Genomic DNA, 57,671 nt, shown 5'->3' with positions numbered 1-57,671 from the left:
GTAGAAAAAATACAATTCAATATTGACAGTACTATAAAAAATATTAGGTTAGCAGATAAAATGATATCAAAAACAGATGATCCAAAAACTAGAAAAGCATTGGAAGAAAAAAATGAAAGAAGAGAAGATGCTTTAAGTTACATGAGAAGTGAAATTAAAGATGAAGCACAATCTAGAGAAAATAATTATAAATAGATGAAAAGAGAGCTTAATAGCTCTCTTTTTTTATAAAATATCACGCTAAGACTTAACTTATAACGCTATTTTATATCGTAATTAATATATTTTTAGTATAATATAATAATTATAAAGAATCAATACAAAACAATAATAAACAATATAAATTAAGAATAAATAAGAGGTGAAAAGTTTGTTTTTAGAAGAAAGATATGAAAAAATTATAGATATGATTAAGCTAAATGGAAAGGTAAAGGTTAAAGAACTATCTAAGTTTTTTGATGTAACAGAAGATTGTATAAGAAAAGATTTAAAAGAATTAGAAAATAGAGGACACCTAAAAAGAGTCTATGGAGGAGCTATAATTCAAAGGGATCACATAGATCTTAAAAACATAGATGAGAGAAAAAATATAAATAAAAAAGAAAAAAGCTTAATAGCTTTAAAGGCAATTAAATTAATCAATGATGAAGATGTAGTATTTTTAGATGTATCTACTAATAACTTGGAAATTGCAAAAGAGTTAAATAAAACTAATAAAAAAATTACAATAATAACAAATATGATAGAAATTGTATGGGAATTAAGGTTAAACAATAATATAAAAGTAGTTTCTATAGGTGGGGAATTTAATAAAAAAGTAGAAGCTATTGTAGGAGGAGCGGCAGATAGATACATAAGAAACTTTAATTACGATAAATGTTTTATAGGAGTAGGAGGAGTTAATAAGGATACAGGAGATATAAGCACAATACATTTAGAAGATGGAGATACAAAGAAAACAATAATAGAATGTTCAAATAAAAGTTATATAGTAATGGAGAATGAAAAATTTAATTACGATGAGTTTTATAAATTTGCTACAATAGATGATATAACAGGTATAATAACAGAAAATGAAATAATAGAATAAGCATATAATTAATGGAGATATAATTATGAATATAGCAATAATGATTTGTAGGAAACTTATAAATAAGTGTAGTTGTACAGGTTGTTTTGATGTGTACAACTCTCTATCAGATTCTTTTGAAATATATGAATCTGAAAAACCTAAATTAGTTAGCATTTTTTGTTGTAAAGGATGTGGTAGTACTAAGTTTGAAGGTGAAGATTGGTGTCACAAAATAAATCAGTTAAAAAATAGAGATGTATATAATATACATTTAGCAAAATGTATAGAAATAGAATGTAAAGATTATGAGAAACAAGTACAAGACTTAAAAAATGAAGGGTTTAAAGTAATACGTGGAACTCATAAATAAAAATATTAAGGAGATTTATTATGGAAATATTTGCAATAGGACATTCTAATTATCCTTATGAAAAGTTAATAGATATGATAAAAAAATATAATGTAAATTGTGTTGTAGATATAAGGGAAACGCCTTATTCAAAATATAATATTCAGTATAATAAAGAAGATTTAAAAGAGAGCTTAAACAAAGATGGGTTTTTGTATATATACATGGGATATGAATTTGGAGCAAAAAGACAAACTAGAGAATCTTACAATGAAGAAGGGTATGCAGACTTTAAAGAAGTAATCAAAGAAGAATTATTTAAAAGAGGAGTAGAAAGACTTAAGAAAGGTATCGAAATGGGTTATAAGATAGTTTTATTAGGAGCTATGCAAGAACCTATAAGATGCCATAGAAGTATAATGGTAGGTAGATATTTAAATAAAAATGGATTTAATGTTAGATATATATTACATGAAGGAGATTTAGCAAATCAACAAAATATAGAAGAGGAATTATTAAATAAATATTTTAGTGAAAGAAATCAATTAAGTATAGATAATTTACTAGGTACAAATAAATCAAAGGATGAAATGATAGAAGAAAGTTATAATTTTGCTAATAAAGAAATTGGTTATAGAACAGAAAAAATAAGTAAATAAGATTAAGATATTAAGGGGAAATATATATGATAATAGATAGTATGGAATGGCATTATAGAGATAATTATCCAGAAAATATAGATAGAGTTAATGCGGCTACTCATATTGGAATATTTTTAGCTTGGATTATAGATAATAATTTTGAGAGTGAATACTTAAAAAAGATTTTAGATAGTGATATAAAAAAAGTTAAAAGAAGAGAAATTACAGGAAGAGAATTTCTAATTAATAATTGTAATAAAGCTTTAGAAGACAAATTTATAGATAAAAAAGTACTAGAGTTTACATTAGGATATTATTTGAGTAGTAGAGAGGACTATTGTCAATATATAGCTGATTATATTGAAATTTTTAAAAAAGATGAAATAAACTCAACATATGAAGTAGAAGATGTGTGGGAAAATTATGATAGAGTTTTTTTGATTATAAGCAAGAGATATAATGAGTGGAAATTAAACAATAAATAAGCTAGCAAGGTACTAACTTAAATATAGTTAGCACCTTGTTTTTATATATTAAGCATTTTGAAGACTTTGACCTATTCCTTTTTCTTTTAACTTTTCTAGCATATCAGTAGTCATCTTGTTTAAATCGTATTCAAATTTGAATCCCCACTCATTTACTGCACAAGATGGGTCTATAGAATTTGGCCAAGACTCAGCTATAGATTGACGAACAGGATCTACATTATATCCAAATTCAAAATCAGGTATATGCTTTTTAATTTCAGCAGCTATTTCTTCAGGAGAGAAATTCATAGCAGTTATATTAAATGCATTTCTATGAACTAATTTAGAACTATCAGCTTCAAGTAAATCAACAACAGCTTGAAGAGCATCAGGCATATACATCATATCCATCTTAGTTCCCTCAGCTATAAATGACTCGTATTTTTTAGCTTTTAAAGCTTCATAGTATATATCTACAGCGTAGTCAGTAGTTCCACCACCAGGAGGTGTTACATATGAGATAAGACCTGGGAATCTTACACTTCTTGTATCTACTCCAAATTTATTAAAGTAGTAATCTGATAATAATTCTCCAGCAACCTTAGTTACACCATACATAGTATTAGGTCTTTGTATAGTGTCTTGAGGTGTTAAATCTTTTGGAGAATTAGGACCAAATGCAGCTATAGAGCTAGGGGCAAAAAGTGTTGCTTTAGTTTCTTTAGAAACTTCTAAAGCATTTACTAGTCCTCCCATATTTAATTTCCAAGCAAATTGAGGTTTTTGCTCTCCTACAGCAGAAAGCAATGAAGCTAGGTGAATTATAGTATCTGCATTGTGCTTTTTGGCCATGTGACCCATAGCTTCCATATCCATAACATCTAAAATTTCAAATAAACCATCACTAACAACTTCGCTACCTTCCATAAGGCGTATATCTGTAGCTAAAACATTATCTTTTCCATATTCCTTTCTTAACTTAGCAGTTAATTCAGAACCTATTTGTCCTAAAGCTCCTGTAATAAGAATTTTTTTCATATAGTTATCCCCCTACAAAATAAATTAAAATTTTTACTTTATAACATCTAATTCCTTACCTACTTTTTGATATATAGATAAAGCTTGATCTAACATTTCTTTAGTATGAGCAGCTGTTGGCATATTTCTAACTCTTCCTGTTCCCTTTGGAACAGTAGGGAAGACTATAGATTTAGCATATACTCCTTCTTCTAATAATCTTTTACTAAATAATTGAGTTTTAGCTTCATCACCTATAATACAAGGAGTTATAGGTGTTTCACTATTTCCTATGTTAAATCCTAAAGACTTTAATCCAGATTTAAGATAATTTCCATTTTCCCAAACTTTTGAAACTAAAGAGTCATCTTCCATAAGGATATTTATTGCTTCAGTACATGCTGCAGCAGCCCCTGGAGTTAATGATGTTGAGAATAAGAATGGTCTACCTCTAACTTTTAACCAATCAATTAAATCTTTTGAACCTGCAACATAACCTCCAACAACACCTATAGCTTTAGATAGTGTACCTATTTGGAAATCCACTTTACTAGATAATCCAAAATGCTTACAAGTACCAGCTCCATTACCAGTAACACCAGAGCCATGAGCATCATCAACATAAGTGATTAAATCAAATTCTTCAGCTATTTCAACTATTTCTGGTAATTTAGCTATATCACCATCCATAGAGAAGACTCCATCAGTTATAACCATAATTTTATTATAATTACCACTATCCCTAGCTTCTTTAGCCTTAGATCTTAAATCATCCATATCTGAATGTTTAAATCTTATTATTTTAGAACCAGACAATTTACAACCATCTATAATAGATGCGTGGTTAAGCTCGTCTGATAATATAGCATCGTTTTTATCCATAACACCTTGTATAGCACCCATATTGCAGTTGAAACCAGACTGAAAAGCTATAGCAGCTTCCGTGCCTTTAAATTTAGCTATAGTTTCTTCGAGAATATCATGTATCTCTAAAGTTCCATTTATTGTTCTTACAGCACCAGCTCCAGCACCATATTTTTTTGTAGCATCTATACTTGCATTTATTAATCGTTCATTTGTAGCTAGTCCAAGATAATTATTTGATGATAGATTTATAAGTTGTTTTCCGTTTATAGTTATGATAGGCCCATTTGAACTTTGAAGAGAATCTATTTTGTTATATAATCCTTTAGATTTTAAATCATTAAGGTTTTCATTGAGAAAATTATATAAAGCTTTATTTTTTATACTTGTATCTGAACTCATAGAGTATCCCCCTTAAAATTAATTATTTACAATATAATTTTAAGTTTTTAAATTTATAGTTGTAAATAAGAATCGAAATTCAAATACTTGTAAGAATTAACAAATACTACATAAATATTCCTTAAATGTATAGTAAAATATATAAAATTGAAAAAACTATGTAAAATATAATCATATTTACTGTTAAAAATATAAAAAGTTTGATATTCTATTAATCTAAAAAACATTTTGACATCAAAGGAAGGACCTAAAGTATGAAAAAATTTGATATGAGTAAATTTTTAAAAGAATATACTATAGTAACTATAGGTGTAATCTTAGTAGCAGCTGCAATACAATACTTTTTTGCTCCAAATAATATAGCAGCAGGAGGGCTTAGTGGATTAGCATTAATAATAAATTATTATGTACCTAACTTATCGATAGGAACTATAATATTTTTAGGAAACCTAATATTATTTGCTATAGCATTTTTATTAATAGGTGGGGATTTCGGATTAAAAACTATATATGCAAGTTTTATGTTATCTATTGTTATAGAATTTATGGATAAAATAATGCACTCATATGCAATAACAACAAACTTATTGACAGCTACTATAGTAGGAACATTAGTTACTGCAATAGGTTTAGCTATAGTATTTGCTACAAATGCATCTACAGGGGGAACAGATATATTAGCTAAAATTTTAAATAGCTATTCAACTTTAAACATAGGGATTTCTCTTTTAGTAGTAGATTTATTTGTTGCAATAGTAGGTGGATTTACTTTTGGTTTAGAGAAAGGTATTTACTCTATATTAGTAATAGTATTAAATGGATTATTAATAGATAGAGTAATTGAGAAAATAGAGAAAAACAGAAATAAAAAGTTAGAAGAAAAAGAAATTAAAAAAGTAGCGTAGTTATTATACTTACGCTACTTTTTTCTTATTTAGTTATATAATTTTTATTAGCCTGATCCCAATTTACTACATTCCACCAATTCTCTATATATTCGTTACGCTTATTTTTATATTTTAAATAATAAGCATGTTCCCATACATCTATAGCTATAATAGGTGTTAGTTCCATTGATATAGGAGTATTTTGATTTGCAGTAGATATAATTGATAATTTACCTTTGTCGTCAGAAACTAACCAAGCCCAACCTGATCCAAATCTAGTTAGAGCAGATTTACTAAATTCATTTTTGAAATTTTCGAAAGAACCAAAATCTCTTTCTATAGCCTTCAATAAATCACCAGAAGGTTCGCCACCTTTATTAGGTCCCATTATAGTCCAAAAGAAATTATGATTGTAAACACCCCCACCATTATTTATAACACTTTGTCTAATATCTCTAGGAAGAGAGCTTAGATTAGATAACAATTCATCAAGACTTTTATCATATAAGTGAGGATAAGTTGATAATGTTTTGTTTAGATTATCTACATATGCTTTATGATGTTTGTCATGATGTATAATCATCGTTTCCTTATCTATGTAAGGTTCAAGGGCATCATAAGAATAAGGTAAAGGCATCAAGGTAAATTTAGTATCTTTTGAAATATCAGCAAAAGATATAGTTGAAAATAATATCAGATTTAAACATATTAAACTAAAGATAAGTTTTAAATTTTTCATATAATCACCTCATAGAATAGTATGTGCAAAAAATATAAATAAATTTAAACTTTTCCTGGGAAATAAATAAGGTTTAAATGGTGTTATTATATTAATATAATAACTAGATTGGTTTTAAATAAAGAAAGGAGAAGAACCATGGAAAATGTATTTGAACGGTACTCTGTAAATAAATTAATATTCATGTTTTCAACACCAGCTATATTTTCACTTATGCTAGAATCATTAACATCAGTAATAGATACAGCTTTTGCAGGTAGATTAGGAGAAATGAGTGAAAATGCTATATCTGCTATGGGAGTATTAAACCCCTTAATATCAATGCTTATAGCTGCTCAATTAGTTTTTGGAGTGTCTACGAGTATAATGATTGCGAAGGGTAAAGGGGAAAAAAGTGAAGAAAGAATAAATAATAGTTTTAAAGTAGGTTACTATTCATCTATAATGCTAAGTTCATTTATATCTTTAATAATATATTTGTTTCACGAAAAACTGTTAACTATAATTGGAGCAAATGGAATAGTTAGAGAATTAGCTAAAGATTATTTATTAATAGCATTAATAACAAATGTATTTAGCTCAGTTGGATATACATTAGTTAACAATGTAAGGGCATTTGGATATCCAAAGATGGAAATGTTTATTACATTTACAGCCACAATAATAAATATAAGTTTAAATGTATTATTTACATTCAAGCTTGATATGGGATTGGTTGGTATAGGGTTGGCAACATTGATAAGTGAAATATACTATGCGGTATTATCAGGTGGATTTTTACTACATAAAAAACTTTGGTTTAAAAAGAGCAAATTGAGAGTTGAACAATATAGAGAAACTTTAACTAGTTTAGTAAAAATAGGATTTGTTCAGTTTTTCATACAATCTTTATCTAGTATAGGTGGATTTATATTCAATAGGACAATTTTATACTATTCTAATATATCTTATGTTGGAGTATGGTCAATAGCACAAAAGACTCATTCTGTATTAATATTGCCACTAGTAGGACTTACACAAGGGATACAATCTGTAATAGCTTATTATGATGGCAGTAATAATGATAAACGAAAGCAAGAGGTTGTTAAGAAAAGTATATTATATAGCTTAATTTATGGAGTTTTTATAACTATTATAATAATAGGATTTACTGATTTTGTAGCTAGGTTATTTACAACAGATAATAGTTTAATAGTTCAAAGTAATCCAGTTATAAAGGTTTCATTTATAGCATTTCCTCTTATGGGGATTATATATACTTTTATATCACTTATGCAGATATCAAATAGAGAAGTAGAGGCTATGACTATAGGATTCTTACGCCAAATAGGAATATTAATTCCATTAGTTATATTGCTTCCATGGATATTTTCAAGAACTAACATATTAGGTATAGAACCTAAGTTTTCTATATTTTTTGCATTACCGATATCTGATATTATAGTTACGATAATTGCTGTTATTTTAAATAAACAAAACTCTATTAAAAGTAAGTAATCATATAAAAACATATAATTATAAAGATTCAATTTTATGGAAATAATAATTACCTAAGAACGGAGGTAATTCCCATGAAAAGAGTTGCTATAATTGGAGCTGGCATTGGAGGCTTATCAACAGCTATAAGACTATTAAAAAATGGATATAAAGTTACGATAATAGAGAAAGAAAGTACAGTAGGCGGAAAAATAAATCAATTGAATCAGTATGGAAATGTATTTGATTTAACGGCAAGTATAGTTATGACACCTCAAATATATATTGACTTGTTTAAAGATATCAATAGGGATTATACAAAGTATATAGACTTGATAAAGTTAGATACTTTGTATAACGTATTTTATAATGATGGAAAAAATTATGAATTTTATAGTGATATAGGCAAAACTATAAAAATGCTAGAAGGTATAGATAAAAATATATCTCAAAATTATTTAGACTATATAACTGATACATATAAAAAGTACATAAATATTAATGATAATTTTTTAAAAGAGCCAATGCTTGAATTAGGTGAAATGATAAATCTAAATACCTTAAATAATGCTATAAAATTAAAGCCAATGTCAAATTCTTATAAATACGTATCGAAATATATAAAAAATGACAAGCTTAGAGATTTCATCATATTTCAAAGTATGTATATAGGTATAAATCCGTATAAGTCATCAAATTTATATACAGTAATACCTGCAATTTCTCAAATTTATGGTTTATGGTATATAAAGGGAGGTATGTATGCATATATAAAAGCATTAGAAAAAATTATATATGAGATGGGCGGAGAAATACATACCAACTTAACTGTTGAAAACATAATAATTGAGAATGGAATAGTAAAAGGTTTAAGTACAAAAAAGAAAGATTATTGGGCGGATATAGTTGTGTGTAATGCGGATTTTCCATATGCAATTAAAAATTTAATAAAAGAAGATAAATATAAAGATAGATATACTGATAAAAAAATAAATCGAATTGATTATTCATGTTCCACGTTTATCATGTATTTAAACTTGAAAAAGAAGTATAAAAAGTTAAAGGTACATAATTTATACATAGGAGATGAATTTAGAAAAAACATAGAAGCTCCTTTTAATGGTGAAATTTCTGATAACCCTTCATTTTATATGTATTGCCCAAGTAAAGTTGATAAAAGCATATGCAGCAACTTTAAAGAAAATTTAAATATAATGTTAAGGGTTCCTAATTTATATTACAAAGATATTATTTGGGATGAAAACCTAATAAAAAAAGTTAGAGATAAACTTATAAGAAGTATATCTAAAATAAAGGGAATGGAAGATATAGAAAAAAATATAGTATTTGAAGAGTATTTAACTCCAGTGGACTTAAAAGAAAAATTTAATGCCTATAATGGTTGTGCATTTGGAGTAGGACATAACCTAAACCAATTAGGATATTTTAGACCAAATATAAAATCTAAGAGTGTGGAAAACCTGTATTTTATAGGGTCATCTACACATCCTGGAAATGGTGTTTCTGTGATTATTGATGGAAGCAAACTTGTAGCAAATGAAATAATAAAAAACAGTTAACTTTTAAAAGTTAACTGTTTTTTATTTAGGAAAATTCTATTATATGAAAATGTTAAAAATAAACATTTTAATATCTGTAAAAATTTAAAGAGATATTTAAAACCGTGCATTCATTATATTTCATAGATAGGAAATTATCAGAAAGAACGTTAACAAATATATATACGGCTAAGTATGTAATATAAGCTACACAGTCTGTGGCTGTAAAATATCTCTTTAAATATGTTATGAAAATAATATCACAAAAAATGTGAAAATTGTAAAAAGTGGACTGAAATCGAGTTTTTACGCACTGAAATCGATATTTCTTATGATTTTAGTGTCAAAATAACCTATCTTAGTCCACTTTTTACATAGGTAAAAATACCTATGCTAATATTTAAAACAAAGAACTATAAAGAATATATAGAAATTTTAAAAATATACGGAGGGGAAATATGAAGAAAAAATATATAGCAATAGCGTGTACTATTGGAGTTGTTTGGATAGGTGCTATAGGTTTTTTAGCAATAAAGAGTAAAGATAAACCTAATGATATTGGAACCGAAGAAAGCATAGAGAGATATGTAATACCTGAAGATAAGAAAATTTTCTTGAATGGAGTTGTACAACCAAAACAATCTAAAGTTTTTTATAAGGATGTAACAAAGGGTGAAGACTATAAAATTAATAAAAAAAATGGAGATTATGTAAGCAAAGGAAGTTTACTTATAACATACACAAATGAAAGTGTTAAAGATCAAATTTCGGAATTACAAGATCAAGTAAATAATTTAAAGAAAGAAAAAAATAAAGTTAATAATAATCCCGAAGTACAAGCTTTAGAAGGTCAAGAGATGGCAACACAATCGATACAAGATCAAATAAAAGATTTAGAAAAAGAAATTTCTAAATTAAAGAAAAAACAATATTCATGTGAATATGCTCCTTTTGCAGGAAAAGTATATATAAGTAATAAAGTTGTAGGAGAAGAAAATCAAGAACTGTTAAAACTTAGAAGTGATGATTTTTATATAAAATCGCAAGTTTCAGAAAGAGAATTAGATAATGTAAAAGAAGATCAACCTGTGGATGTATTAGTTCTAGCAAATGATAAAAAAGTAAAGGGTACAATAGGTGATATATCATATGAACCAGAAAGTCAGGTAGCTTCTTTAGGAGAAGAGGTTTCAGGAGCTTCATCGGTATCTACTTATCCAGTCACAATAGAATTAAAATCACAAGATGATGTAGTAAATGGATATCATGTTCAAGCAAAGCTTAAATTGGGAAATAAAGAATTAAAAATACCTAAGACAGCTGTCAAGAAAGATGGCGATAGTCAATATGTTTATTTAATAGAAGATAATAAGTTAAAAAAACAAACTATAAAAACAAAAGGAACTAAAGGTGAAAATATAGTAGTAATTTCAGGCTTAAAAGAAAAAGATGAAATAGTAGAAGTTATCGGGGATAACATGGAAGAAGGTCAAGAAGTTGAGTAAGATTATTCAATTAGATGGAATACAAAAGTACTATAAAATAGGAAAAGATAGACTTCATGTTTTAAAATCAATAAGCCTGGATATCGAGCATGGAGATTTTGTAATGATAATGGGTAAGTCGGGAAGTGGAAAGACTACTTTATTAAATATACTAGGTTTTTTAGATAGATTTGATGAAGGTGAATATAAATTTAATGAAGAAAATGTAAGTAATTTAAGTGAAGTTGAGAGATCACATTTTAGAAATAAAAATATTGGATTTATATTTCAACAATTTCATCTTATAAACAATTTAAATATATGTCAAAACATAGAGCTACCTATGTTATATGATAATAGATTTAATAAAAAAGAAAGACTAGAAAGAGTTAAAAGAAATCTTAAAATGGTGGGCTTAGAAGACAAATTAAATCAATATCCAAATGAATTATCAGGAGGACAACAACAAAGGATCTCTATTGCAAGAGCGCTTATAAATGATCCTCAGTTAATATTTGCAGATGAGCCAACGGGTGCATTAGATACGAATACGAGTAATGAAATAATGAATATATTAGAAAGTTTAAATAAAGAGGGAAAAACTATAATTATGGTTACTCATGACCCTGATCTAGTTAGATATGCTACTAAAGTTATATATCTAAAAGATGGTGTATTTACAGAGGAGGTCTAGAAAATGAGTTTAGAAAACTTAATTAAGAGTTCGTTACTAAGTTTAAAGGCTAATAAATTAAGAGTATTTCTAACAATGATAGGAATTATTATAGGTATTAGCTCAGTAGTAGTAGTTTTATCAATTGGTGATGGACTTAAAGCTCAGGTATCAAAAGCTACAGGAGAAACAAATGCAAATAAGGTTACAGTAAGTTTTATTCCAGAAAACTATGGAGAAGATATTTCAAGTATAGAACCTTTTATACAGGATGATATATATAACTTAAAAGAAATAGATGGAGTTGAGAAAGTAGAAAAGTCTAAAGAAAATAATGCTATGGATACAGGAAATGAAATTTATACACAAACTAACTTTCTAGACAAGTCAACTTCTATAATGGCATCTGCATATGACGATAAGAGTAGTGATATGTTTTCAAGTGATAAATCAGATAGTGTATTAGAAGGAAGATACTTTAAAAAAAGTGATATAAATAATGATGTAATAGTTTTAACTTATGAAAATTCTCAAGCTTTATTTGCTGAACCTAAAGAGGCTATAGGAAAAGCTATAAATTTAGATGGAACAATGTTTGAGATTATAGGAGTTTTAGAAAAATCAGATGATATATTTTCTTTTAGTGGAGACCTAGTTCAAAAAGCTTCTATAGATAGGATCAATAATATAAAAAATAAAAGTGATGAAGATACTATAACTGCTTTAGATGTATACATATCTCCAGGACATGATTTTAGTATTGTTTCTGAGGAGGTTAAATCTAATTTAGAGGAATCACATTCTGATGTAGCAGGTACATATGAAATATTTAACCCAGGAGAGATAACTAAGGCATTTACTAAGATAATATCAGCGATAACAATGTTTATTACACTTATAACAGCTATATCGTTATTTGTTGGAGGAATAGGTGTTATGAACATAATGTATGTTTCAGTTACAGAGAGAAAAAGAGAAATAGGTATAAGACGAGCAATAGGAGCAACTCCAAATTCTATAATGTTACAGTTTTTATTTGAAGCGATATTTGTAACGTTGTTAGGTGGATTATTAGGGATATTAGTAGGATTTTTACTATCTCAATGTGCGGGAATGTTTATGCCGTTTAAACCAGTACTTACATTAAAAACTTTTATAGGAGCATCATCGACATCGGTAATAGTAGGAATAATATTTGGAATAATTCCTGCATACAAAGCTTCAAAATTAGACCCTATAAAAGCTATATATAATTAATATTTTATAAAGATAAGTGAGGAGATATTATGAGCAATTTAAAAACATTATTGTTTCAACCAAAAGAATATTTTAGTGGTTTTCAAGGTGATAGTATAGAGAAAAGAGAATCCATAAATTTAAAGCTTTTATTCTTAATTTATATAGGAATAAGTATAATTAGTGGAGTAATTCAAACAATGTTAGTTCCAGAAGCTGCTGATATTACAGAAACTTTTGGGCTAAGTGGAGCTTCATATATGGCATTTCAAGTTGTAGGATATGTTGTATTTCCTATAGTATGGGCATGGATATGTGTAAATGTATTGTATATAGTAAATAAAATATTAATAAGTGGATTTGAAGATAAAGAGATACTAGATAAAAAATATTTTAAGAGCTTGTTATATGTTAGATTCATAGGTGTTGCAATAGCTGTTTCTATACTTGGGATAGTGATGAGCTTAGTTATAAGAGATGAAATATACGTAGGAATAGCAGGCGTAGTTAATAATCTATTTATAAAGTTATGGGCGGCTTACATGTTACATGGAATACTTAAATATTATATAGCAACAAGAAAGTTACATATAGTGCTTCCTATTGTACTGTATATATTTACTATAATAGGTTCAGTAATGACAATAGCATCACTTTTATTTGCAGCATCTATGCCAATGTAAAATAATAAGCTATAAAGCTAGAGATAGTTACACTTCTCTAGCTTTTTTGTATATAAAACTATTATATATTTTTTATTTCATCTTTATCCCATATAAATAATTGATCTGAATTATTTAATGCTTTAAAAAGATTTCTCTTAACATTAGGTATATCTATGTTTAGTTTTTGAATAAGTTCCTTAACATTTTGTCTATTAGTATGACCATCAGCTGGACATGGATTTTTTATAACTGGGTAATTATAATCTCTAGTTGCTTTCTTTGTCATATATTCATCTATATAAACCATAGGTCTTATTATAGTTAAATCTTGTCTATCAAGATGAGTTTTTGGAGAAAAACAACTAACTCTTCCTTCATAAAACATAGACATTATAAAAGTTTCAACAGCATCATCTTTATGATGACCTAAGGCCACTTTGTTACATCCTAACTTTTTAGCTGTATCATTTAAAGCCCCACGTCTTAAATTTGCACATAATGAACATGGGTTTTTTTCTTTCCTTATATCAAAGATTATCTCTTTTATATTTGTTTGAACTTCATGAAATTCAACACCTAAGTCTTTACATAAATCATATAAAGGTGAGTTATCTACTCCTCCTGGGTTTAAAGTTATTGCGATTAGTTCAAATTTTTGAGGTGAAAACTTTTTATAGTTATTTAAAATATGAAGAAGCGTTAAACTATCTTTACCTCCAGATAATCCAACTGCTATTTTATCGTTGTCTTGTATCATGTCAAAATCATTAATTGCTTGTCTTGCTTTACTAAGTAGTTTTTGCATATATATTCCTCCTAAGAATATAAATTATTTGTCAGAAAAATATTATATCAGACTAAAAAACTTATAACAATTAATAAGGCATACTTTTAAATTAAAGAATTATTTTTATGAAAAACTTAATAATAAAACTAAGGAAATGAATTTGAACAATTAAAATAAACAAATAATGGATTAACTATATAATGGAAAATAAAATATAGATTTTAAAAGTAAACGATATCATGAGATTTATATAATCGGAATATTCAAGAAAATATTGCAAAACCTCAAAATATGTACTTTTTTGTCTAGAAAAAGAATGCATATTTATGTTAAAATATGAAAGTGATTCTTATGGGAGGTCGAAAACAAAAATGGCGAATAATACACAACCGTATGCTTTGGTTTTTGGAGTATCAATATTTGATATTATCGGATTTACAAAAAATAATTATAGATGCAATGATTCAAATCCAGGAAAAGTTAAAACTTCTTTTGGAGGGGTTTGCAGAAATATAGCAGAAAATATGGCAAGAGTAGGAGTAAACACAAAGTTCATATCTATATTAGGTGATGATGAAACAGGAAGAAGAATGATGGAACATTCTAAAGTTATGAACTATGATATGGAAGAGTCGTTAGTTATAAATGGTGAAAGTACACCTACATACATGGCTGTTTTAAATCATGAAGGAGAGCTTGAGTCGGCAGTAGTAGATATGAAAATAACTGATTTATTTACTACAGAATTTATAGATTCAAAGGCGGAAATAATAAAAGGTTCTGAATATATGTTTTTAGATTCAGACAAACCAGATATTGTAGAATATATAGTAACTACATTTAAAGATGATACTAAATTTATATTAGACCCAGTATCAGCTTGTAAGGCAAAAAATATAAAACATTTAATAAAGCATTTCCATACTATAAAGCCAAATAGATACGAGGCAGAAATAATGTGTGGATTTGAAATAAAGAACGAAGAAGATTTAAGAAGAGCTGGTAAGCACTTTATAGACTTAGGAATAAAACATGTGTTTATAAGCTTAGATGAAGATGGAATTTACTACAACAATGGCATAGAAGAAGGAACTATAAAAGCTAACAATGTTCCAGTTGTTAATGTTACAGGTGCAGGAGATTCATTCGTAGCTGGTTTAGGATATGGATACATGAACAATGTGTCATTAAAGGATACTGTAAAATATGCAGTAGCTATGTCTGTTTTAACTATAGCTCATGAAGATACTATACATCCTGATATGAGTGATGCCACTGTTTTAGAACATATAGAAAAACTTGATTGGACGGAAATAGAGTATTAAAAAAGAACTATCTTAAATAAGATAGTTCTTTTTTAATTTTAACTAGAATGCCCAGTTTCCATCTTTGAATATTTGAACTTTTTCACCATCAGCTTTTTCACCAACTATATTCATGTCTTCAGAACCAATCATGAAGTCAACGTGAGTTATACTGAAGTTTATACCATGCTTGTATAATTCTTCTTGTGGTATATTAACACCATTTTCTACACAACTCTTATAAGCTGTACCTATAGCGAAGTGACAAGATGCATTTTCATCATATAAAGTATTGTAGAATACTATATCAGTATCAGATATAGGAGATTTAAATGGAACTAAAGCAACCTCTCCAAGGTAATGAGAACCTTCATCAGTAGCTATTAACTTAGATAAAGTTTCATATCCTTCTTCAGCTGTAAAATCAACTATTTTTCCATCTTTAAATGTTAATGTAAAGTTATTTATAACATTTCCTCCGTAAACAAGTGGCTTAGTACTTGCAACAACACCATTAACACCAAACTTATGAGGTAGAGTAAATACTTCTTCAGTTGGTATATTTGGATTGAAGTTTACACCGTTAGGGTCTTTTGAAGCACCACTTGCCCATATGTGACCTTCAGGTAATTCCATAGTTATATCTGTTTTACCAGATTTGAAGTATAAAGTTTTAAACTTACTGTCATTTAAGAACTTCATTCTTACTTTTAAGTTTTTATTGTGCTCATTCCAAGCTTCTATAGGATCTTCTTGATCAACTCTTGTACAATGGAATATTGCTTCCCACATTTTATCTATTGCTTCTTGCTCAGAAACACCAGGGAATACTTTTTGAGACCATTTTGCTGTAGGAACAGAAACTATACTCCACTTAGCTTTATCTGATAAAGTATATGATCTCCACTCTTGAAGAGCCTCAGCAGAAGCTTTTTGGAAGTTAGCTACTCTTTGAGGATCAACGTCTTTTAATAAATCTGGATCTTGAGCATAAACGCTTAAGAAAGCTCCGCCGTTTTTAGCTATGCTTACATATTGATCAGATACCCAAGTTGGGAACTCATTGAAAGTTTCATCAGGAGCATTTAAGTATTTTATAAGAGTACACTCTTCATCAGACCACTCTACAAAAACTTCTTTAGCACCTAAATCATAAGCTTTTTTAACTACTTTTCTTACGAAAGGAGCACATTCAATAGGAGATCTAACTAATAACGTTTGTCCGGGTTGTATATTTACTCCTACTTTAACTGATAACTCAGCATATTTTTCTAAATTTCTTTCTAAATTCATAAAGGCCACATCCTCTCAAAATATTACATATTAAGTAAAATTATGCTATTTATCTTAAGTATAGCACCATTTTGATATATACTACAAAACACTTTTTTCATTTTAAAAAAGTTGTATTATTCTAAAATAAAAGAGTATTCAAACATATCTGTATATATTATTAAATATCATAAAAATAGAATACCCAAAATTTAAGAGTTTAACAAAATAGAGTAAATAATGTAACTATTTTAAAGTTCATGAGTGATAGTATAAGGTTATATATTTTGATATAATAATATTTATTATGTTTACAGATAGGAGGATTTAAAATTGCAGTTATATGATGCTATTTTTTATAGAAAATCGACAAAAAAGTTTTCTAAAAATAGGGTTAGCATACCTATGTTTGATGAAATTAAAAATATATGCGAAAAAACAGAGATATTAAAAGGAGAAATGGAAGTAAAAGTACATCCAATATTAAAAGGTGATAGCCTAAAGTTTATTATAAAGAAACATTCAAGAGTGGTAGCTCCACATTATTTATTAATTACGAGCAAGACACCTGAAGATGCAGAATGTTATTTAGAAAATATAGGGTATGTTGGAGAGGACATGGTTTTAAAATTAACAGAGTTAGGGCTAGCTACTTGTTGGATAGGTGATAGTTTTAATAAAGTATCTGTAAATGATTTTGTTATTTTAGAAGAAGAAGAAATTCCTGTAGCCTTAATTGCATTTGGTTTCCCAGAAAAAGATAAGCAATTATTTAGACAAGAAGGAGATAAGCTAGATAGAAAAAAAATAAAAGATATAGCGAAAAATGTTGATGAAAAATGGTTGAATCCTGTAGAGTGTGTTAGATTAGCTCCTTCTTATAAAAATGATCAACCATGGAAATTTTATCAAAATAACGGACGTTTAGATTTATATATAAAGAAAAATAAACATGAAGATATTAATAAAATTAATACAGGTATAGCTTTAAAACATTTTGAAATAGGATGCCAACACAATAATATTGATTTTAAATATGAAGATTTACAATTAAAAAAGAAATTAAGTAGAAATTATTATATAAGTATTATTTAGAAGATAAGTTTAATCAAATAATATTATTTTAAAGGGGCAGTAGTAATGATATGTTTTCACATGATATTGAGTTATATAGGGATGATACTAACCTTTATTAATATATATAACTTAAAAGGTAATAGGCGTTTAATAACTATATATTTTTCTATTATATACATATTTCTAGTGCTTTCATACAGACATTTAGGTATATCTCCATTATATATAGTAAACATCATTATGTCGGTTACTATATATAAGCATACAAAGAAAATATTACTAACTATAGTAGTTCCGTTAAGTACTACTTTATTATGTGCAATTATAAATATTATTTCATATTATTTATATTTAGAAGCATTCAAGATTAGCATATATCAAGAACGAGATTTATTAAATATATTTATGTATTATATATTTACATATATATTAATGATTTTATTAGCCAGAAGCTTTAATAAAAGCGTAATGAAAAATATAGAAAAATTTAATGTTAAAGTTAAAACTATGATTGTACTAATTTCAGTATTAGTATTTATTATATATTTTGAAACATTAAGGCAAATAAGGTTACTAGATATACAAACCATATGTAAGTATCCTGGAAATGCGTTATTACTATTATATTTTATAACATTTGTATCATTTTTATTTTTAATAAGTATGATAAATAGTGAAAATAGATTAAATGAGATGAATGAATATAGTAAGAAATTAGAAATAATGACTAATGAAATGAAAAAGTTTAGACATGATTATAAAAATATTTTACTTTCTATGAATGGATATATTCAAGAAGATGATATGGAAGGACTAAAAAAGTTTTTTTATGCTAATATAGAACCTTTAAATGAAGATTTAAATTCATATAACCTTAATATTGCATCTACAATAAACATCGAGATTTTAGAATTAAAAGGAATTATTTTGTCTAAAATAAACAAAGCTGAAAAGTTAGAAATAGATGTAAATATAAGTGTAAATGGAGTTATAAGAGATATTAGCATGAATACTATAGATTTATGTAGAGTTATAGGGATTATACTAGATAACTGTATTGAAGCTAGTTTGGAGTGTAAAAATCCAAAGATAGATATATGCATAGATACAAATTCGAATTGTACATCTTTTTTAATTTCGAATACATATATAAAGAAGATAGATAGTTTAGCCGAATTATTTAAGAGAGGTATTTCCACGAAAGGAATAAACCGAGGTATAGGATTAAGTAATTTAAATGAAATATTAGATAACTATGAAGATGTCTGTTTTTCAGTTAAATTAGATGATAATTTTATACAAAAACTAGATATATATAATAGCTAGGGGAGAGATAAGATTGAATATATTTATATGTGAGGACAGCAAAGACCAAAGGTTAAGATTAGAAAAAATAATACAAGAAATATTATTAAAAGATAATATACAAGGAGATATAAAAATATCTACGAGTTCATCTGAAGATATTTTATCTTATATAAAAGAACACAATTCTATGGGTGTATATTTTTTAGATATAGATATAGGAGAGAATATCAATGGAATTGAATTAGCAAAGAAGATAAATAAAATAGATAGAAATGCTAATATAATAATGATTACATCACATGCAGAAATGAGCCCACTTACATTTAAATATCATATAGGAGCTATAGATTATATTGTTAAAGGAAGCGAAGAAGAAATATATAAACGAGTAAAAGATTGTTTGAAGTTTATAGATGATAAGAACAAGCAAGTTACTTTAAGTAATTGTATAACTATAGAAAACAATCAAAGTGTGGAAAAGACTAAGTATGATGATATTATATTTTTTGAAACAACAAAAAAAAGAACTATAGCAGTACATACATATGAAAGTTATGTAGAATTTAAAGGAACCTTGAAGGAAATAGAAAATAAGTTAGATAAAAGATTTATTAGATGTCATAAGTCTTTTATTGTAAATAAAGACAAAGTAGTAAAGGTTGATAAAAAACAAAGAATTTTATTTATGGAAGATGGTAGTAAATGTTTTGTCTCTATGTTATTAATGAATAAGGTTATAAGCAAAATTTTAAGCAATAAATAACAGTTGACATGCGTGGTAATAAATGTAATAATTATACACAAGAGAATGCTTTAACGTATCCCGAGAGGATATTAAGTGTACTTATAAAATCGAAAATTAGAACTTCCTTGAAAGTAGTCCAGAGAGGCTAGTAAGGTTATTATAATGAATTGTGAATTTTGATAAATATAACCTCTAACTGGATTAGTTAGAGGTTTTTTATATATAAAAATAAATAATAAAGTCTTTTAAACTAGTCCAGAGAGGCTGGGAAAGATATCGTCATAACGAAGTTTAGTTGTGAAGTATTGAATCCTTATACCTCTATAGGTATAAGGATTTTTCTGATATTAGGGGCTTTATATAAAAAGGAGAGAGTAAAATGATAAATGGTAAAGACAAATTAATCGTAGCAATTGATACTAACGACTTTGATAAAGCTAAGGAATTAATAGATAAACTAGAAGATAGTGTAGATATATTTAAAGTAGGATTAGAACAATACGTAGCAACAAGAGGAAAGACAGTAGATTATTTAAATGAAAAAGGAAAGAAAATATTCCTAGACTTAAAGTTTCACGATATACCAAATACAATGCAAAGTGCAGTAAGAGCAGCAGTAAGAGATAATGTATGGTTAATGACAATACATGTTTCAGATATGGAAGGTATGAGACAATGTGCTAATGCTGCAAAAGAAGAAGCTGAAAAGTTAGGAATAGAAAAACCAATAATAGTAGGAGTTACAGTATTAACTTCTTTAAGCGATAAAGATTTACAAGATATAGGGTGCAATATGACTACTCAGGAATTAGCAATAAAAAGAGCTAAGTTAGCTAAAGAAGCTGGAATAGATGGTATAGTTTGTTCAGCTCAAGAAGTCGATAAAATAGTAGAAGCTTGTGGAGATGATTTTGTTAAAGTATGCCCAGGTGTAAGACCAGCAGGTGCAGACAAAGGAGATCAAAAGAGAGTTGTAACACCAGCACAAGCAATAAACAACGGAGCACACTACTTAGTAGTTGGAAGACCAATAACAAAGGCTGAAAATCCAAGTGAAGCTGCAAAAAATATAATAAGTGAAATAGAGAATGCTTAGGGGGAGATAAGTTATGAAAGCTAAGTTAATATTAGAAGATGGAACGATATTTGAAGGTAAGGCTTTTGGATATTTAAAAGACAGTGTAGGAGAGGTAGTATTTAACACTTCTATGACTGGATATGGAGAAGTATTAACAGACCCATCATACTATGGGCAAATAGTAACAATGACTTACCCATTAATAGGTAACTATGGAATAAACCTTGAAGATGTTGAATCAAGAGGAGTTCACGTAAAAGGATTTATAGTTAGAGAAAAAAGTGATAATCCAAATAACTTTAGATGTGAGATGGATATAGACACATACCTAAAACAAAATAAAGTTATAGGACTTGAAGGAATAGATACAAGAGCATTAACTAAGATATTAAGAAACAGTGGAACAATGAGAGGAATAATAACTTTAGAAAATGCTACTTTAGAAGATGTAGTTTTAAAACTTGGAAAGTTTTCTAATACAGAAGCAGTAAAGACTGTAACTAGAAAAGAAAAAGAATATATAAAAGGAAATGGACCTAAAGTTGCAGTAATGGACTTTGGAGTTAAAGAAAATATACTAAGATCATTTAAAGCAAGAGGCTGTGATTTAGTAGTACTACCAGCAACAACATCTGCTAAAGAAATTCTAGCAGAAAATCCAGATTTAATATTCTTATCTAATGGACCTGGAGATCCAGAAGATTTAGAAGATGTTATAGCAAATATAAAAGAGTTAATAGGTAAAAAACCTATAGCTGGAATATGTTTAGGACATCAGCTTTTAGCTTTAACATTAGGTGGGCAAACAGGAAAGCTTAAGTTTGGACACAGAGGAGGAAATCATCCAGTTAAAGATTTAGAAAGTGGAAAAGTTTATATAACATCTCAAAACCATGGATACTATGTATCGAAAATGCCAGAAAACATGAGTGTTACACACATAAACTTAAATGATAATACAGTTGAAGGAATGAGACATAACGAATTACCAATATATAGTGTGCAATACCATCCAGAGGCTTGTCCAGGGCCAAAAGACAATGATTATATATTTGATAATTTCTTAGCATTAATATAATAGATTGTTTAAAAATAACTAGATAAGGAGATTACGGATTATGCCTAAAATAGATAGTATAAAGAAAACATTAGTATTAGGGTCAGGACCAATAATAATAGGTCAAGCAGCAGAGTTTGACTACTCTGGAACACAAGCTTGCCAAGCTTTAAAAGAAGAGGGAGTAGAAGTTGTTTTAATAAATAGTAACCCAGCTACAATAATGACGGACGAAGAAGTAGCAGATAAGATATATATAGAACCATTAACAATAGAATTTATAGAAAAAATAATAGAAAAAGAAAGACCGGATAGTATATTAGCAGGAATGGGAGGACAAACAGGACTTAACTTAGCGGTTGAACTTCATGACGCAGGTATACTTGATAAATATAACGTAAGAGTTTTAGGAACTTCTATAGAATCTATCAAAAAAGGTGAAGATAGAGACTTATTCAGAGAAGTTATGAGAGAAATAAACCAACCAGTAGTAGTAAGTGATATAGTAACTACTTTAGAAGATGGATTAGCATTTGCAGCAAAAATAGGATATCCAGTAGTAGTTAGACCGGCATATACACTAGGAGGAACTGGTGGAGGTATAGCTGAAACTGAAGAAGAGTTAACAGAAATACTTTCTCAAGGATTACAATTAAGTCCAGTAAGCCAAGTATTACTTGAAAAGAGTATAAAAGGATGGAAAGAAATAGAGTACGAAGTAATGAGAGACTCTAATGGAACTTGTATAACAGTATGTAACATGGAAAATATAGATCCTGTTGGAGTTCATACAGGAGATAGTATAGTTGTTGCTCCAAGTCAAACTTTAAGCGACAAAGAATATCAAATGTTAAGAAAAGCATCTATAGATATAATAAATGCTATAGAAGTTCAGGGTGGATGTAACGTTCAAATAGCATTAAATCCACATAGTTTAGAATATGCAATAATAGAAATAAACCCAAGAGTTTCTAGATCTTCAGCATTAGCATCAAAAGCAACGGGATACCCAATAGCTAAAGTTGCAGCTAAGATTGCTCTAGGATATACATTAGATGAAATACAAAATGCAGTTACAAAGAAAACTTACGCATGTTTCGAGCCAACACTTGATTATGTAGTAGTTAAAATACCTAAGTGGCCATTTGATAAATTCAAGCAAGCTAACAGAAAGTTAGGAACAAAAATGATGGCTACTGGAGAAATAATGAGTATAGGTAGCAACTTTGAAGCAGCTATATTAAAAGGAATAAGATCACTTGAAATAGGAAAATACTCTTTAATTCATAAACCATCTGAAAACAGAAGTATAGAAGAATTAAAGAAAAGAGTAGTAGTTCCAGATGATGAAAGATTATTTGACTTAGCTGAAATGATAAGAAGAGGCTACAAAATAGAAATGATAGAGCAAATCACTGGAGTAGATAAGTGGTTTATACACAAGTTCAAATGGATAGTTGAGCAAGAAGAAAAATTAAAAGGAATGCACATAGAAGATTTAAATAAAGAATACTTATTAGAGCTTAAGAAAAAAGGATTCTCTGATAAAGGTATAGCAGATTTAATGAAAATAAGCCCAGAAAAAGTTTATGAATTAAGAAGCTTATACAATATAAAACCAGCATATAAAATGGTTGATACTTGTGGAGGAGAGTTCGATGCATTATCTCCATATTACTACTCAACTTACGAGCAATATGATGAAGTAGTTGTAAGCGACAAGAAAAAAGTTATAGTACTTGGATCAGGACCGATAAGAATAGGTCAAGGAATAGAGTTTGACTATTGTTCAGTTCACTGTGTTAAGTCTTTAAAAGCACAAGGAATAGAAACTATAATAGTAAACAATAACCCAGAAACAGTAAGTACAGATTTTGATACATCTGATAAATTATACTTCGAGCCATTAACAGAGGAAGAAGTATTAAACATAATAGAAAAAGAAAATCCAGATGGAGTGGTACTTCAATTTGGAGGGCAAACAGCTATAAAATTAGCTAAGTTCTTAGATGAAAAGAAAATAAAAATATTAGGAACAAGTTGCAAAGATATAGATGCAGCAGAAGATAGAGAAAAATTCGATGAATTATTAGAGAAGTTAGATATAAATAGACCAAAAGGTAAAGCTATATGGTCAGTAAATGAAGGTGTTGAAGAAGCTAATAAATTAGGTTACCCAGTGCTTGTTAGACCATCTTATGTACTTGGTGGTCAAGGTATGGAAATAACTTACGATGAAAATAAGTTAACTCAATACTTAAAAGATGCTTTCATGAGAGATAGCAAAAACCCAGTACTTATAGATAAATACTTAACTGGTAGAGAAATAGAAGTAGATGCTATATGCGATGGTGAAGATATATTAATACCAGGAATAATGGAGCATTTAGAGAGAGCTGGAGTTCACTCTGGTGATAGTATAACAATGTACCCAAGCCAAAATATATGTGACGAGATAAAAGCTAAGATATTAGATTATACTAAAAAGATTGCTTTAGAACTAAATGTATTAGGAATGGTTAATATACAGTTTATAGAATTCCATGGAGAGTTATATATAATAGAAGTTAACCCAAGAGCAAGTAGAACAGTTCCATATATAAGTAAGGTAAGTAAAGTGCCTATAGTAGATTTAGCTACAAAGTGTATGTTAGGAGCTAAGTTAAAGGATTTAGGATATGGTACAGGAGTTTATAAAGAGCCTAAGTTAATATCTGTAAAGGTTCCAGTGTTCTCTATGTCTAAACTTGCTAGAGTTGATGTAAGCTTAGGGCCTGAAATGAAATCTACAGGAGAGGTTCTAGGAGTTGGAGAAACTTTAGAAGAAGCTTTATACAAAGGATTCTTAGGTGCTGGTAAGAAGATGTCTAATGAAAGAGGAGTTGTTCTTGCTACTATAAATAATTATGATAAAGATGAGTTTATGGAAATAGCTAAGGATATGAATGAGATGGGATATACTTTCGTAGCTACTGAGGGGACTGCAAAGGCATTAAAAGAGAATGGAATAGATGCAGAGGTAGTAAATAGAGTTGAGGAAGCTAGACCAAATATATTGGATGTTATAAGAAATAAGCAAGTTGATATAGTTATAAATACTCCTACTAAAGGAAATGATTCAAATAGAGATGGATTTAAGATAAGAAGAACTGCTACAGAGTTCTCTACAGAGGTAATGACATCACTAGATACTTTAAAGGCTTTAGTAGAGGTTAAGAAGAAAGATATAAATAGAGACGGATTAGCTGTATATAATATAGCTGAGTAATTTTTAAGAGGTTAGAGGAATCTAATCTCTTATTTTTTTGTTCTGATTTAATAGGTATTAGACTTATTACACTAAAGTAGTAGATAAGTTTAATACCTATTTTACTAGAGAGGATAGTAGATTAATTTACCAATTAGGTAGCTATAAATTGTATTTAAAAATGGGAAGAGTGGTCAATATATTTTGATGATTAATCGATATAAAATGAATATGTAATAATAATTACTAATTTTAGAAATATATAGGGGGATATATTGGTATGAAAAAGAACAAAACGGTAGCATATGCTTTAGCAGCAACATTATTAGTAGGGGGAACTTTTGTAGGAACAAAGGCTTTATTTACAGATAAGATAGATACAGTAGGAGAGCTATCAATAAGTACTGGAGATGTAGATATAGATGCAAAAGTTACACAAGATTGGACTATAGATCGTAATGGTGAGGAGCCGAATACTGGAACACCTGATTCATCAGGAGATATATTGTTAGCAAAGTTTGATAACTTAAAAACTGGAGATGTTCTTACTAAAAAAGTAACTATAACAAATAAAGGAACTTTAAAAGCTCATGTTAATCTTATAGAAGATGAAAATGTAACGAATAAGTTACCAGATGGAATAAAATATACTGCTAGTTTTACGGATGCAAAAGGTAATGAATTAGCAGAAAATGCAATTATGGATATAGGTAGTAGTTCAACAGTTGATTTGAAGATAGAAGTTGTAGGTGGGGGAGAACATAATAAGGAAGGTTCACTTAACAGTGATGAGCAAGAAAAAACAATTATAAATTTAAATGACTCATATACATTGAATGCCGTACAACAAAATCCTAAAAATGTTAAATAGTAAATTAGAAATAAAAGCACTCTCATAGAGAGTGTTTTTATTAGAAGTAGGTGATTAATATAAAATTTAGAAAAAAAATAATTCAAATTATTGCAATAATAGCTGTAGTTTCAATATTTCCAATAAACTCATATGCCAGTGGAGATATAACTATAGATTCTAACTTCACATATAAAGATGGATTATGGAAACCAGGTAGAATAGAATCTAAAGATTTTTATATAAATAATAATAAAGAAAATGACATAAGCATAGATAGATTATATATGAGTTTAAAGTCATGTGAATATTGGAAAACAGGAGAATCATTAGATATAAATAGCAAGCAGTTTAAAGAACTTGCTAGCTATAGTACAGCTACACTAAAACATAATGAAAATATATTATTTGAAGATAAACTTGAAAACTTACTATCTGAAGAAGGAATAGTTTTATCAGATGAAATAGAGATAAAGGCTAATGGAAAAGAACTATTAAATATGACAATAGATATGGATTTAGAAATGAATAATGATGCACAAGCACTTAATAATGTATTTACTATAGGTGTTGCATATAAAATGGATGAAACTCCAAAACCACCAGTAAAACCTACTGACCCAACTAATCCTGATCCAGATAAACCAGTAATAAAACCAGATACTGGAGTAGATGGCGATAACTCAGGAAAATTACCACAAACAGGTGGAATTATAAATAGCACTAGTTTAGTAGTATTAGGAACTGTGGCTATAGGGACTGGGTTTATATTAAATAAAAAGTCTGAAGAAAAAGGAGGAGATAAACACGATGAGTAGACTTAGAAGATTAAAAGAAAGAAAAATAAAAAATAGAATAAAAGCTACTTCTTGTGGATTAGCTCTTGCTTTAGTAATGGGATCATACCAAGGCTTAGGAACTTATGCTTTGTTTACTGAAACAGAAAATATACCTAGCGATATAGCTATAAGTACTGGTGACGTTGATGTGGAAGTTAGTGAAGGTTTCGACTTTATAGATATAGAACCAGCTCCACATCCAGAGAATATGATAAACATACCTGTTACAATAACCAATAATGGTACTTTAAATCAAAATATAAGTTTAAATTTGAATATATCTAAAGAGATAAAACAATATTTAACAACTAATTTTGTATTTAATGGTATTGAGGTTAAAGGTGATGGAGTTATGTACAATAACACAGAATTGTTTGTATTAGCTCCAGGAAGTAGCATAACGGGGAGTATAAATATAACTGTATCTGAGATGGACAAAACAGCACAAGATAACTTAGCTGGAAAGAAACAAAATATAGATTTATCTGTAAAATCTACACAAATAAGTGATAATACTAATGGAGTGTTTAATAATGGATTCTATGATGAAGTTATTCAGAAAAATACTATAAGTATAGCTGAAAGAGAAATAATAACTATAAACACAGGAGAAAAGGCATACTTTACAGGTGGTAAGGGTAATTGGTTTGAAAAGTTATATGTTCCAGTTAATGTTAAAGGAACAAATAATGAATTTGAATTATCAGCTACAGTATCCAGTGGGAATAATACGGTGAGTTATAAAGCAACATACTATAAATATGGAGATAAAGATTATATTTTAATACAACCAATAGATAATGGATCAATGGAATTTAAAGGTATTGTAAATATAACAATAACCGTTGCTATAAAAAAAGATGGAAATATAATAGAAAAATACGACTTAGAATGTAACACAACCTTAGGAAATGCAGGTAACGACTGTGATAATTCAAGTCATCCGGATCATGGTGTAAATGGGAAGTGTCATGGGGAAACAGTTTCTATTGGACATAAAAAAATCTTGAACATAATAGAAGAAACTAAATCAGAGTCTCTAGAAGTAGTAGAACCACCAAAGGAAGAAGAAGTGCCGAGTCAACCAGAGGTAGTAGAACCACCAAAGGAAGAAGAAGTGCCGAGTCAACCAGAGGTAGTAGAACCACCAAAGGAAGAAGTAGAAGTACCGAGTCAACCAGAGGTAGTAGAACCACCAAAAGTTGAAGAAACAGTTGTACCGAGTCAACCAGATGTAATAGCACCATCAAAAGAAGAAACAGAAATACAAGAATAATTAAAAAAGGTGCTGTTTTAAACATAGACAGCACCTTTACTTTATAGGGGGAAACAAAAGTGGGAGAGGAAAACGTAGAAATTAAAAAATTTGATAAATCTAAAATAGTAAATATAGTAGTTATATTTATAGTGGGAATACTAGCACTAAACCTAATGACTACAAAATCAGATAAACTATTTAAACTAATAGGATTTAGGAGTTATACAGTACTATCGGGAAGTATGGAACCAGAATTTTACCCAGGGGATTTAGTAATAGCTCAACATAAAGACAAAGCAGATATAAAAGTAAATGACATAGTGACTTACAGGGATAATGAAGGAATAATAATTACTCATAGAATAATAGAAAAAACAAACGAAGGATATATAACTAAAGGAGATAACAACAACGTAAAGGATGCTGATATTTTAAAAGATCAAGATATAATAGGTGAAGTTAAATTTAGCATACCTAAAGTTGGATACGTAATGAACTTTTTATCAAATCCTAAAGTAGTAGCTATAGAGATGGTATTACTAGCTGTATTTATATTCTTCTACTATAGAGATTAAAGGTGATAACTATGAAACGTATTATAGGAAAATTACTTATATCAGTAGGAGTAATAATTATAGCTACAGTTGTTTTTATGAACTATAGAACAACCCAAATAAATCAAAACTTTGTAAAAGAATATAAAGAGAATATAAAAAGCACAGAAATCAAAAAAGATGAGTATCAAATAGGAGATGTAATAGGGGTTTTAAACATACCTAAAATAGATTTAGAAGTAGCAATAAAAAGAGGAATAGAAAATGAAATACTAAAAGATTCAGTAGGTCATTTTGAAAACACAGCAATGCCTGGAGAATATGGAAACTTTTCAGTAGCAGGACATAGAGCATATACAAATAATAAATTTTTTTCTAACTTAGATGAACTAGAAGTTGGAGACGAATTAAATGTTTTATCGAATAATGAAAATCATGAATATAAAGTTAAAAGTATAGAAGTAGTTGCTCCAGACAAAGTAGAGGTAGTCGACTCAACAGATAAAAGTAAAAAAGAAATAACTTTAGTAACTTGTACACCAAAATATATAGGAAGCCATAGGCTTATAGTTAAAGGTGAATATGTAGAGTAATGTTTAAAAAGTATAATATACTAAGGTATAAAAATGGGGGTCATAAGTATGAGGGTATTAATTACATCGGATTCTTTTTTATTTGCAGAATCTATAGGATGTAGTTTGAAAAATATATATGAAATTATTGATGTATGTATAGAAGATACAAATAATATATATAAAACATATGAAAATAAATATGATATGTTAGTTTTTTACAGAACTAAAGCTACTGATTATTTTCAAGAAATTATAAACTTAAAAAAGATTATAAGTAAAATAATTATTATAGACCAATTAAAAGATGAGAATCTTCTTAGCATATGTATTGATAATGATATAGATGCATATATAACTGATATTGAAGATGAATATGAATTTAAATATGTAATAGACAAAGTTATAAAAGGAGTTAAATTTTATGACTCAGAGGTAATGTCTAGAATAATAAAACAACCAAGGCTTGAAATAGAATTATTTTTAACTGAAAGAGAAGAAGAGGTTATGGTTGAGGTTGGAAAAGGATTGTCTAATAGAGATATAGCAAATATGTTAGGTGTAACTGAATTTACGATAAAAAAGCATTTAAGTAATATTTTTAATAAATTAAAACTTAAAAGTCGCAAAGATATAATAGTATATGTTAATGAAAAATAGGGTAGTGGCTACTATCCTGTTTTACCATGTAAAAAAATGTCTAAAATAGTAAAAAAATAGAAAACAAAAATTATAAAAGTATTCTAAATATTATGATATTATATTACCGAAAGGTATAATAACAATTTATTATAATATGTAAGAAACGAAGAAGTATATTCTGTATGTGGGCACTTGGAATATATGGAGTTAGTAGTGCAACCGGCTTCCTATATTTGACAAAGTTTATTTTTATAGGGGGATTAAAATGGAGGTATTAATAATATCTAAATCATTTATAGTAAGAGAGGCATTAAAAATATTTTTTGGATATAAGTTTAAAGAAAATAATATTGAATGTCTAAGAGATATATCTGAGGTTAAATCTATAGATTTATCTAATATAAAAGTTATATTTGTAGATATTGAAAAAAACAATATAGAACATGCAATAGCAATAAAGCGATATTATCAATGTATAAAATTAATAGTATTTGATAGAGAAAATAAGGAAGATATATTTATAAAATCTATGAGTAGTGGTATTGATGGATATATTGCTGATATTGCCGAAAAAGATGACTTAGACTATATTGTAAATATGATACTAAGAGGAAGAAAATTTTATGACACTCAATCATTTGAAGCTTTAATAAATAATCAAATGAATAATAAATATGATAATATAAACTTACTAACTAATAGAGAAAATGAAGTTCTACAAAAAGTAGGTAAAGGATACTCTAACAAAGAGATAGCAAAAGCCTTAAATGTAACTGAGCATACAGTTAAAAAACATATAAGTAATATACTTTTAAAACTAGACATGAGGAATAGAAAAGATTTAATTATATATACAAAAGAAAATATAAATAACAATTTGAAATTTGCACAGTAAATTATGACTTATATAGAGTTTACCTAATACAAAGGTAAACTCTATTTTTATTTTAAAAATGTAAAACGTTTATTTGAGTGCTTAATATAGCTATCTTAGTCCAAATTTATTGATTTTTTTACAATAGATGATAATATCATAGCCATAAACTAGTTTAAAAAATGACATAAAAGGAGCCTGAATGATGAAAGTTAAAATGTTAAAAAAAGCAATTAATACATTCTTTGTATTAGGACTATGTACGTTTATGGGAACTACTTCATATGCATGGGATGGTAAAAAGGATGGAACAGGTACACATGCACTAATAGCAGAACAAGGATTAACTATGTTAAATAATGATTTAAGTAAAAATGAATCTCCAATAGTTAAACAAAATATAGAAATGTTAAATAAGTATATTAAGGATTTAAAGGTAGGGTCAACATATCCTGATTATGATCCAAATGCATATGATTTATATCAAGATCATTTCTTTGATCCAGATACAGGTAATAACTTTACAATAGATAATAAGTGGTATGCAGCATATCCTATATATGATACAGCAGAAACTCAAGTAAGAAAATTTACAACTTTAGCTCAAAATGAATGGGAAAAAGGTAATTATCAAGAAGCTACGTTTTTACTAGGTCAAGGGCTACATTATTTAGGAGATATAAACACACCATATCATGCATCTAATGTAACTGCAGTAGATAGCACAGGACATGTTAAATATGAAACATTTGTAGAAGAAAGAAAAGAAAACTATGCATTAAATACTACAGGTAATGATACTAATTCAGGAGTATATAAAGAGGCTGTAGCTAATGCAGATTTTGATAAATGGATGACTCAAAACTCTATTTTCTATGCTAAAAAAGCTAAAGACTTATATTATAGTCATTCAACAATGAATCATAGTTGGGAAGATTGGGATTATTCAGGAAGAGAAGCAATAAAGAACTCTCAATTTTGTACAGCAGGATTTTTATACAGATTTATAAATGAAGTATCTGAAGATATGATTGAAAATAATAGTATAACTAATGAGTTTAACGTTGTATTAAAAACTGTAGATAACAAATATGCAGGAACAGATGATAATGTATCTTTTGGATTTGAAACAAAAGATGGTAAAACTTATGAATGGACATTAGATAATGCAGGAAATGATTTTGAAAGAAATCAAACAGATAATTATTTATTAAAAATAAAAGACAATGCTAGTGTAAATATTAATGATATAACTAATTTCTGGGTTAAAAAAGACAGCAAAACAGGAGTTAGTGATGATTGGGAATTAGGAAATATAAAACTAATATCAAATGGAAGAGTAATACTTCAACAAGATATAAATAAAGTATTCAGAAATGAAACTTACTACATAAATAAGTAAAAAAAATAAAGCCGTTTAAGTTAGATATATTAATCTAACTTAAACGGTTTTTTATTTAATCTAAAAATTAAGCATTTTGTACAGGTGGTACATAAGCTCTTTGAGCTAACTCTTGATCAATCATTAAAAGACCAGCAGGGTCATTTTTAAGTAATCTTAACTTTTTAACAACTTTTTCTGTACTTTCTTCTTCTTCTGATTGCTCATCAATAAACCATCTTAAGAAAGAAGAAGTAGTATGATCTCTTTCTTCCATAGCTAAATTAGCTATTTCGTATATTGAACTAGTTATAAGCTTTTCATGTTGTAAAGCTAATTCAAATACTTCTAATGGGCTTTCAAAATCTACCTTAGGTTGCTCTATAGCTTGTAATACTACCTTACCACCAGCTCTACCTATGTAGTTGAAAATTTTATAAGCATGATCTCTTTCTTCTCTAGCTTGAACATTGAAGAAATTTGCAAACCCATCTAAATTGTTATCTGCAAAATATGCTTCCATTGATATGTAAAAATACTCAGAGAAAAACTCCATTTGAAGTTGCTTATTTAATGCATCTAAAACCTTTTGACTTGCCATAAAAAACCCCTCCTAAATTTTGGTTAAAATTTTTATTCCAATTCTATTATACAATAGTATTCCCAAAATTTAATAGCTAAGTATATAAACTCTTTAAAATACTCAAAATATCAAGTAATAATATGATATAATACATAAATTGAGATTAATAATTTTAGGAGGAAATCAATGTTATTATTAGCTGATAAATGGAAAGATTATGAACTTATAGATATGGGTAACGGAGAGAAATTAGAGCGTTGGGGAAATGTAGTTTTAAGAAGACCAGATCCTCAAGTTATGTGGCCAATAGCTGAAGAAAAAGGATTATGGAAAAATCCACACGGACATTACCACAGAAGTAGTAGAGGTGGAGGACAATGGGAGCATAAAAAGAAGTATCCAGAAAAATGGACTATAAGCTATAAGAATTTAAAATTTAACATAAGTCCAACTGGATTTAAACATACAGGATTATTCCCAGAGCAAGCTGCTAACTGGGATTGGTCGATGGAAAAAATAAAAAATGCAGGAAGACCTATAAAAGTATTAAATTTATTTGCATACACTGGTGGAGCTACTGTTGCTTGTGCAGCTGCTGGAGCAGAAGTTTGTCACGTAGATGCTTCTAAAGGTATGGTAACTTGGGCTAAAGAAAACTTACATACATCTGGATTAGGAGATAGAAAAGTAAGATTTATAGTAGATGATGTTGTTAAGTTTGTTGAAAGAGAAATAAGAAGAGGAAATAAATATGATGCTATAATAATGGATCCACCTTCTTACGGAAGAGGACCTAAAGGTGAAGTATGGCAAATAGAAGAAAAATTATACGGATTAGTAGAATTATGTACAAAAGTATTATCTGACAATCCTTTATTCTTCTTAATAAACTCATATACTACAGGATTATCTCCAATAATTCTTGAACATATATTAGATGCAACTGTTGAAAAACATTCTAAAGGTGGAAAAATATATGGAGGAGAAATAGGTATACCTACATCTAAAGATGGTAAAGTACTTCCATGTGGAATTTTTGGAAGATGGGAGTCTAAATAATGATAAAAGTCATATATGAAGACAATCATTTACTAGTAGTAGAAAAGCCTGTAAATATATTATCACAAGGTGATAATACTAATGATAAAGATATGGTAAATCTTTTAAAAGATTATGTGAAAGTTAAATACAATAAACCTGGTAATGTATTTATAGGTTTAGTTCATAGATTAGATAGACCTGTAGGTGGAGTTATGGTGTTTGCAAAAACATCGAAGGCTGCATCAAGACTTTCTGAGCAAGTTAGAAATAAAAGTTTTAAAAAGACATATAGAGCTGTTTTAAATGGAAATATGAAGAAAGATAATGATACTTTAAAAGATTATCTTTATAAAAATAAAAAAACAAACATGGTAAGTGTAGTTGGAAAAGACCATAAAGAATCTAAAAATGCAGAACTAAGCTATGAAACACTAGATAAAAAAGATAAATTTAGTATAGTTCAAGTTGATTTAAAAACAGGAAGACCTCACCAAATAAGAGTTCAGTTTGCAAGTAGAAGACATCCTTTATTTGGAGATCAAAGATACGGGCAAGATATAAATAAAAAAGGTGATCAAATAGCATTATGGTCATATAAAATAGAAATAACTCACCCTACAACTAAAGAAGAAATGGAATTTATATGTGAGCCACCAAATAAATATCCATGGAACTTATTTGAGGTTTAGGATTATGGATAAATATACAGGATTTTATATAGAAGAACCTACAGGAAATAATATTTTTTCACATGAAGATAGATCAAACAAAAAAATATATGTACCTAAGCTTATAGAAGGAGATTTAAGCTCTGTTAAGGTTGGAGACGAAGTAGTATTTAGTGAGATTGATTTTGAAGAAGAAATAAATGCTATAGGTCTTAAAAATATGGTTAAATTTAACTATAAAAATAAAGATGTATATATATTTGATAATCATAATCATGCTTTTTATTTTTGGATAAAAAGTTTAAACAATAATATGTTTAATAAAGGGTGCAAATTAGTTCATATAGATCAACACAAGGATATGAGAGAACCTGAAAATTACGATGTTGATATAAATGATATAGATGATGTATTTAGATATACTAACTACGTTTTAAATGTAGGAAACTTTATTAAACCTGCACTACATCACAAGATATTTTCTGAAGCTATAATAATAGATAGTACTTATGGATTCGAGTTAGATGTAGAAGGTGAAATAGTTTTAGATATAGATTTAGATATATTCTCAAAAGATATGGAATATATGTCATATGACTTGAGAGTTGATAAAATAAAAGAATATATAGATAGAGCGAATGTTATAACTATTGCAAGTAGTCCGTTTTTTATAGAGCAGGACTACGCTATAAAAGTATTAAAAGAATTATTTAATTGTGATATAATATAAGAGTTAATTATTTATAATTTAAACCATGACGTAGTCATGAATTAGGAGGAAAGAAAATGAGTTTATATACTACATGGAGATCGTTAAGTGAGAACCACAATAGCCAAGAAGAAGAAGTAAAATTCTGGGAAGAGTACTTAAAGAAAGAGACAGAAATATACAATGAGATATTAAATAATAAAAAAGATGTTATAGAAGGAAAAGTTAGTGACTTAGCTGCTGCTCATAACACATCTGTAGAATACATGATGGGATTCATAGATGGAATAAGCGAAAGTTTAAAAGAAGACTTAACTGAAGATAAGTTAGAAACTATAGAAGCTGACACAGATGTTAAGTTAGAAATAGACTGGGAAAAGTTATACTACAACATGGTATCTGTAGAAGCTCACTGGTTATATAACTTACAAGGATGGAATGATATATTATCAGAAGATAAGAGAAAAGAATTACAAAAGGCTTATAAAAACACTAAAACTATAGTTAAAGATGACAAGATAGGAAGAAATGAGCCTTGTCCATGTGGAAGTGGAAAGAAATTCAAAAAGTGTTGTGGAAAATAAGGAGATAAAATGTTTTTACTAAAATTCATTGATGAAGATGATAATCTATCTACAAAGGAGTTTACATCGTTAAACTCTTTAAAGGATTACGTTAAAGAAAATGACATCGATAAGACGTGGCATCAAGTGGAGGAAGTAAAGAAAGTAATTCCTAATTTAAAAGAAGACTAAAAAAAGGAGCTAACGCTCCTTTTTTTAATATTAATTATTTTAAGTCATATAAATCTTTTGCTATTTTAGCAGCAATTTTAGCATTATTATAAACTAGCTCTATATTAGCCTCTAAACTCTTACCAGCAGTTATAGTTTTAACTTTGTCTAGTAAGAAAGGAGTAACTTTTTTACCTGTTATATTATTTTCTTCAGCTTCTTTTAAGGCAGTTTCTATAGCGTTTGTTATAGTGTCATAATCCATTTCAAATTCTTCTGGTATTGGATTTCCTATTACCATACCACCTTTTAAATCTAAGTCCCATTTAGCTTTTAAAGCTTTAGCAACTTCCATAGAAGAATCTACTCTATAGTCAACTCCAAATCCACTTTTTCTAGTATAGAATGCAGGGAATTCATCAGCACCAAATCCTACTACAGGAACACCGTTAGTTTCTAAGTATTCTAAAGTAAGACCTATATCTAGTATAGATTTAGCTCCTGCGCATATAACAGCAACATTTGTATTAGCTAATTCTTGTAAGTCAGCAGATATATCAAAAGTTTCTTGAGCGCCTCTGTGAACTCCACCTATACCACCTGTAGCAAATACTTTAACACCAGCTAAATTAGCTAATATCATTGTAGTAGCGACTGTAGTAGCTCCATTAAGCTTTTTAGCTATGATGAAAGGCAAATCTCTTCTACTAGCCTTAACAACGTCTTTACTAGTCCCTAAGAACTCTATTTCTTCTGTTGTAAGACCAACTTTTAAAACACCATCTATTATAGCTATAGTAGCAGGTATTGCCCCATTTTCTCTTATTATTTTACTAACAGTTTTAGCCATCTCTACATTTTTAGGATAAGGCATTCCATGAGATATTATTGTTGATTCTAACGCAACGACTGGTTGTCCTTCTGATAAAGCTTTTTTTACCTCTGGGTGTATATGTAAGTATTTTTCTAACATTAGATCATCTCCTTTAGTATTTTTTCTACACTATCAACAGACATACTTGGGTTGATAGTATTTTTATGCAATAATGCAAGTATTGAAGCAGCTGTTGAAAACTCAGCTGAATCTTTCAAATTAAAATTATTTAAGTAGCTATAAACTAACGCAGACATAAATGCATCACCAGCTCCTGTAGCGCTGACAGCATTTACTTTAACTCCAGGTAATAGTAAAGTTTCATTTTCATTAGCGCAGAAAACTCCATCTTGGCCTAGTGTTATGAAAACACTCTTAACCCCTTTGTCCAAGAAATATTGAGCACATTTTTGTAAATCATCTTTACTATTTATTTTCATGTCTGATAGTATTTCAGCTTCTAATTTATTAGGTTTTATAGTATTGAATCTTCCTATTATGTCTTTTATTTTAAGACTCTTTTTAGTAGAAACAGTATCGATAAATATTGGAATATCTGTATATGTTCTACTTATATAATCTATAACTTCAAAAGATAAGTTTGTGTCTAAAACTATAGCCAAAGAATCTTTAATTGAAGAATGTTTAGATATTATATAATCAACATCTATTTTTTCTATAATATCCATATGAGAAATTGCTAATTGCATGTCATTATCGTTATTTAATATAGATAAATACATAGATGTAGGATGCGAATTTGATATATAACATTCAGAAATATCTATATTCAATTTCTTACATTCAGATATTATCTTATTTCCGTACACGTCATTCCCCATTGCTGATAAAAGCTTAGTATTTATGCCAAGTTTAGAAATATTTTCGCAAATATTTCTTCCTACCCCTCCAAGAGAAATGTCAACTTTTCCAGGATTAGAGTCGAACATAGTAAGTTCAGTGTTAGGTGAACCTTGTATGTCGACATTAGAGCCTCCGATAACTGTAACAAAATTACTAGTGCTTATTATATAACCTTTTCCCTTTATGTATCCTTTTTTCATTAGGTTTGTTATATGCACCGCTACCGATGAACGTGTAATGTTGAGCATATCCGCTAATTCTTGTTGAGATACCATAGGGTCATTTTTTAAAATCTCTAAAATTTCTTTTTCTCTATCAGTCATTAATATCACCATATATAAATATTTGCTTAGTCAAATAAGCATTTGTTTAAAAATATAATAACACTTATAAAAAATAAATACAAGAGTAAAATCAAATACTATAATAAATTTAGGCACATAGTAACAATATTTGTCGACTCTCATAATATAAATTAAGATATTAAATTTGTTAGGAGGACAACTATATTATGAGGATAGGAGACGTTGTTGTAAGGAAATCCTACGATAAAGATATTGTATTTAGGATAATAGGTTTTGAAATAAATCAGAACAACCAAAAAATAGCAATACTAAAGGGTGTAGCATATAGGATAATTGCAGATTCTGATATAGATGATTTAGAAAAAGTAAACTTTTCAGATGTAAAAGATGCCTTAATAGATAAAAATATAGAGAGCATGTTATATAAAAGTATAAAAAAAACTAAAGAAAGAAATAAGAAATTAAATCGAGCTATGCAAAAATCTTCTGGAAACTCAAAACAAGCTCAAACTCAAAATCAAGTACAAAATTCATACGGAATGCCAGGGAAAGTACTTCATATAGATGGAGATCCAGAGTATTTAAAAATTTGTTTAGATGTATATACTAAGTTGGGAATACCAGCAGTTGGAAAAGCAATACCAGAAAGTTTGCAATATAAGGAAGTTAGAAGTTTATTAGAACAACATAATCCATCTATATTAGTTATAACAGGGCATGATGCTATAGTTAATAATAAAGGAAATATTAAAGATATAAAAAATTATAGAAATACAGCTAACTTTATAAAAACAGTTAGAGAAGCTAGAAAATATGATCCATCATTAGATAGTTTAGTTATATTTGCAGGAGCATGCCAGTCAAATTATGAAGAAATAATAAAATCAGGAGCAAATTTTGCTAGTTCACCAAGTCGAGTAATGATACATGCTCTTGATCCGCTATTAGTAGTTGAGAAAATTGCTTGTTCTAGGATTGATAAAGTAGTTCCATTAGAAGAAATTCTAAGTCACACTGTTACAGGCATTAAAGGTGTTGGAGGAATAGAGACAAGAGGCAAGTTTAGACTTACAATGCCACTTTCTATATATAATAATTATTAAACTCATAAAGTTTTAAAATTATAGATTATAAATTAAAAATCAAAAAAAAAACAGTATTGACTTTTTACTAAAAAATATATAAAATATTTAGTTTAGCTTTGACAAAAAAAGTTAGGTGTGGTATTATATCATTGTATGAACATATAATGTTAAAGAAGGTGATGTAATGGCTACTGTTCAAACTTTGAATAAAATAAGACAGACTTTAGAGAAGCACCTAGGAAGAAAAATTTTATTAAAAGCCAATAAAGGAAGAAAGCAGATCGTTACTAAAAAAGGTGTACTAGAAAAAGTATATCCTAGTATATTTGTTGTAAAATTGGATGATGAAGATAATGGATACTCTAGAGTATCATACAGTTACTCAGACTTATTGACTGATAACGTTAAATTGAAAGTAATTAAAGAAACAAATAAATTAAATGTAAGCTAAAAAAATTATGCCTATTGAAAATAGGTGTAATTTTTTTTTTGTTTATTAAATATAAATATAGTGTGATATTTATATTTAATTTAGGAGGGGTAACATATGAATCTAATAAAAGATATATTACAAGTTGACAATAGGATTGACTTTGGAAGATTTCAAACTTTTATAGAAACAGAGGCTGTTGTGTCAGATAAAAAGGAAGATGTATATGAAATAATAAAAACAGAAGGGTACATAGCTTTAAAGAAACAAGAAATACTAGATGGCAAAATAATATTTAGAGGAAACTTTAATTATAATGTAATTTATTTAACAGAAGATAAAAGCACAGTATCAAATATAGAAGGAAGAATAGAAATAAATGAAGTAGTTGAGAAAGATAATATAGTTGCTGATATGGAAAATATGCTTTTCTATGATGTAGAGCATATAGATTGTACAGTAATAAATGAAAGAAAAATAAGAGTAGGAGCACTTTTAAATATAAGAGGAAGCTTATTTGAAAAAAATACAATAGATATAATAAAAGATGTTTCTCAAATAGATAATGTGCAAAAACATAGAAAAGAAGTTCAATATGAAGATATAGTAGGAATAGAAAAATCAGAAAGTGTTATAAGGGATACTATAAATATAAATACTGAAGATATAGCTAGTATAGTTTCTATAGGACCTAGAATTAAATTAAAGGAAACTAGAGTATCTGATAATAAAGTTATAGTTGGAGGAGTATTAGATTTAAATCCAGTAGCTTATACTTATGAAGGAGAGCTAGTTGAACTAGATAAAATTGGATTAGATTTTACACAATTTATAGAAGTGCCAGGGGTATGCGAAGGTATGAAAGAAGAAGCTATGGTAGAAATAGTTGATTTAAACTACGTGTTTAAGCCAAATGAAGAAACTAACATATCTTCTTTAGAGGTAGATTGCACAGCTAGAGCTAAAGTTAAGGTATCAGAAGATGTTACTAGAGAAGTATTACAAGATGCATACTCACCAGATAGAACTCTTAAGTTTGAAAGTAGAAATGTAGAGCTTAATAAAGTTGTAAGTAGTGGTAGTGAATTCTTTAATATAAGAGATACAATAAAAAATACTACAGATGATATACAAATAAAAGAAGTTGTGAGTGTAGATTCTAATATAATAGTTGAAAATTCATATTTTGAGGGAAATAAAAATATAATTGAGGGTATAGTTTTAATAGATGTTTTATATACTCCAGTAGAAGGGTTAAGACCTGTATATAGATTAACAGAAGAAATTCCATTTACTCATGATGTAGAAATGGATAATGTAAAAGAAACTACTAATGCATTTAATAATGTAAATATAGACAGAATAGAATTTGATTTAAATAGAGATCAAATAGATGTAACTATCAAGGTTAGAAGATACTGTGAAGCATTAGATAAAAAGAAAGATAGCTTTATAGTTAAAGGAGAAGATCAAGGACCTGTAGATTTATCTAAAAGACCAAGTATAACTTTATATATAGCTAGAGAAGGAGATAAACTATGGAACATAGCTAAAAAGTATAATACTACAATTGATGACATTGCAGAAATAAATGAAATAAAACCAGAAGACCAACTTATGGCAGGTCAATGCTTAATAATAGAGAAAAAAGCAGCAGTAGAAGCTTAAAATTATATATAAAATAAAATAATAGGGAATTATAATTCCCTATTATTTTATTTTTTGTAGTATAATGTATACTATAAATAACTATGGCCGTTTTAGAACAATAAGGAGGAACTAATGAACTCTATAGATTTAAAAAGTAGAGCCAAGATAAATTTATCAATAGATGTACTTGGCAAAAGAGAAGATGGATATCATATAGTAGAGATGATAATGCAAACTATTGATTTATATGATCAAATCAAAATTGAAGAAGTTGAAGAAAACTTAATAAAAATAAAGAGTGATAGCGTAGACATACCGTTAAATGAAGATAATATTGTTTATAAAGCTGCTAACCTTTTAAAAGAAAGATTTAATATAAGCAAAGGGATAGAGATATCTATACAAAAAAACATACCTGTAGCAGCTGGTATGGCAGGTGGAAGTTCAAATGCAGCTGCAGTTTTAGTGGGATTAAATAAGTTATGGAATTTAGGGTTAAGTGAAAATGAGTTGAAAGAAATCGGTTTACAGCTAGGTGCAGATGTTCCTTTCTGTATAACAGGAGGTTGCTCATTAGCTGAAGGTATAGGGGAAATATTAACAGATATAAATGGAATAAATGAAGATGTTAATATATTAGTATGTAAACCAAATATATTTGTATCAACAAAAGAAGTATATCAATCTTTAGATATGAAAAATGTTCAAAAAAGACCAGATAATAAAAAGCTTATAGAAGCTCTAAAGAATAATGATATAAAATTTGTTTCTGAAAATATGGTTAATGTGCTAGAAGAAGTAACATCAGTTAAATATAAAGAAATAAATGAAATAGAAGAAGTTATGATTAAAAATAAAGCATTAGGATCTATGATGAGTGGAAGTGGCCCTACTGTATTTGGGCTATTTGACAATAAAGAATATGCAATAAAGGCTAAAGAAGAGTTACTGTTAAACTATAATCAAGTATATTTAGTTAATAGTAGCAACAAAGGAGTTGAAATTTATGGATAGTTTAACTAAATTAAATTTAGATAACTATAAGCCATTAAGGGATGTAGTTTTTGAAAATTTAAGGGAGGCTATTTTAGAAGGACAGTTAAAACCAGGGCAAAGGCTTATGGAAGTTCAATTAGCAGAACAATTGGGAGTAAGTAGGACACCTATAAGAGAAGCTATAAGAAAATTAGAATTAGAAGGTCTAGTAGTTATGCTTCCTAGAAAAGGTGCCTATGTAGCAAATATGTCATTAAAGGATATTATTGATGTATTAGAAATTAGATCAAGTTTAGAGGGGTTAGCTGCCTATTTAGCAGCAGAGAGAATACATGAAGATGATGCTAAGAAATTAAGAGAAATAGCTGAAGATTTTAAAAAGAGTATAGAAAATAAAGATGATGTAGATACTTTATTAAAAAAAGATGTTGAGTTTCATGAATTCATATTTAATGCGACTAAAAATAAAAAATTAAGTCAAATTATAAATTCGCTTTGGGAGCAAGTTCACAGATTCAGAGCAACATATATATCTGACTTTGATACTTCAGACAACTTAGTAATAGAACATAATAATATATTAGAAGCGATAATAGCAGGAAATAATGAGGATGCAAAAAAATATGCTATAGAGCATATAGAAAAAGCAGAGCAATTTATAATAGAGAAAGCTATAAATAATAAGCACTTATAAACAAAAAAGTAGACAAGTACTTTAAGTACTTGTCTACTTTTTTGTTTATAAGTTTTTTAATAAATTAAGAATAATTAAATAAGTTTTGGAGATAATCAAGATATTAAAATATATTAGGGGGATATATATTATGAAAAAAATAAAGTTAAGAATTTTAGTTTGGATATTTTTATTATTTACAATAGTTACAATAGGAACTATTCATATATATGGGGAAATGAACAATGTAGAAAAGCTTTCAAATAATTATAAAGATAAATTAATAAGATTTCATGTATTAGCAAACAGTGATAGTGAAAAAGACCAAGAATTAAAATTAAAAGTTAGAGATGAAGTTATAAAATATTTACAGCCGATGTTAGAAAAATCTAGAAGTATTCAAGAAAGTGAAAGCATAATATTAAGAGAAAGTAACAACTTAAAAAATATATCTAAAAATATTATTGAAGAAAATGGGTATAATTATGATGTGAAAGTTAATCTTGAATATAGCAAATTTCCAGCAAAGCAATACTCAAATGTTGTTCTTCCTGCTGGGGAGTATAAATCATTAAGGATTATAATAGGAGAAGGCGAAGGTAAGAATTGGTGGTGCGTTATGTTTCCTCCTCTATGTTTTGTAGATGAAAATAATGGTGTTATAGACAAGGAAACAGATGAAAAGTTACAAGATGTTTTAACAGAAGAAGAGTATGAATTAATAGCAGGAGAAAATTTAAATAAATCTGAAAATAAAAAAATGAAATTTAAGATAGTAGAGATAATAGATAAATTAAAAAATAAATCTAAGTAATAGAAAAAGGAGAGGATTATATAATTATGAAGTATCACACCAAGATTATAATAGGAGTATTAACTTTATTTATTATAAGTTCCAATTTGAATATTATATTTGCTGCAAATGATTTACAGGGCAGTTATAAAAAATATACTGCTGAATCCAAAGAAGAAAATAAAAAAGAAAAACCTAAAGAGGTTATAAGTATTACTAATGACGAATTATATTTATTATCTAAATTAGTATCTAGTGAAGCTAGAGGAGAGAGTTATGAAGGGCAAGTTGCAGTTGCTGCAGTTGTTATAAATAGAGTTTTAGATGAAAGATTTCCTAATAATATAAAAGATGTTATTTATCAAAAAAATGCCTTTTCTGTAGTTAATAATGGTGAGATTTATAAAAATCCTACAGATAGTGCATATAAAGCTGCTAGAGAGGCTTTATATGGTAAGGATCCAACTAGTGGAGCTATATACTTTTGGAACCCTGAAATATCAACTTGTAGTTGGATAAAAACGCTAGACCCATATAAAAGAATTGGGAATCATGTATTTGCAAAAGAATAAAATATTTAAAAATAAAGGAGTTGTTACTCCTTTATTTTTTTTGTTAAATGGACTATAATAATCACTTAGATAATAAAAACGCATATAATTATAAAAAATACTATTGAAATATAAGTTTAGAAGATGGACTATAAAAGGCTAGAAAGTAAAGAAGGTGCATAATATATGAATGATAATCCGATTGGAGTATTTGACTCAGGACTAGGTGGACTTACTGTTTTAAAAGAGATTACAAGTATATTACCTAATGAAAATATAGTGTATTTTGGAGATACTGCGAGGGTTCCTTATGGATCAAGATCAAAAGAGACAGTAATAAAATATACTTTTCAAGCTATAAATTTTTTAATATCACAAAATGTTAAAGCTATAGTTATTGCATGTAATACAGCTACAGCTAGATCGTTAGAATTAGCAAAAGCTAAGTATGATATACCTATAATAGGGGTTATTGAAGCGGGAGCTAGGACTGCAGCGTATACTACTAAGAATAAACTTGTAGGAGTTATAGGTACAGAAGGAACTATAAACTCTAAGGCTTATGAAACTGAGATTCATAAAATAGACAAAAACATAAATATAATAGGCAAAGCATGTCCTTTATTTGTTCCGATTGTTGAAGAAGGTTGGGCAGACACAGATGTAGCTGAGCTAACAGTAAAAAAATATTTAGAAGAATTACAAGCTTCAAATATAGATTCTTTAGTTTTAGGATGTACTCATTACCCATTACTAAAAAATACTATAAATAAAGTTGTAGAAGGAAAAATAAATTTAGTTAACCCAGCGAGAGAAACGGCAAAAGATTTAAGAGATGTTTTAACTAAAAATGATTTACTTAATCAAAATAACTTAGGTCAAGCATATTATAAGTATTATGTTTCTGATATACCTGAAAGATTTGCTAGTATAGGTAAAGAATTTTTAAATAGAGAAATTGAAGATATAGATCAAATAGAAATACAAAAGTATTAAATTTATATAAACTTTAGGTAGGATTGCCTAAAGTTTATATTATTATGGAGGTTAAAAATGACAAGTGTTAATATATATATGCATACAACACAATATGATAAACAAGGAAATGAAGATAGTATAGAAGTTAAATCTATAGGTGATATGTATGAAAAAAATGGTTATACATACATAGTTTATAAAGAAGAGCTAGAAAAAGGTGCGGCGCATGTTACAACAACAATAAAAATATCTGATAAAGAAGTTTTAATAAAGAGATTTGGAGTTGTAAATTCAAATATGAAATTTATATTAAATAATGAAACGGTTACTAAATATAGAACTCCTCAAGGTATATTTGATATAAAAATTAATACAACAAAGCTAGATATAATAAATTCGAAAGATGTAGTCAAAATATGTATAGATTACAACATGCAAATAATAGGTTTATTTGAAGGTGTAAATAAAATAAAAATAGAAGTTGAAAAAAATAATTAAATAAAAAAGCTGACTAATATACAATTTAAAATTTAGTCAGCTTCTTGGTTAGTTTAAATTTCTATTCCACCAATTCATAGGAACTTGATTTTCAGTTATGATTTTACTTTCATAATTATTATTTTTGATGTAATCTAGTATAGTAGGTAAAGAAGAAACTGTAATTTGTTTTTCATGAAACAATATAACGGAATTTTCATATTGATTTAATTTATCTAATGTATTATTTACTATAGATGAAACATTAGCATTTTGGTAAGTATCAGTGCTATCTATATTCCAATCCCAAATTTTATAACCTGAATTTATTAAACTTGAATATTGAGCTTTTGTTAGATGAGGCTTACTGCCATAAGGAACTCTAACTAGTTTTGTATCATATCCAAATTTATCTAACAAAGTATTTTTAGTATTACTGATTTCGCTTAATACAGAGGTATCATTAGCATAAAAAACAGCTTTTTCATGACTTTGTCCATGTAGGCCTATAGAATGGCCTTCATTTAATATTCTAGTTACGACTTCTGGATATAGGTTTATTTTATTTTCTAACAAAAAGAAAGTTGCTTTCATATCATATTTATTCAGCAAGTCTAAAATTTTAGTTGTATTACTATTGGGTCCGTCATCAAAAGTTATATAGACTGTTTTATTTTCAGTTTTAGAAATTTGTAGACAATAAGCATTAACTTTAAAACAAGAGATAAATATAGCTAGCAGAATTAGTAATGATGTAATTTTTTTCATGATTATTTACTCCTTATTTGTTGATTTATAAAAAATTATTTTATATTGTTATTGTATGATATTATTTTAATTATATTTAGGGTCATAATAATTTTATGTAGGTATATGAAATGTATATAAAAAACCTATCCCTGAATTAATTTATTTGGTATTATATTACTTAACAAGGTTTTAAAATAAAATAATTTATACAAGGATTTGAGAAGTTTTTATAGAAAGTATACTTGAGTTAAAAAACTAAGTATAAGAGGTATGGTTTATGATAGTAGATAGAGTACGAAGTACTATAAATAAATATAGTTTATTAGAAAAAGGCGATAAAGTTGTACTAGGTCTTTCAGGAGGTCCTGATTCAGTATGTTTATTACATATACTAAAACAGCTTGAAAGTGAGTATAATATATCTATATATGCAGCTCACTTGAACCATCAAATAAGAGGTATAGAAGCTCAAAAAGATGTTATGTATATATCTCAACTATGTGATAGTTTAGGTGTTAAATTTTTTGTTAAATCAATAAATGTACCTAAGTATTGCAAGGAAAATGGATTATCAATTGAAGAAGGTGCTAGAAAGCTAAGATATGAGATGTTTTATGAAATAAAGCAAAAAACAAAATCTAATAAAATAGCGATTGGGCATAACTTAAACGATCAAGCAGAAACTATTCTTATGAGAATGATGAGAGGTACAGGATTACAAGGATTAAAAGGTATTGATTACAAAAGAGACGACACAATAATAAGACCAATTCTTGATATAGAAAGAAGTAGTATAGAGGCATATTGTGAACAACATAATTTAAATCCAAGAATAGATAGTACAAATTTGGAAAATATTTATACAAGAAATAAAATAAGATTAGATTTAATACCTTATATGCAAGAAAATTTTAATAACAATGTTGTTGAATCTATTTGCAGAATGGGTAATAATTTAAAGTTAGATAGTGATTATATCGAACAAGAGGGTATAAATAAATTTAAAGAGGTTTCTAATGTACAAGATAATGAAAAAGTGGAAATTGTACTAGATAAATATATTAATTTGCATAAAGCAATAAAAACTAGAATAATTAGAAACTCTATTAAGTATATTTTAGGAGATACTAACTTTGTAGATCAAAAACATATAGAAGATATATTGGAGTTAGAAGATGATAACAAGATAAACAAAAAATTAGTATTACCTAGAGGGTTGTTTGTTTATAGAAATAATGAAAGTATATTATTTACAAATAAAGAAATAACATATGAGGAAATAGAGTATTCTTACAGACTTCCTAAGGATGGAGTTATAAAAATAAAAGAATTGGGAGTGTTTGTAGAAACCAAAACAATGAGTATTGAAAGATTTAAAAGCATGAAAGTTGATAAATCTTCCAAAGCATTTGATTTAGATAAATTTAAAGGAGGGATAATTGTAAGAAATAGAGAATCTGGGGATAAAATTAAGCTTGCTGGAGGAAGCAAGAAGTTAAAGAATTTATTCATAGATTTAAAAATACCTAGGGAAGAAAGATGTAAAGTTCCTGTGGTTGTAGATGAAAATGAAGTGGTTTGTGTTGGAGATTATAAAATAAGTGAAAATTATAAAATTGATGCAAATACAAAAGAAGTCTTAAAGATTACCTTTAAGAAACTATAAATTAAAACAACTTACGAAAGGAGGGCTTCTTTTGAATAAATTTTTAAAGGGAGCAGGTTTCTATCTACTGATATTTATAATTATAGTAGGTATAGTACAGTTCTCAGGTAGTCCTACAGAAAAAGTACAAGAAATGAAATTTTCAAGTGTCTATAGAGAATTAATGAAAGAAAATGTATCTAGTATAAAAATTGTAGAAGATACAGTAATAGAAGGAACTATAAAGAGTACTAACAAAAAGTTTAAAACATACATACCAGAAGAGATTCAATCTGATGCATTTGCTAATGAGTTATTAAAGCAAGCAAATGAAGGTAAATTACAATTATCTGGATCACCAAAACCAACGACTCCTTGGTTCTTTGAAATATTACCATCATTATTTATGCTATTCTTTGTGTTAATATTATGGTTTGTTTTCATGAATCAGTCTCAAGGTGGAGGCGGAAAGGTTATGAATTTTGGTAAATCTAAAGCTAAAGTTCATAAGGATGATGAAAAAACTAGAGTTACATTTAAGGATGTAGCGGGACTGAATGAAGAAAAAGAAGATCTACAAGAAGTTGTTGATTTCTTGAAAAACCCTAAAAAGTATATTGATTTAGGTGCAAGAATACCAAAAGGAATATTAATGGTTGGACCTCCAGGAACAGGTAAAACGTATCTTTCAAGAGCTGTCGCAGGAGAAGCGGGAGTACCGTTCTTTAGTATAAGTGGTTCAGACTTCGTTGAAATGTTTGTTGGGGTAGGGGCATCAAGAGTTAGATCTTTATTTGAAGATGCTAAGAAAAACGCTCCAGCTATAATATTTATAGATGAGATAGATGCTGTTGGTAGAAAAAGAGGAGCTGGTCTTGGCGGAGGTCATGATGAAAGAGAGCAAACTCTTAACCAATTACTAGTTGAAATGGATGGTTTTGGTGTTAACCAAGGTATAATAATAATGGCTGCTACAAACAGACCGGACATATTAGACCCTGCACTTTTAAGACCAGGAAGATTTGATAGACAGGTAGTTGTAGGAGCACCGGATGTTAAAGGTAGAGAGGCTATATTTAAAGTTCATGCTAAAAACAAACCTTTAGCGGATGATGTTAAAATAGATGTATTAGCTAGAAGAACACCTGGATTTACTCCAGCTGATATAGAAAACTTAATGAATGAAGCTGCTATACTTACAGCTAGAAAAAGAGAAAAGAAAATTGAAATGGAAACTATAGAGGAAGCTATAACTAAGGTAATAGCAGGTGTTGCTAAAAAATCTAGAGTTATAAGTGAACCAGAAAGAAAGCTTACAGCTTACCATGAAGCAGGTCATGCAGTTTGTGCTCATGTACTTGAACACGTAAGTCCTGTACATCAAGTAACAATAGTTCCAAGAGGTAGAGCTGGAGGATTCACAATGCAACTTCCAGTTGAAGATAAATTCTATGCTACTAAGAATGAAATGAAAGAAAATATAATTGTTTTACTTGGTGGTAGAGTTGCAGAAGAATTAACACTAGATGATATATCTACAGGAGCTTCTAACGACTTAGAGAGAGTTTCAGCTACTGCAAGACAAATGGTTACTAAGTACGGAATGAGTTCAAAACTTGGACCTATGACTTTCGGAGATGGTGAAGAAGAGGTATTCTTAGGTAATAGTATAGGAACTAAGAGAAACTATTCAGAAGAAGTTGCATTTGAAATAGACAGTGAAGTAAAAGATATAGTAGATGTAGCTTATAGAAAAACTAAGAAGTTATTACAAGATAACATGGATAGATTAGAATATGTAGCTCAAGCGCTATTAATACATGAAACTTTAGATGCAGAACAATTTATAAAAGCATTTAATAAAGAGTTACCTTTAGAGCGCAAATCAGAAGATGCGGTAACTGAAGAAACTGTTGATGAAAATGAAGTTTCAGATATAGAGCAAGTTACTGATACAGAAAATAAAGATAGCAAAATAGAATTACCTACAGAGGTAAACAATGACAAAGATCAAGATGATCAAATAAATGACTAATAAGAGTTAAGGCTAGGGTTTACCCTAGCCTTTAATTTTAATTATTAATAACGAAAGGGTGTTATTATTGAGAGAAAAAGTAATAAATATACTGTTAGACAATGGTTTAGAATTCATTTCAGGAGAAGAAATATCTAAGCAATTGGGTATATCTAGAACTGCGGTATGGAAGCATATAAATGTTTTAAAAGAACAAGGATATGATATTGAATCTGTAAATAGAAAAGGATATAGAATAAAGGGTTCGTTAGATGATATTTTGAGTAAAGAAAATATACTACACGATTTAAATATTGAATTTATAGGAAAAGACATAATTCATTTTGACAGTATAGATTCTACTAATAATTATGCAAAGAGTATAGCTAATGACAAATTAGGTGGAACTATCGTGATAAGTGAAGAACAAGTAAGTGGGAGAGGTAGATTAGGCAAGTGTTGGCACTCTAAGAAACACGAAGGTATATGGATGAGTATGATACTAAAACCAAATATACTTCCTATGGATGCTCCTTTTTTAACATTGGTTGCGGGAGCTAGTATAGTTAAAGCTTTGAATAATTTAAAGATAAATGCTTATATAAAATGGCCTAATGATATAATTATAAATGGAAAAAAGGTATGTGGAATTTTAACTGAACTTTCAGCAGAAATTGAAAGGATAAACTATGTTATTTTAGGGATTGGAATAAATGTAAAAACTTTAGATTTTCCAGAAGATGTGATTAATATTGCTACATCTGTACATAAAGAAGGGCATGATGTATCTAGATTAGACATAATTAGAAATATATTATCAGAGTTTGAAAAACTATACATATCATATGTAGAAAATAATGATAAAGAAGAAACTTTGAATATTTGTAGAAAATACTCGGCTATTATAGGTAAAGATATATATATTATAAAAAATGATATTAGAGAAAGAGTTAGATGTTTAGACGTAAATGAAAATGGTAATTTAGTTGTAGAAGATGAAAATGGACATACGAAAGAAATTATGTCAGGTGAAGTATCAATAAGAGGGGAGCACGGATATGTATAATAACATTCTCGATATAAAAGGTATTAAGGTAGGTCAAATAGAAGATATAGAGGGATTAACTGGATGTACTGTTGTTATATGTGAAGAAGGTGCAGTATGTGGAGTAGATGTAAGGGGATCAGCTCCAGGAACAAGGGAGACAGATTTGTTGGATCCGATTAATATGGTTCAAAAAGTACATGCTGTAGTTTTATCTGGAGGCTCAGCGTTTGGCTTAGAATCTACATGTGGTGTTAGTAGATATTTAGAAGAACACAATATTGGATTTGATGTAGGAGTTGCTAAAGTTCCAATAGTAGCGGGGGCGGTATTATTTGATTTAGTAGTAGGAGACCCAAAGAGTAGACCTGATATTGAAATGGGATATAAAGCTTGCGAAGTAGCTAATGATAAAGAGTTAAAACAAGGTAATTTTGGGGCAGGATGCGGAGCTACAGTAGGAAAAGTAAAGGGTGCTGAATACTGCATGAAAGGTGGAATAGGAAGTTATTCTATAAAGCTAGATAATGGACTAGTTGTAGCTGCGTTAGTTGCAGTAAATGCATTTGGAGATGTATATGAAAATGGAAAAGTTATAGCTGGAGTTTTAAATAATGAAAAGAATAAGGTTTTAAATACATATGATCTTATGAAAAATGGAGTGAATAGTGGTGGATTTAATATAGATAACACTACGATAGGTATAGTAGCTACAAATGCTAAACTAACTAAAGCTGAGTGTAAAAAAATATCTCAGATGTCACATAATGGATATGCAAAAGCTATATTTCCTATACATACACCTCATGATGGAGATACTATATTTACTATAGCGACAGGAGAGGTAGAATCTGATGTTACACTATTAGGATCTATAGCAACTGAAGTAGTTGAAAAAAGTATAATAAATGCTATAAAAAATGCTAAAAGTATTGACAATATACCTTCATATGAAGAAATTAATTTGAAATAAGAATTATTGACAATGTTATTTGCTATTGATAAAATTATTTTTGTTGCAGCTGGCATCCTTTAAATTTATGGAGCCTGACTGATTATGATATAGATAAATAATAATTGTAAATTAAAAGTCCGGCATCTTTAAAGAGCTGGAACGGAGGTGTATTTTTATAATGAAAACACAAGTAGGAGTAGCGAAAAAAATTAATGTTAGACAAATGGCTGTAATTGGGATGTTATCGGCTATATCTATAATGTTGTCTATGACACCATTAGGGTTTATACCGATAGGACCTATTGATGCGACTATAATGCACATACCAGTTATAATAGGAGCTATAATAGAAGGACCGATAGTTGGAGGAATAATAGGATTTATATTTGGGTTTACAAGTTTCATAAGAGCTTTAACAATGCCAAACATAACTTCTTTTGCATTTATGAATCCTCTGATATCTATAATTCCTAGAGTTATAATGGGTGTTGCTTCATATTATGTTTATAAAGGTGTATTTAAAGTAAGTAAAAATATATCTGCTGCAGGTGCATTTTCAGGAATGATAGGATCTCTATTAAATACATTTGGTGTTTTAGGGATGATTTACTTGTTATATGCACAAAGATATGTTGAAGCTATAGGTGGAGATACATCTACAGCTGGAGCTGTAATATTAGGAATTGCTGCTACTAATGGTATACCTGAAGCTATCATTGGAGCTTTAGTTGTATCTGGAGTTGTAACTATACTAAAGAAAAGCAAAAAATAGAAAGAAGGTTAGAGTAGATGCTTTTAGTGTTTGACGTTGGAAATACCAACATGGTATTAGGTATATATGAGGGAAAAGAACTTAAAAAGTATTGGAGAATAAGTACTGATAAAGCAAAAACATCAGATGAATATGGAATGCTGATAAGCAGTTTATTTCAATATGATAATGTGGACATGAAATCAATAAAAGATGTAATAATATCATCAGTTGTACCTAATGTTATGCATTCTCTTGAAAATTTCTGTATAAAATATTTTAAAAAACAACCATTAGTAGTTGGGCCTGGCATAAAAACAGGATTGAATATTAAATATGATAACCCTAAGCAAGTTGGAGCTGATAGAATAGTAAATGCTGTTGCAGCTATAGATAAATACAAAACACCTATGATAATAATTGATTTTGGAACAGCTACAACATTCTGTGCAATATCAGAAAAAGGAGAATACTTAGGCGGGACTATAGCTCCTGGAATTAAAATATCTAGTGAAGCTTTATTCCAAAGAGCATCGAAACTACCTAGAGTGGAACTTGCTAAACCTGGTATGACTATTTGTAAAAGTACGGTATCTGCCATGCAGTCTGGTATAATATACGGATATGTTGGACTTGTAGATAAAATTATAAAAATGATGAAAGAAGAATTAGAAAATCAAGATGTTAAAGTGATTGCGACAGGTGGATTGTCATCGCTAATTGCATCTGAGACTGATAGTATAGATTGTGTAGATAAATTCCTAACATTAGAAGGATTAAGAATTATTTACGATAAAAACAAAGAATAGTATCAAGGAATTGGATTTTAAATCCAGTTCCTTTTTTACGATAAGATATTATTAAAAATTGGGTATATATATAATAAAATACATTTTAAGAGGAGACCATATATGAAAATAGGAAATGTTATATTAGACAATACAGTGTTTTTATCTCCTATGGCAGGAGTAACTGATTTGCCTTTTAGATTAATATGTAAAGAGCAAGATTGTGGAATGCTGTATACGGAAATGATTAATGCAAAAGCTCTTTGCTATGATGATCAAAATACTAAAAAAATGTTAAAAATAGAAGATGAAGAACATCCGGTTGCTGTTCAAATATTTGGATCAGATCCAGATTTTATGGGAGGAGCAGCAGAGATATTAAATGAGTATCCAAATGAAATACTAGATATAAATATGGGATGTCCAGCTCCTAAAGTCATTAAAAATGGAGACGGATCAGCTCTTATGAAAAATCCAAAGCTTGCAGAAGAGGTTTTAAAATCGGTTGTTAAAAAATCTAAAAAGCCTGTTACACTAAAGATAAGAAAAGGTTGGGATGATAATAGTATAAATGCTGTAGAAATAGCTAAGATAGCAGAAGCATCTGGTATAAGTGCACTAGCTATACATGGAAGAACTAGAGAACAATATTATTCAGGAAAAGCAGACTGGGATATAATAGCTAAAATAAAAGAAAATATAGATATACCTGTTATAGGAAACGGAGATGTATTTGAAGTAGAAGATGCTATAAATATGTTAAATAAGACTAATTGTGATGCTATAATGATAGGTAGAGGTGCTCAAGGTAACCCATGGATATTTAAAAGAATAAATCATTATATGAAAACAGGTGAAATTTTACCTGAGCCTACATGTGATGAAAAAATAAATACAGCTTTAAAGCATTTAAAATTAGCTGTAGAAGAACATGGTGAATATGTAGCTGTAAGAGAGATGAGAAAACATATTGCTTGGTACCTAAAAGGACTAAGAGGATCTGCTAGATTAAGGGATGAAATTAATAAGATAGAAAGTTATGAAGAAGTTGTAAACAAGCTAACTTACTACTTAGACCACTCCTTGACATAAGGGTAATAGTAATTTATAATATACCGCATAAATAACAAAGATATAAATAAGATTAATGTTAAATAAAAATTAAATTAAGAAGGAGTTGTAGGGGTCATGGAAGATAATAAGGAAATATTATTAACTCAAGAAGGATACCAAAAGTTAGAAGATGAAGTAGAGCATTTAAAATCAGTTAGAAGAAGAGAAGTTGCTGAAAGAATAAAGGTAGCTATATCTTTTGGAGATATATCAGAAAATGCTGAGTACGATGAAGCTAAAAATGAGCAAGCTCAAGTTGAAGAGAGAATAATAAAGCTTGAAAACATGCTAAGAAAAGCAGTTATAATAGATGAATCAAAAGTAGACTCAAACATAGTAACTATAGGGTCTATAGTAAAGGTTAATGATATGGAGTTTGAAGAAGAAGTAGAATACACAATAGTTGGTTCTGCTGAAGCTGATCCATATGAAGGGAAAATATCTAACGAATCACCTGTAGGAAAAGCTCTTTTAGGTAGAGCTAAAGGAGAAGTAGTAGACGTTCAAGTTCCTGATGGAGTTGCGAAATTCGAGATATTAGAAATAAGAAGATAATCTGGAGGTAAACAAATGAGTAATGATCAACAAAATGCTAATGATCAAGTAAAAGAAGAACTTACAGAAGTACTTCAAATTAGAAGAGATAAGTTAGCTAAGTTACAAGAAATGGGAAGAGATCCATTCCACGTAAGTAGATATGATAGAACTAATTATTCTATGGATATAAAAAATGACTTTGAAGCTTTTGAAGGAAAAGTTGTTAAGTTAGCTGGACGTATAATGAGTAAAAGAATTCAAGGGAAAGCTGGATTCATAGATATACAAGATCAAGAAGGTAGAATACAATGCTACGTAAGACTAGATAGAATAGGTGAAGAAGAGTATGCTGTATTCTCTACATATGATATAGGTGACATAATAGGTGTTGAAGGTGAAGTATTCAAAACTAAAAAAGAAGAGATATCTATAAAAGCTAATGATGTAAAATTATTAACAAAGTCTCTACAAATACTTCCAGAAAAATATCATGGATTAAAAGATCAAGATTTAAGATATAGACAAAGATATGTTGACTTAATAGTTAATCCAGAAGTTAAAGATGCTTTCGTTACAAGAACTAAAGCTATGAAGGCTTTAAGAACTTATTTAGATGAAAGAGGATTCTTAGAAGTTGAGACTCCTATATTAAATACTATAGCAGGTGGAGCGAATGCTAGACCTTTCATAACTCATCATAATACATTAGATATACCAATGTATTTAAGAATAGCAAATGAGCTTTACTTAAAGAGACTTATAGTAGGTGGATTTGATAAGGTTTATGAAATGGGTAGAATGTTTAGAAATGAAGGAATGTCTATAAAGCATAACCCAGAGTATACAGCTGTAGAATTATACCAAGCATATGCAGATTATACTGATATGATGGAAATAGCAGAAAATATGATAGCTTACATGGCAGAAGCTGCTACTGGAAGCATGAAGATAAATTACCAAGGAACTGAAATAGACTTTACTCCTCCATGGAAGAGAATGACTATGGAAGAATGTGTAAAGGAATATGCTGGAGTAGATTTCTCTACAATAAATACAGATGAAGAAGCTTTAGCAGTAGCTAAAGAAAAAGGAATAGAAATAACTCCTGGAATGAGAAGAGGAGAAGTCATAAATGCTTTATTTGAAGAGTTTGGTGAAGATAAATTAATCCAACCTACATTCATAACTCATCATCCAGTTGAAGTATCTCCTTTAGCTAAGAGAAATGTTGAGGATCCAAGAAGAACAGATAGATTTGAAGCCTTTGCAAACAAGTGGGAGCTAGCTAATGCTTTCTCTGAGTTAAATGACCCAATAGATCAAAAAGAAAGATTTATGGATCAATTAAGAAAGAAAGAATTAGGGGATGACGAAGCTTGTGATATGGATGAAGATTTCGTAAATGCTCTAGAAGTAGGTTTACCTCCAACAGGTGGACTAGGAATAGGTATAGATAGAGTTATGATGTTATTAACTAACGCTCCATCTATAAGAGACGTTATATTATTCCCTACTATGAAGCCGATAAAAGATGTTGCTAATGAAGCGACTGATGAAATAGAAGAATAATACTTAAAAGGCCTTTCTGATTGCTCAGAGAGGCTTTTTGTTATAGATAAGACTATTGAAAAATTAACTAGAAGTATATTTATCAACTTTATGAAATTTTTAAAAGTATTAGATTTAATAATCTATGCTTTTTTTTATTTCAACAATAAACATAATTAATTAATGTATAAATGTGAAAATTATTAAATTTTACTGGATTAAAATATTAAAAAATAAGAAATTATAAAATAATTTAATAAAAGGAAAAATGAATAAAAGATTAGAAACTTATATATAATAATAAACTCAGGGGGATAGCTTATGAAAAATTTTGTTAATTGGATGTGTTTGTTTTCTATAATGGTTTTAATCTTACAAGTCATGGTACATATAAATAAAGAGGTAATATTAGAGTTAAATAAAAAAAATAAAAAAATTAAAAGAAGCAAGCGTGTCAATGTAAGTGTTGAAAATACTAGTGTTGAAGAGAAATGCGATTACTATCAAAGAAAAATTGCAAAATAATTTAAAAAAATATTTAAAAAAGTATTGACGATATATTACTCAGGTGATATAGTATTACTTGTCCTTGAGAAACGGACGAAACAAAAACACAAAATGAACTTTGAAAATTAAACAGTAGGTTAATTATATAAATTCTTTTTTAAAGAATTAAACAACAAACAACCAAGCCAGATATTCAGATAATGATTAGCTGAGCAATTGGACAACTTTTTA

At 28.5% G+C, this 57,671-nt stretch carries 60 protein-coding genes and 1 riboswitch (1 of these 61 running past the window's edge); of the genes, 51 read left to right on the top strand and 9 right to left on the bottom strand.

What is annotated here, in order from left to right; translation table 11 throughout:
- The 5 genes from tlp to ACEXNK_RS16290 form a co-directional block, all read left to right on the top strand.
- Positions 1-195 carry the 3' portion of a small acid-soluble spore protein Tlp gene (gene tlp, locus ACEXNK_RS16310; RefSeq protein WP_373600126.1) on the top strand. It extends 33 nt beyond the left edge of the window, so 195 of the gene's 228 nt are visible here — the last part of the coding sequence; its start codon lies beyond the left edge, outside the window; its stop codon occupies positions 193-195.
- Positions 196-370: 175 nt separating this feature from the next.
- A complete protein-coding gene (locus tag ACEXNK_RS16305) occupies positions 371-1,090 on the top strand; it encodes a DeoR/GlpR family DNA-binding transcription regulator (protein ID WP_373600125.1) in 720 nt (239 codons plus the stop codon).
- A gap of 25 nt (positions 1,091-1,115) precedes the next feature.
- Entirely contained in the window at positions 1,116-1,442 is a 327-nt protein-coding gene (locus ACEXNK_RS16300; protein ID WP_373600124.1) for a CGGC domain-containing protein, read from the top strand.
- A 20-nt stretch (positions 1,443-1,462) separates the two neighbouring features.
- Positions 1,463-2,080: a DUF488 domain-containing protein gene (locus ACEXNK_RS16295; protein ID WP_373600123.1), complete on the top strand. Its 618-nt coding sequence runs from the start codon at positions 1,463-1,465 to the stop codon at positions 2,078-2,080.
- A gap of 26 nt (positions 2,081-2,106) precedes the next feature.
- Positions 2,107-2,547 (top strand): DUF7832 domain-containing protein, encoded by a 441-nt coding sequence (locus tag ACEXNK_RS16290; RefSeq protein WP_373600122.1) that lies wholly within the window; start codon positions 2,107-2,109, stop codon positions 2,545-2,547.
- Between the two features lie 48 nt (positions 2,548-2,595).
- Here the strand turns inward: ACEXNK_RS16290 and ACEXNK_RS16285 are convergent, their stop codons facing one another.
- Together ACEXNK_RS16285 and ACEXNK_RS16280 are read right to left on the bottom strand one after the other, a co-directional pair.
- Positions 2,596-3,567 carry an L-threonine 3-dehydrogenase gene (locus tag ACEXNK_RS16285; RefSeq protein WP_373600121.1) on the bottom strand — a complete coding sequence of 324 codons (972 nt, stop codon included), beginning with the start codon at positions 3,565-3,567 and terminating at the stop codon, positions 2,596-2,598.
- A 33-nt stretch (positions 3,568-3,600) separates the two neighbouring features.
- A complete protein-coding gene (locus tag ACEXNK_RS16280) occupies positions 3,601-4,812 on the bottom strand; it encodes a glycine C-acetyltransferase (RefSeq protein ID WP_373600120.1) in 1,212 nt (403 codons plus the stop codon).
- Positions 4,813-5,066: 254 nt separating this feature from the next.
- Here ACEXNK_RS16280 and ACEXNK_RS16275 point away from each other — a divergent pair, with 254 nt between their 5' ends.
- Positions 5,067-5,717 (top strand): YitT family protein, encoded by a 651-nt coding sequence (locus tag ACEXNK_RS16275; protein ID WP_373600119.1) that lies wholly within the window; start codon positions 5,067-5,069, stop codon positions 5,715-5,717.
- Positions 5,718-5,742: 25 nt separating this feature from the next.
- Here the strand turns inward: ACEXNK_RS16275 and ACEXNK_RS16270 are convergent, their stop codons facing one another.
- Positions 5,743-6,438 carry a superoxide dismutase gene (locus tag ACEXNK_RS16270; protein WP_373600118.1) on the bottom strand — a complete coding sequence of 232 codons (696 nt, stop codon included), beginning with the start codon at positions 6,436-6,438 and terminating at the stop codon, positions 5,743-5,745.
- A gap of 138 nt (positions 6,439-6,576) precedes the next feature.
- Between ACEXNK_RS16270 and ACEXNK_RS16265 the strand changes: the two genes are divergently transcribed.
- From ACEXNK_RS16265 to ACEXNK_RS16240, 6 genes are all read left to right on the top strand, one after another.
- Entirely contained in the window at positions 6,577-7,935 is a 1,359-nt protein-coding gene (locus ACEXNK_RS16265; protein ID WP_373600117.1) for an MATE family efflux transporter, read from the top strand.
- Between the two features lie 74 nt (positions 7,936-8,009).
- The gene (locus ACEXNK_RS16260) at positions 8,010-9,494 is read left to right on the top strand and encodes a phytoene desaturase family protein (RefSeq protein WP_373600116.1); all 1,485 of its coding nucleotides are present in this window, start codon (positions 8,010-8,012) and stop codon (positions 9,492-9,494) included.
- Between the two features lie 437 nt (positions 9,495-9,931).
- Positions 9,932-10,978 carry an efflux RND transporter periplasmic adaptor subunit gene (locus tag ACEXNK_RS16255; RefSeq protein WP_373600115.1) on the top strand — a complete coding sequence of 349 codons (1,047 nt, stop codon included), beginning with the start codon at positions 9,932-9,934 and terminating at the stop codon, positions 10,976-10,978.
- On the top strand, positions 10,971-11,651 hold the full coding sequence (locus ACEXNK_RS16250; protein ID WP_373600114.1) for an ABC transporter ATP-binding protein: 681 nt from the start codon (positions 10,971-10,973) through the stop codon (positions 11,649-11,651). The genes ACEXNK_RS16255 and ACEXNK_RS16250 overlap by 8 nt, the downstream gene beginning before the upstream one ends.
- A gap of 3 nt (positions 11,652-11,654) precedes the next feature.
- Positions 11,655-12,887: an ABC transporter permease gene (locus ACEXNK_RS16245; protein ID WP_373600113.1), complete on the top strand. Its 1,233-nt coding sequence runs from the start codon at positions 11,655-11,657 to the stop codon at positions 12,885-12,887.
- Positions 12,888-12,916: 29 nt separating this feature from the next.
- Positions 12,917-13,549 (top strand): hypothetical protein, encoded by a 633-nt coding sequence (locus tag ACEXNK_RS16240; RefSeq protein WP_373600112.1) that lies wholly within the window; start codon positions 12,917-12,919, stop codon positions 13,547-13,549.
- Between the two features lie 61 nt (positions 13,550-13,610).
- Here the strand turns inward: ACEXNK_RS16240 and ACEXNK_RS16235 are convergent, their stop codons facing one another.
- A complete protein-coding gene (locus tag ACEXNK_RS16235; RefSeq protein WP_445013615.1) occupies positions 13,611-14,336 on the bottom strand; it encodes a tRNA 2-thiocytidine biosynthesis TtcA family protein in 726 nt (241 codons plus the stop codon).
- Positions 14,337-14,689: 353 nt separating this feature from the next.
- Here ACEXNK_RS16235 and ACEXNK_RS16230 point away from each other — a divergent pair, with 353 nt between their 5' ends.
- A complete protein-coding gene (locus ACEXNK_RS16230) occupies positions 14,690-15,643 on the top strand; it encodes a carbohydrate kinase family protein (protein ID WP_373600111.1) in 954 nt (317 codons plus the stop codon).
- Positions 15,644-15,685: 42 nt separating this feature from the next.
- Here ACEXNK_RS16230 and ACEXNK_RS16225 read toward each other — a convergent pair whose 3' ends face one another.
- Positions 15,686-16,915 (bottom strand): aminopeptidase, encoded by a 1,230-nt coding sequence (locus tag ACEXNK_RS16225; RefSeq protein ID WP_373600110.1) that lies wholly within the window; start codon positions 16,913-16,915, stop codon positions 15,686-15,688.
- A gap of 312 nt (positions 16,916-17,227) precedes the next feature.
- On the opposite strand from ACEXNK_RS16225, the gene ACEXNK_RS16220 reads away from it, so the two are divergent.
- The 14 genes from ACEXNK_RS16220 (at position 17,228) to ACEXNK_RS16155 (ending at position 32,397) form a co-directional block, all read left to right on the top strand.
- Positions 17,228-17,989: a nitroreductase family protein gene (locus ACEXNK_RS16220; RefSeq protein ID WP_373600109.1), complete on the top strand. Its 762-nt coding sequence runs from the start codon at positions 17,228-17,230 to the stop codon at positions 17,987-17,989.
- 222 nt (positions 17,990-18,211) lie between these two features.
- Entirely contained in the window at positions 18,212-19,297 is a 1,086-nt protein-coding gene (locus ACEXNK_RS16215) for a sensor histidine kinase (RefSeq protein WP_373600108.1), read from the top strand.
- Between the two features lie 13 nt (positions 19,298-19,310).
- On the top strand, positions 19,311-20,042 hold the full coding sequence (locus ACEXNK_RS16210; protein ID WP_373600107.1) for a LytR/AlgR family response regulator transcription factor: 732 nt from the start codon (positions 19,311-19,313) through the stop codon (positions 20,040-20,042).
- A gap of 361 nt (positions 20,043-20,403) precedes the next feature.
- Entirely contained in the window at positions 20,404-21,120 is a 717-nt protein-coding gene (gene pyrF, locus ACEXNK_RS16205; protein WP_373600106.1) for an orotidine-5'-phosphate decarboxylase, read from the top strand.
- Positions 21,121-21,133: 13 nt separating this feature from the next.
- The gene (locus tag ACEXNK_RS16200; protein WP_373600105.1) at positions 21,134-22,180 is read left to right on the top strand and encodes a carbamoyl phosphate synthase small subunit; all 1,047 of its coding nucleotides are present in this window, start codon (positions 21,134-21,136) and stop codon (positions 22,178-22,180) included.
- Positions 22,181-22,220: 40 nt separating this feature from the next.
- Positions 22,221-25,427: a carbamoyl-phosphate synthase large subunit gene (gene carB, locus ACEXNK_RS16195; protein WP_373600104.1), complete on the top strand. Its 3,207-nt coding sequence runs from the start codon at positions 22,221-22,223 to the stop codon at positions 25,425-25,427.
- Between the two features lie 259 nt (positions 25,428-25,686).
- Entirely contained in the window at positions 25,687-26,277 is a 591-nt protein-coding gene (locus tag ACEXNK_RS16190; RefSeq protein ID WP_373600103.1) for a hypothetical protein, read from the top strand.
- Positions 26,278-26,327: 50 nt separating this feature from the next.
- Positions 26,328-27,074: an LPXTG cell wall anchor domain-containing protein gene (locus ACEXNK_RS16185; protein ID WP_373600102.1), complete on the top strand. Its 747-nt coding sequence runs from the start codon at positions 26,328-26,330 to the stop codon at positions 27,072-27,074.
- Entirely contained in the window at positions 27,067-28,371 is a 1,305-nt protein-coding gene (locus tag ACEXNK_RS16180; protein WP_373600101.1) for a hypothetical protein, read from the top strand. The genes ACEXNK_RS16185 and ACEXNK_RS16180 overlap by 8 nt, the downstream gene beginning before the upstream one ends.
- Positions 28,372-28,430: 59 nt before the next feature.
- A complete protein-coding gene (locus tag ACEXNK_RS16175) occupies positions 28,431-28,928 on the top strand; it encodes a signal peptidase I (RefSeq protein ID WP_373600100.1) in 498 nt (165 codons plus the stop codon).
- 11 nt (positions 28,929-28,939) lie between these two features.
- A complete protein-coding gene (locus tag ACEXNK_RS16170; protein ID WP_373600099.1) occupies positions 28,940-29,500 on the top strand; it encodes a class D sortase in 561 nt (186 codons plus the stop codon).
- 48 nt (positions 29,501-29,548) lie between these two features.
- Positions 29,549-30,139 carry a response regulator transcription factor gene (locus tag ACEXNK_RS16165; protein WP_373600098.1) on the top strand — a complete coding sequence of 197 codons (591 nt, stop codon included), beginning with the start codon at positions 29,549-29,551 and terminating at the stop codon, positions 30,137-30,139.
- A 132-nt stretch (positions 30,140-30,271) separates the two neighbouring features.
- Positions 30,272-30,355, top strand: a riboswitch (cyclic di-GMP riboswitch).
- A gap of 31 nt (positions 30,356-30,386) precedes the next feature.
- Entirely contained in the window at positions 30,387-31,016 is a 630-nt protein-coding gene (locus ACEXNK_RS16160) for a response regulator transcription factor (protein WP_373600097.1), read from the top strand.
- A 184-nt stretch (positions 31,017-31,200) separates the two neighbouring features.
- Positions 31,201-32,397 carry a zinc dependent phospholipase C family protein gene (locus ACEXNK_RS16155; protein WP_373600096.1) on the top strand — a complete coding sequence of 399 codons (1,197 nt, stop codon included), beginning with the start codon at positions 31,201-31,203 and terminating at the stop codon, positions 32,395-32,397.
- A gap of 67 nt (positions 32,398-32,464) precedes the next feature.
- On the opposite strand, the gene ACEXNK_RS16150 is transcribed toward ACEXNK_RS16155, so the two are convergent.
- The gene (locus tag ACEXNK_RS16150) at positions 32,465-32,977 is read right to left on the bottom strand and encodes a ferritin (protein WP_373600095.1); all 513 of its coding nucleotides are present in this window, start codon (positions 32,975-32,977) and stop codon (positions 32,465-32,467) included.
- 168 nt (positions 32,978-33,145) lie between these two features.
- Between ACEXNK_RS16150 and ACEXNK_RS16145 the strand changes: the two genes are divergently transcribed.
- Genes ACEXNK_RS16145 through ACEXNK_RS16125 form a run of 5 tightly spaced genes read left to right on the top strand, consistent with a single transcriptional unit; the run spans position 33,146 to position 36,132 of the window.
- Positions 33,146-34,018 carry a class I SAM-dependent methyltransferase gene (locus ACEXNK_RS16145; protein ID WP_373600094.1) on the top strand — a complete coding sequence of 291 codons (873 nt, stop codon included), beginning with the start codon at positions 33,146-33,148 and terminating at the stop codon, positions 34,016-34,018.
- Positions 34,018-34,689, top strand: coding sequence for an RluA family pseudouridine synthase (locus tag ACEXNK_RS16140; protein ID WP_373600093.1), 672 nt, complete (start codon positions 34,018-34,020; stop codon positions 34,687-34,689). Before ACEXNK_RS16145 ends, ACEXNK_RS16140 begins: the two co-directional genes overlap by 1 nt.
- Positions 34,690-34,693: 4 nt before the next feature.
- Positions 34,694-35,398 (top strand): UPF0489 family protein, encoded by a 705-nt coding sequence (locus tag ACEXNK_RS16135; protein WP_373600092.1) that lies wholly within the window; start codon positions 34,694-34,696, stop codon positions 35,396-35,398.
- Positions 35,399-35,454: 56 nt separating this feature from the next.
- Positions 35,455-35,961, top strand: coding sequence for an SEC-C metal-binding domain-containing protein (locus tag ACEXNK_RS16130; RefSeq protein ID WP_373600091.1), 507 nt, complete (start codon positions 35,455-35,457; stop codon positions 35,959-35,961).
- A 9-nt stretch (positions 35,962-35,970) separates the two neighbouring features.
- Positions 35,971-36,132, top strand: coding sequence for a hypothetical protein (locus tag ACEXNK_RS16125; protein WP_373600090.1), 162 nt, complete (start codon positions 35,971-35,973; stop codon positions 36,130-36,132).
- A 34-nt stretch (positions 36,133-36,166) separates the two neighbouring features.
- On the opposite strand, the gene ACEXNK_RS16120 is transcribed toward ACEXNK_RS16125, so the two are convergent.
- A complete protein-coding gene (locus ACEXNK_RS16120; RefSeq protein ID WP_373600089.1) occupies positions 36,167-37,084 on the bottom strand; it encodes a pseudouridine-5'-phosphate glycosidase in 918 nt (305 codons plus the stop codon).
- The gene (locus ACEXNK_RS16115) at positions 37,084-38,172 is read right to left on the bottom strand and encodes a PfkB family carbohydrate kinase (RefSeq protein WP_373600088.1); all 1,089 of its coding nucleotides are present in this window, start codon (positions 38,170-38,172) and stop codon (positions 37,084-37,086) included. Before ACEXNK_RS16115 ends, ACEXNK_RS16120 begins: the two co-directional genes overlap by 1 nt.
- 188 nt (positions 38,173-38,360) lie before the next feature.
- On the opposite strand from ACEXNK_RS16115, the gene yabG reads away from it, so the two are divergent.
- From yabG to ACEXNK_RS16070, 9 genes are all read left to right on the top strand, one after another.
- Positions 38,361-39,257 carry a sporulation peptidase YabG gene (gene yabG / locus ACEXNK_RS16110; RefSeq protein WP_373600087.1) on the top strand — a complete coding sequence of 299 codons (897 nt, stop codon included), beginning with the start codon at positions 38,361-38,363 and terminating at the stop codon, positions 39,255-39,257.
- A 166-nt stretch (positions 39,258-39,423) separates the two neighbouring features.
- Positions 39,424-39,690: a Veg family protein gene (locus ACEXNK_RS16105; RefSeq protein ID WP_373600086.1), complete on the top strand. Its 267-nt coding sequence runs from the start codon at positions 39,424-39,426 to the stop codon at positions 39,688-39,690.
- A gap of 96 nt (positions 39,691-39,786) precedes the next feature.
- Entirely contained in the window at positions 39,787-41,337 is a 1,551-nt protein-coding gene (locus ACEXNK_RS16100) for a DUF3794 and LysM peptidoglycan-binding domain-containing protein (protein WP_373600085.1), read from the top strand.
- A gap of 114 nt (positions 41,338-41,451) precedes the next feature.
- The gene (gene ispE, locus ACEXNK_RS16095; protein ID WP_373600084.1) at positions 41,452-42,333 is read left to right on the top strand and encodes a 4-(cytidine 5'-diphospho)-2-C-methyl-D-erythritol kinase; all 882 of its coding nucleotides are present in this window, start codon (positions 41,452-41,454) and stop codon (positions 42,331-42,333) included.
- Positions 42,326-43,009, top strand: a complete 684-nt coding sequence (locus tag ACEXNK_RS16090; protein ID WP_373600083.1) for a GntR family transcriptional regulator — start codon at positions 42,326-42,328, stop codon at positions 43,007-43,009. The genes ispE and ACEXNK_RS16090 overlap by 8 nt, the downstream gene beginning before the upstream one ends.
- A gap of 130 nt (positions 43,010-43,139) precedes the next feature.
- Complete coding sequence (gene spoIIR, locus ACEXNK_RS16085; protein ID WP_373600082.1) at positions 43,140-43,802, top strand: stage II sporulation protein R; 663 nt, start codon at positions 43,140-43,142, stop codon at positions 43,800-43,802.
- 26 nt (positions 43,803-43,828) lie between these two features.
- A complete protein-coding gene (locus tag ACEXNK_RS16080; protein WP_373601616.1) occupies positions 43,829-44,353 on the top strand; it encodes a cell wall hydrolase in 525 nt (174 codons plus the stop codon).
- Positions 44,354-44,518: 165 nt separating this feature from the next.
- Complete coding sequence (gene murI / locus ACEXNK_RS16075) at positions 44,519-45,328, top strand: glutamate racemase (RefSeq protein WP_373600080.1); 810 nt, start codon at positions 44,519-44,521, stop codon at positions 45,326-45,328.
- 57 nt (positions 45,329-45,385) lie between these two features.
- Positions 45,386-45,808 (top strand): DUF1934 domain-containing protein, encoded by a 423-nt coding sequence (locus tag ACEXNK_RS16070; protein WP_373600079.1) that lies wholly within the window; start codon positions 45,386-45,388, stop codon positions 45,806-45,808.
- A gap of 48 nt (positions 45,809-45,856) precedes the next feature.
- On the opposite strand, the gene ACEXNK_RS16065 is transcribed toward ACEXNK_RS16070, so the two are convergent.
- On the bottom strand, positions 45,857-46,555 hold the full coding sequence (locus tag ACEXNK_RS16065; protein WP_373600078.1) for a polysaccharide deacetylase family protein: 699 nt from the start codon (positions 46,553-46,555) through the stop codon (positions 45,857-45,859).
- 259 nt (positions 46,556-46,814) lie between these two features.
- On the opposite strand from ACEXNK_RS16065, the gene tilS reads away from it, so the two are divergent.
- From tilS to ACEXNK_RS16015, 10 genes are all read left to right on the top strand, one after another.
- Positions 46,815-48,203: a tRNA lysidine(34) synthetase TilS gene (tilS, locus tag ACEXNK_RS16060; protein WP_373600077.1), complete on the top strand. Its 1,389-nt coding sequence runs from the start codon at positions 46,815-46,817 to the stop codon at positions 48,201-48,203.
- Between the two features lie 31 nt (positions 48,204-48,234).
- Positions 48,235-50,217: an ATP-dependent zinc metalloprotease FtsH gene (gene ftsH, locus ACEXNK_RS16055; protein WP_373600076.1), complete on the top strand. Its 1,983-nt coding sequence runs from the start codon at positions 48,235-48,237 to the stop codon at positions 50,215-50,217.
- Positions 50,218-50,275: 58 nt separating this feature from the next.
- Positions 50,276-51,262, top strand: coding sequence for a biotin--[acetyl-CoA-carboxylase] ligase (locus tag ACEXNK_RS16050; RefSeq protein WP_373600075.1), 987 nt, complete (start codon positions 50,276-50,278; stop codon positions 51,260-51,262).
- A complete protein-coding gene (locus tag ACEXNK_RS16045) occupies positions 51,255-52,214 on the top strand; it encodes a P1 family peptidase (protein WP_373600074.1) in 960 nt (319 codons plus the stop codon). Before ACEXNK_RS16050 ends, ACEXNK_RS16045 begins: the two co-directional genes overlap by 8 nt.
- Before the next feature lie 160 nt (positions 52,215-52,374).
- Positions 52,375-52,968: an ECF transporter S component gene (locus tag ACEXNK_RS16040; protein WP_373600073.1), complete on the top strand. Its 594-nt coding sequence runs from the start codon at positions 52,375-52,377 to the stop codon at positions 52,966-52,968.
- Between the two features lie 17 nt (positions 52,969-52,985).
- Positions 52,986-53,756 (top strand): type III pantothenate kinase, encoded by a 771-nt coding sequence (locus tag ACEXNK_RS16035; RefSeq protein ID WP_373600072.1) that lies wholly within the window; start codon positions 52,986-52,988, stop codon positions 53,754-53,756.
- Positions 53,757-53,858: 102 nt separating this feature from the next.
- Positions 53,859-54,827: a tRNA dihydrouridine synthase DusB gene (dusB, locus tag ACEXNK_RS16030; protein WP_373600071.1), complete on the top strand. Its 969-nt coding sequence runs from the start codon at positions 53,859-53,861 to the stop codon at positions 54,825-54,827.
- Positions 54,828-54,923: 96 nt separating this feature from the next.
- Entirely contained in the window at positions 54,924-55,403 is a 480-nt protein-coding gene (gene greA, locus ACEXNK_RS16025) for a transcription elongation factor GreA (RefSeq protein WP_373600070.1), read from the top strand.
- Positions 55,404-55,418: 15 nt separating this feature from the next.
- Positions 55,419-56,954 carry a lysine--tRNA ligase gene (lysS, locus tag ACEXNK_RS16020; protein WP_373600069.1) on the top strand — a complete coding sequence of 512 codons (1,536 nt, stop codon included), beginning with the start codon at positions 55,419-55,421 and terminating at the stop codon, positions 56,952-56,954.
- Between the two features lie 300 nt (positions 56,955-57,254).
- Positions 57,255-57,458 (top strand): hypothetical protein, encoded by a 204-nt coding sequence (locus tag ACEXNK_RS16015; protein ID WP_373600068.1) that lies wholly within the window; start codon positions 57,255-57,257, stop codon positions 57,456-57,458.
- Positions 57,459-57,671 lie beyond the last annotated feature (213 nt).

Source organism: Paraclostridium bifermentans, from assembly GCF_964259345.1.
GTDB lineage: Bacteria > Bacillota > Clostridia > Peptostreptococcales > Peptostreptococcaceae > Paraclostridium > Paraclostridium bifermentans_B.
Note: the sequence above shows the minus strand (reverse complement) of the source record. Positions and strands in the feature narration are given on the sequence as shown.

Bases quoted from the DNA above. Each gene is read 5' to 3' on its own strand.
- ACEXNK_RS16230 (WP_373600111.1), top strand. From the start codon at position 14,690: ATGGCGAATAATACACAACCGTATGCTTTGGTTTTTGGAGTATCAATA.
- yabG (WP_373600087.1), top strand. From the start codon at position 38,361: ATGAGGATAGGAGACGTTGTTGTAAGGAAATCCTACGATAAAGATATT.
- ACEXNK_RS16160 (WP_373600097.1), top strand. From the start codon at position 30,387: ATGGAGGTATTAATAATATCTAAATCATTTATAGTAAGAGAGGCATTA.
- ACEXNK_RS16190 (WP_373600103.1), top strand. From the start codon at position 25,687: ATGAAAAAGAACAAAACGGTAGCATATGCTTTAGCAGCAACATTATTA.
- greA (WP_373600070.1), top strand. From the start codon at position 54,924: ATGGAAGATAATAAGGAAATATTATTAACTCAAGAAGGATACCAAAAG.
- ACEXNK_RS16285 (WP_373600121.1), bottom strand. From the start codon at position 3,567: ATGAAAAAAATTCTTATTACAGGAGCTTTAGGACAAATAGGTTCTGAA.
- ACEXNK_RS16090 (WP_373600083.1), top strand. From the start codon at position 42,326: ATGGATAGTTTAACTAAATTAAATTTAGATAACTATAAGCCATTAAGG.
- ACEXNK_RS16200 (WP_373600105.1), top strand. From the start codon at position 21,134: ATGAAAGCTAAGTTAATATTAGAAGATGGAACGATATTTGAAGGTAAG.
- ACEXNK_RS16105 (WP_373600086.1), top strand. From the start codon at position 39,424: ATGGCTACTGTTCAAACTTTGAATAAAATAAGACAGACTTTAGAGAAG.
- ACEXNK_RS16255 (WP_373600115.1), top strand. From the start codon at position 9,932: ATGAAGAAAAAATATATAGCAATAGCGTGTACTATTGGAGTTGTTTGG.
- pyrF (WP_373600106.1), top strand. From the start codon at position 20,404: ATGATAAATGGTAAAGACAAATTAATCGTAGCAATTGATACTAACGAC.
- ACEXNK_RS16275 (WP_373600119.1), top strand. From the start codon at position 5,067: ATGAAAAAATTTGATATGAGTAAATTTTTAAAAGAATATACTATAGTA.
- ACEXNK_RS16065 (WP_373600078.1), bottom strand. From the start codon at position 46,555: ATGAAAAAAATTACATCATTACTAATTCTGCTAGCTATATTTATCTCT.
- dusB (WP_373600071.1), top strand. From the start codon at position 53,859: ATGAAAATAGGAAATGTTATATTAGACAATACAGTGTTTTTATCTCCT.
- ACEXNK_RS16170 (WP_373600099.1), top strand. From the start codon at position 28,940: ATGAAACGTATTATAGGAAAATTACTTATATCAGTAGGAGTAATAATT.
- ACEXNK_RS16300 (WP_373600124.1), top strand. From the start codon at position 1,116: ATGAATATAGCAATAATGATTTGTAGGAAACTTATAAATAAGTGTAGT.
- ACEXNK_RS16015 (WP_373600068.1), top strand. From the start codon at position 57,255: ATGAAAAATTTTGTTAATTGGATGTGTTTGTTTTCTATAATGGTTTTA.
- ACEXNK_RS16295 (WP_373600123.1), top strand. From the start codon at position 1,463: ATGGAAATATTTGCAATAGGACATTCTAATTATCCTTATGAAAAGTTA.
- ACEXNK_RS16280 (WP_373600120.1), bottom strand. From the start codon at position 4,812: ATGAGTTCAGATACAAGTATAAAAAATAAAGCTTTATATAATTTTCTC.
- ACEXNK_RS16165 (WP_373600098.1), top strand. From the start codon at position 29,549: ATGAGGGTATTAATTACATCGGATTCTTTTTTATTTGCAGAATCTATA.
- ACEXNK_RS16150 (WP_373600095.1), bottom strand. From the start codon at position 32,977: ATGGCAAGTCAAAAGGTTTTAGATGCATTAAATAAGCAACTTCAAATG.
- ACEXNK_RS16240 (WP_373600112.1), top strand. From the start codon at position 12,917: ATGAGCAATTTAAAAACATTATTGTTTCAACCAAAAGAATATTTTAGT.
- ACEXNK_RS16260 (WP_373600116.1), top strand. From the start codon at position 8,010: ATGAAAAGAGTTGCTATAATTGGAGCTGGCATTGGAGGCTTATCAACA.
- ACEXNK_RS16035 (WP_373600072.1), top strand. From the start codon at position 52,986: ATGCTTTTAGTGTTTGACGTTGGAAATACCAACATGGTATTAGGTATA.
- ACEXNK_RS16245 (WP_373600113.1), top strand. From the start codon at position 11,655: ATGAGTTTAGAAAACTTAATTAAGAGTTCGTTACTAAGTTTAAAGGCT.
- ACEXNK_RS16235 (WP_445013615.1), bottom strand. From the start codon at position 14,336: ATGCAAAAACTACTTAGTAAAGCAAGACAAGCAATTAATGATTTTGAC.
- ACEXNK_RS16115 (WP_373600088.1), bottom strand. From the start codon at position 38,172: ATGACTGATAGAGAAAAAGAAATTTTAGAGATTTTAAAAAATGACCCT.
- ACEXNK_RS16145 (WP_373600094.1), top strand. From the start codon at position 33,146: ATGTTATTATTAGCTGATAAATGGAAAGATTATGAACTTATAGATATG.
- ACEXNK_RS16135 (WP_373600092.1), top strand. From the start codon at position 34,694: ATGGATAAATATACAGGATTTTATATAGAAGAACCTACAGGAAATAAT.
- ACEXNK_RS16070 (WP_373600079.1), top strand. From the start codon at position 45,386: ATGACAAGTGTTAATATATATATGCATACAACACAATATGATAAACAA.
- ACEXNK_RS16120 (WP_373600089.1), bottom strand. From the start codon at position 37,084: ATGTTAGAAAAATACTTACATATACACCCAGAGGTAAAAAAAGCTTTA.
- tilS (WP_373600077.1), top strand. From the start codon at position 46,815: ATGATAGTAGATAGAGTACGAAGTACTATAAATAAATATAGTTTATTA.
- ispE (WP_373600084.1), top strand. From the start codon at position 41,452: ATGAACTCTATAGATTTAAAAAGTAGAGCCAAGATAAATTTATCAATA.
- murI (WP_373600080.1), top strand. From the start codon at position 44,519: ATGAATGATAATCCGATTGGAGTATTTGACTCAGGACTAGGTGGACTT.
- spoIIR (WP_373600082.1), top strand. From the start codon at position 43,140: ATGAAAAAAATAAAGTTAAGAATTTTAGTTTGGATATTTTTATTATTT.
- ACEXNK_RS16225 (WP_373600110.1), bottom strand. From the start codon at position 16,915: ATGAATTTAGAAAGAAATTTAGAAAAATATGCTGAGTTATCAGTTAAA.
- carB (WP_373600104.1), top strand. From the start codon at position 22,221: ATGCCTAAAATAGATAGTATAAAGAAAACATTAGTATTAGGGTCAGGA.
- ACEXNK_RS16100 (WP_373600085.1), top strand. From the start codon at position 39,787: ATGAATCTAATAAAAGATATATTACAAGTTGACAATAGGATTGACTTT.
- ACEXNK_RS16180 (WP_373600101.1), top strand. From the start codon at position 27,067: ATGAGTAGACTTAGAAGATTAAAAGAAAGAAAAATAAAAAATAGAATA.
- ACEXNK_RS16215 (WP_373600108.1), top strand. From the start codon at position 18,212: ATGTCGGTTACTATATATAAGCATACAAAGAAAATATTACTAACTATA.
- ACEXNK_RS16080 (WP_373601616.1), top strand. From the start codon at position 43,829: ATGAAGTATCACACCAAGATTATAATAGGAGTATTAACTTTATTTATT.
- ACEXNK_RS16125 (WP_373600090.1), top strand. From the start codon at position 35,971: ATGTTTTTACTAAAATTCATTGATGAAGATGATAATCTATCTACAAAG.
- ACEXNK_RS16045 (WP_373600074.1), top strand. From the start codon at position 51,255: ATGTATAATAACATTCTCGATATAAAAGGTATTAAGGTAGGTCAAATA.
- ACEXNK_RS16040 (WP_373600073.1), top strand. From the start codon at position 52,375: ATGAAAACACAAGTAGGAGTAGCGAAAAAAATTAATGTTAGACAAATG.
- ACEXNK_RS16290 (WP_373600122.1), top strand. From the start codon at position 2,107: ATGATAATAGATAGTATGGAATGGCATTATAGAGATAATTATCCAGAA.
- ACEXNK_RS16140 (WP_373600093.1), top strand. From the start codon at position 34,018: ATGATAAAAGTCATATATGAAGACAATCATTTACTAGTAGTAGAAAAG.
- ACEXNK_RS16130 (WP_373600091.1), top strand. From the start codon at position 35,455: ATGAGTTTATATACTACATGGAGATCGTTAAGTGAGAACCACAATAGC.
- ACEXNK_RS16155 (WP_373600096.1), top strand. From the start codon at position 31,201: ATGAAAGTTAAAATGTTAAAAAAAGCAATTAATACATTCTTTGTATTA.
- lysS (WP_373600069.1), top strand. From the start codon at position 55,419: ATGAGTAATGATCAACAAAATGCTAATGATCAAGTAAAAGAAGAACTT.
- ACEXNK_RS16270 (WP_373600118.1), bottom strand. From the start codon at position 6,438: ATGAAAAATTTAAAACTTATCTTTAGTTTAATATGTTTAAATCTGATA.
- ACEXNK_RS16265 (WP_373600117.1), top strand. From the start codon at position 6,577: ATGGAAAATGTATTTGAACGGTACTCTGTAAATAAATTAATATTCATG.